Raw genomic sequence first — 57,004 nt, 5'->3', positions numbered from 1 at the left:
TTTTGCCATAAAAAAAGCCCGATGCATTCGCATCGGGCTAATCCAGATTATCGATGAATATCCGTTTAATTCAGCCAAAGATATTCATGGAAATTATGGATGAAGAATCTTAAAGGCATATAACAGCGCAAAGAGTACCTGTTTTTTCTGATAATTAATAATTTTAATTTTGTATGATTTCAATTAAATCATTCACAAAACAAATCACCATTTCCTTTGCATTATTTACTTTAGATAATTCTCACCTGGTAACAATTATATTTTATTACTCGTCTGTAAGACTGATTTAGCATGAGACCTCTTTCCATGCAGGCATGAGACCTCTTTCCATGCAGGAAAGTTCACGTAGTAATTAAATAAAAAATTTGCAAAGGAAAAACCAAAATGCAAAGAAAAGTACTGACACTGATGATTCCAGCGCTGTTAATGGCTGGCGCAGCACATGCAGCAGAAATTTATAATAAAGATGGTAACAAGCTCGATCTGTACGGAAAAGTCGATGGCCTGCACTACTTCTCTGATGACCAGGGTGCCGACGGTGACCAGACGTATATGCGTCTGGGCTTCAAAGGTGAAACCCAGATTAACGACCTGCTGACCGGCTATGCCCAGTGGGAATACAACATTCAGGCGAACAACACCGAAGGCTCTGACAACCAGTCCTGGACGCGTCTGGCGTTCGCCGGTGTCAAAGCAGGTGACTACGGCTCATTCGATTATGGTCGTAACTACGGCGTGCTGTACGACGTGGAAGGCTGGACCGATATGCTGCCAGAGTTCGGTGGCGACTCCTACAGCAAGGCCGATAACTTTATGACTAACCGCGCTAACGGCGTGGCGACCTACCGTAACACCGACTTCTATGGTCTGGTGCAGGGTCTGAACTTTGCGCTGCAGTACCAGGGCAATAACGAAGACGCCAGCAACAATCAGGAAGGCACCAACAATGGCCGCGATACCCGCCATGAAAACGGTGACGGCTTCGGTATCTCCACAACCTATGATTTCGGTATGGGCTTCAGTGCGGGTGCGGCTTACGCCTCATCTGACCGTACCAACGATCAGGTGACTAAAACCACAGCGGGTGGCGATAAAGCCGATGCGTGGACCGCTGGCCTGAAATATGACGCAAATAATATTTATCTTGCGGCCATGTATTCTGAAACGCGTAATATGACGCCTTACGGTGATAATGACGCCGCTGTGGCAAATAAAACGCAGAACTTCGAAGTGACCGCGCAGTATCAGTTTGATTTCGGTCTGCGCCCGGCAATTTCTTACCTGCAATCTAAAGGTAAAGACCTGGGCAACGGCCAGGACGATCAGGATCTGGTTAAATATGCTGACGTCGGCGCGACATATTACTTCAACAAAAATATGTCCACCTACGTTGATTATAAAATCAACCTGCTGGATGAAGACGATCAATTCTATAAAAACAACGGCATCGGTACCGACGATGTTGTGGCGTTAGGTCTGGTTTACCAGTTCTAATGACTCAGGCCCGCCTGTCTGGCGGGCCTGTTTTTTAGCTTTTTAACGGAAAACGTCATAATACTTTCAACTTGCGCAGTTGCGCCCTCCTGTAAGATGATGACCCTACTGTCACTGCGGTAAGGGGCATCTCCATGGTTCATCATCCTGTAAAATCATCACGTATTGCCTCTGTTGCCTACGACGAAAAAAGCGCCACGCTTGAAATCCGCTTTCGCGATCGCAAAACGCTGCAGTATCAGCGCGTCCCCGCCCGCATTTTTTCTGATTTTTTGAGCGTTGTCTCAAAAGGCCGCTTTTATGACGGCGTCGTTAAGGGCAAGTTTAAAGAGACCAGAGTACAGTAACGGCGTGTCTGCGACGTATAAGGATAGGTGCGTGTTCACCCGACTCTCTCTGGCTCTGCTTGCCCTGTTAGGCTGTATCTGGATAGCGCTAATTTTTGATTTTGGCGGTGTGATGGGCCATCTGAGCGAATGGCTAAACGCTCTGGATCAAAATTAGTCAGCCTCTTTTTGACGAAACGACAGATAGCCATACACTCCACTGTCCCCATCCAGCGGGTGATTAACGCCGTCCATGACCACGACCTCCGCGAAATCAAAAGGCGAGACGTTTTCAAAGCACGCCACGTTAACGCCGTACTGGTTCGGATTGGAACGTCGCTGATGGAAAGTGTAAATCCCGCAGACCGAGCAAAAGAAATGTCGTGCCGTACCGGTATTGAAACGGTATTCGGTGAGCGTGTCTTCCCCTTTGGTCACGGTGATCCCCGATAACGGGGCGGACACCGCTATTGCGCCGCGCATTCGACAATACGAGCAGCTGCAACGGCGGGCGGTATTAAACCCGTCCGTCAGTTCAACGGTAAATGCCACCGCGCCGCAGTGGCACTGTGCATGACGAATTTCAGCCATCTTCTATACCCCTTTTCTGACCAGTTCAGCGGCCTTCACGAACACGTCGTCTTCGACGCCATCGCCCTTCTGCCTGCCGAGCCTGAGCAACTCGTTGATGATACTGTCACGATTGATGTGTTGCTGCGCTGAGACCAACCCGATGACCGCTGCGCCAATCGCCAGACCGACTAATCCTGTTTGTTCGTCTTTATTCTTCATGCTCATGATCCCTGATCCCTCTCAAAAGCGTAGCAGGCACGTTGTAAAATGCGCTGATAATCGCTGCCACAGACCGCGTGGTAGCAATATAAAAACGTATGCAATGAATCACTTAACTCTCAAGACGTCTGAAATGCGCGTGGTGTATCGCGGTGAAAGCATCTCACGCTTCATTTGCCACGGCTGCTGGATGCCCTGACCGGCAAAGTAAAGTGTGCCTTTGCCCTCTTTCGCATTCAGCGTGTCCAGAAGCGCCATTAACCTCTCGCTGTCGGCGCGGGGGGCGCTCTCATCAAAGAGGTTAAGCTGAGCAATACCCCGGCTGGAAAAATCGCCGAGCATAATGCCCGCCTTCTGGTACCGGCGTCCCTCCCGCCAGATAACGTCCAGACACTTCGACGCCGCGTTTATAATATCCCGGCTGTCCTGCGTGGGTGTGAGTAGCTTCACAGAAGCGCTGTTACCGTAATACGTTTCGTTGATGGCAAATGGTGATGTCTTCAAAAAGGCGGAGATATAGCGGCAATACTGGTGCTCGCCGCGTAGCTTTTCCGCGCCGCGGGCGGCGTAGGCGCAGATAGCCTGGCGCACCTGCTCATAGTCGGATATACGTTCGCCGAATGAACGGCTGCACACAATTTCCTGCTTAACCGGCGCAAACTCTTCGAGTTCGAGGCAGGGTTCACCGCGCAGCTCGCGCACCGTACGCTCAAGCACAACATTGAAGTGTTTTCTGATAATCCAGGTGCTTTGCCCGGCGAGATCCAGAGCCGTGTTGATGCCCATCGCGTTGAGCTTCTTGCTGATACGCCGCCCCACTCCCCAGACATCTTCGACGGGCAACAAAGCCAGCAGCCGACGCTGGCGGGCGACGTTTGAGAGATCGACAACCCCGCCGGTTTGCCGCTGCCATTTCTTTGCCGCGTGGTTGGCCAGTTTTGCCAGCGTCTTGGTTTGTGCAATGCCGACCCCCACCGTCAGATGGGTTCGCTTAAGCACCGTTTCCCGGATGCGTTTCCCAAACTCGGTAAGGTCGCAGCAGTGCTGGACGCCGGTCAGATCGCAAAAGGCCTCATCAATACTGTAAATTTCCACGCGCGGAGCGAGTTCTTCCAGGGTGGTCATCACCCGGTGCGACATGTCAGCGTAAAGCTCGTAATTACTGCTGAACGCAACAATACCATGCCGCCTGAATGTCTCTTTCTGCTTGAAATAGGGCTCGCCCATAACCACCAGGGGTTTAGCTTCGGCGCTGCGCGCAATGACGCAGCCATCGTTATTTGAAAGAACGACCACCGGGCGCCCTTTCAGATCCGGCCTGAATACGGTTTCGCATGATGCGTAGAAAGAATTCACATCACAGAGTGCAAACATATTCAGCTCGCTGATTTAACGATAAAAGTCACCACGCCAAAAATATCCAGCGTGTCTTCACTGCCCACGATGATTGGGCTGTAGGCGCTGTTCATGGGGTTAAGCTGAACCGTCGGGCGCAGCTGAAGGCGTTTAACGGTAAATTCACCCTCAACGGCGGCAATGACGATATCGCCATGCTCCGCGTTCAGGGAACTGTCTACCACCAGCAGGTCACCGTGACCGATTCCTGCCTCTATCATTGAATCGCCTGCGGCTTTCACGAAATAGGTCGAGCTGGGATGGGAAACCAGTAGCTCGTTGAGATCAATGCGTTGCTCAACATAATCAGCGGCCGGGCTTGGGAACCCGCACTGAACAAGATCGCTGAAAAGGGGGATGCCGATAATTTCCCGTAACTCTGCCGGTCTTAAGAATTCCATATTGCTCACCTCCGATACTGTTTTTATATACAGTAGTTTTAAGCGGGGTTGTCTGCAAGGGGTGAGGCATGACGCAACTGTACAAAGCTTCATCATTTCGTTTGTAAGTTTCTATTAGCCCTGCAAAGTTAGGCATTGTAAATTTTTTGATTGGCGGTTCAGGCGAACAAATTTAAATCATTTTCCTGGCCGGAAATGATCTATATCGCATAAAAGCTAAGGCCCTGGTTGTGTTATTTCACCGTTTTAAAGAACGTTTATCTCTGAATTTCACCCACAAAAAACCGCCCCGTGAGGCGGTTGAGATGCGAACAGTATTAAAGCGGTCTCTTAACATCCGGGTCTTCCGGTGCCAGAGGATCATTCACATCAGGGACATCCGGTACATCGTCACCAGGAATCGGCTCATCCTCAGGGATGGGATCAATCAAATCAGGACGTTCAGCCATACAGCCTCCGTCGAACAGGGAAAAGTGGGCTTATTTGCCTTTGCTCGGTTGTTGTTTGCCTTGATCGTCTTTCGGCGACTTGGCCGGTTGCTTAGGTTGCTCTTTGTTGACGTTTGATATCGTGGCTTTCATTTGACACTCCGAAATGTACGCAGCAGAAGGCTGCTCTGTAACTATAAGCCGGGTTAACCTATCCTTCGAGCGAGGCGGGAATGCGTTATTCTTCATGCCGTTGAATTTAAAGGGGACTTATTTCGTACAATTCGTGCTATTGCGTTATCACAGGTTAATCCTGAAATAATTACCCCTCACCTGGCGGGAGCGCACTTTTTTGCGCATGGCTTTCCTGAGATAAGCGCCAGAAATCGTGACCGGCCGGGTACTGATATAAACGAAGCGAGAATTTCCCGACAACCGCAGTGATATATTCAAAAATAGCGGATTGCGTATTTTCATAATCCATCCACAGCGTTGAGGTGGTAAAGCAATATATTTCCAGCGGGATGCCAGATGGCGAGGGCTTGAGTGTCCTCACAACGATGTACATGTCTTTAACAATATCCGGTCTTTCAGCAAGATAAGCCATCAAATAATGGCGAAATAGCGTTAAATTCGTCAGTCCATTTTCAACAAACCAACTGTCGGCAATCCCCATAGGATCGCGCCCGTCTATCAGTTTCGCCAGCGGTTCGCTCACGCCGCGGATCGTCAACATCGGGGCCAGAATGTCCTGAGAAAGAAAGGTCACCGAGTGCTGGTCGATGGTTGTGCTGCGCATAATTCGGCGCGCGCCGGACGAAAACATCGCCTGCCAGTTGGTGTAGGTTTCCGTCAGAAAGTTTTTCGTCGGGATACGTGAGATGGTGTTATCCCAGTTGCGGATCGTAATGGTGTGGAGCGCAATGTCAGTCACTTCCCCGCTCAGGTTTTTATCCGGCATCTCAATCCAGTCTCCCAGCTGGAGAACGTCATTTGAGGAGAGCTGGACGTTTGCCACAAGCGAAAGCAGCGTATGCTGAAACACTAACATGAGTACCGCGGCGACCGCACCGAGGCTGGAAATAATGATGGCAGGCGATTTGTTCGACATCACCGCGAGTATCATAATCGCGGCGATGATGTGAACCAAAATCTTCCCTATCTGGATGTAGCCTTTTATAGAGTGATTTTTGCGTTTGGTTTTTCGTAAATAAGAGCTGTTAACGATATCCAGCATCTCATTGAAAAACACCGACGAAAAGACAAAGAACAATATTCCGCAGATGGTGTTTATGGCCGTAACCAACGACGCGGGCATATTCGGCATAAACTGCAGAACATAATAAACGATGAGCACCGGAACAAAATTGGAAAGCTTTTCGGCAATGCGACGATCTTTCTCGAGCGGTACATCCTGTTTATGGCTTGCAAAAAATACACGTCTGACGATCTTAATCAAAAGAAATTTGCACATCAGGTGTGCGAAAAACCCGGATATAATCAGCAGAACCAGGTTGAAACCAATAGCCAGCGCCGGATTGCTTTCAATAAACGTTAATAGATAATCCAGATACGCCACTATTCATCCCCTGAACATACAAGCCATTCGTCTCTACGTTAACCTGCATCTAATTATACAAAAATTTAACTAATGTGCATCATGACATAACCCGGACAGCCAAGTCCATGGCCTGGCCGTGGTCATGTCAACGCAAAGCCGACTCCCCTTTCTCTGTGTGGGGGGTTGCGCACGCACAAACTCGCGTCATGTCATAGACGGATCTGCATCGCCGCACCCACGGCCATGAAAACACCCCCACAGACTTGGTTAAAGCGTCTGCCCGTGCGAGCAAGCCACGGACGAATTCTGTAGGCGGCAGTTGCACAGGCGTACTCTGCACAGAATTCGGTAAAAGCGTAGGTAAGTGCGATAGAAACGAACTGAAGTACGAGACTTCTTTCAGGGGAGATAAACGGCGGAATAACAGCTGTGAAAAAAAGTAACGCTTTTGGATTGGTGGCAGCAGATAAAAATCCCTGCCGGAACATCTGTGACAGATTTGCTACTGAGGTCTGCGTTCCTGCCTCATTGGTCATGGGTGGTGAACGCCACAGTTTATATCCCAAAAAGACCAGATAAAGGCCACCGGCAACACGCAATATAACAAGCCATTTCTCCGATGCCTGCAGCAGTGCGCCAATACCAAACATGCACAGCCCAATCAGAAGTACGAATCCCATCAATCCGCCCGTTATGGTCGCGAGAGTCTTTCTGTTTCCATGCATCACACCATGAGTCAGCACCAGAAGATTGTTTGGACCAGGAAAAAGCGATATGCCAGCAGAGGTGAATAAGAATAAAAGCCAGGTATGAAACGCCATGACGTGCTCCGAAATAAAAATGAAAACGTTGTTTGCGTTAGTGTGATTTCCGGACATTGGCCTGACAAACCATTTGTTTTCACGATATGTGTGAATTAAAATCACACGTATGATATTTGATCGCATCCCACCTCTACAGACCTTGCGCGCTTTTGAAGCTGCTGGCCGCCTCTCCAGCATGACATTAGCGGCAGCAGAGTTGCACGTCACGCATGGCGCTATAAGCCGACAAATCCGGAAGCTCGAAGAGCATCTGGGGTTGAGGCTTTTTCTTAGGCTGACCCGACAGATTATCCTGACGCAAGAAGGGGCTGAATTTCACCATGCCGTAACCCGTATTCTGGGAGAACTGACGGGCGAATCCGAGCGGCTACGAGGCAGAAATCCTGCCAGGAGTTTGCGAATCAGCACCAGCGTTTCCTTTGCCAGTAAGTGGCTGGCTCCCCGCCTCAGCAGGCTCAGGGAGCGCTATCCGGATTTTGATATTCATCTGGATGTTACTGACATCAATGTGGACCTCAATAATGGTCAGGTAGATGTAGCCATTCGGTATGGTAATGGTCATTATCGGGAAGCGTCCTGTGAACGCATCATCGAAGAAACAGTCACCCCTGTCTGTAGCCCAGGTTTTCTTGATGCGCATAACGGCCTGACAGATGTTAAGCAACTTTCAGGCTGTGTACTTCTTCATGAAGACAGAATGCTGGCAAATTGGGATGCCTGGTTTGTCGTGGCCGGAGAAAAAAATATCCGCTGCCAGCGGGGCCCTTCATGGAGCCACGGTAGCATGGCTGCTGAAGCGGCTATACGTGGGGAAGGTGTAGCATTGGGACGCAGCATTCTGATTGCAGATGATATAGCGGCGGGCAGACTTATTGTTCCATTCCCACAGTACAAACTGATAGCTGAGCGGGGATACGATTTAGTTTACCGCTCCGGGTCTCAGGATAGTTTTAAAGTGCGGGCTGTAAGAGAATGGCTTTATGAAGAAATGAGTCTGCTGCAAGAATGCATAACGACTAAATAACTGTCCACTCCTGGCGCAAAGGGGCCAGGAGCCTCCCAAAATGTTATCTGACTCTGAACTTGTCGTGTCTCGTGGTAGAAGTATTTCGCGTTTCATCTGCCACTGTTGCTGTATGCCCTGCCCGGCAAAAGTTAGGTCACAAAAAGCGTCATCGATACTGTAAATTTCCACGGGGGGACGCATACCCTCAATCGTCGTCATGACCTGACATCTTGATTGTTTATCGACAATACCCCATAAACACAGTGAATGCAGGACGTTGGTATTACCCGTGGCTGGGGTTAGAATGGTTTAACAAAAGCTAACGTCAGGATGACCCGCTCATGATCTCTATTTTTTCTGCAATCGCGCTCTCCTCGCTGGCGACCTTCGTCTTACTCTGCTTCTTTGCAATTTACCAATTTTCGGTAAAAGGAGATGTCAGCTTCTACGTCATGCTCTTTGCTTTAATATTCCTTTTTGTCTCTTTTTATGGGGCGGTAGGCTTTACCTACACAAAATTGAAAGAGGCCGGGAATATCATAAAAATCATCTGAGGCAGCCAGGACACAGCCTGGAAAAATGGGAATATCCGTTATCGAGCACACCAACAGGTGAGTTATGTAAAGACTGTCACTTCCCGGACCTGCCGAAGATGTGAGGTTCCAGCCACGTTTCACCATAAAGAAAGTCCCAATATCTGCCGCTTATGCTTGTTGTTTACTGACTGACTGCCAGGCTATTCAGGACTCTGATGTTGGAGAATGCCATCTCCAGGGAAACATCGATAAAAAAAAGAGCAAGTGAAACTGAGACTCCTCTGGCCCTCCTTGTGGGGGCGTTTTTTATCCATTAAATAAGATAATCAAATAGCGTCGCCCTTCCAGACCCTCAGTAGAAGAGCATAATGCCAGCTACGCTTTATCGAGTATCGACCCCAGATTTAACCCCGCAGTAAAACGTGCTGGTATTCGCCGCCGGAATCCGTACCATACGCGGCATACTTTGCCTGCTGGATGTTATCTGCCAGCGCCAACCCGTCTTTTTAGCCAGCCAGATGGGGCATGAAAACGCGCAAAGGGTTTATGACGTCTACGGTGCGTGGATCGAAGAATGAAATGGTGAGCAGGCGACACGCCGGCACGCTGAAAAAATGTTGCCCTGCTATGCCCCTATTGGCTCCAAAGGTAGTAATAAATGCAAGATAATCAAGCGAATACAAAGAAAGATCAGTACAACCTGAATAAACTGCAAAAGCGACTGCGCCGTAACGTGGGCGAAGCCATTGCAGACTTCAACATGATTGAAGAAGGCGACCGCATCATGGTCTGCCTGTCGGGCGGTAAAGACAGCTATACCATGCTGGAGATCCTGCGCAATCTTCAGCAAAGCGCGCCGGTGAACTTTACCCTGGTGGCGGTCAACCTTGACCAAAAACAGCCGGGCTTCCCGGAGCACATTCTGCCAGCATATCTGGAGAACCTCGGTGTCGAGTATAAAATCGTAGAAGAAAACACCTACGGTATCGTCAAAGAGAAGATCCCTGAGGGGAAAACCACCTGCTCGCTCTGCTCTCGTCTGCGTCGCGGTATTTTGTACCGCACGGCAACGGAGCTGGGTGCGACCAAAATCGCCCTGGGGCATCACCGCGACGATATTCTGCAGACGCTGTTCCTGAACATGTTCTACGGCGGCAAAATGAAGGGCATGCCTCCTAAGCTGATGAGCGATGACGGCAAGCATATCGTGATCCGTCCGCTGGCCTACTGCCGTGAAAAAGATATCGAGCGTTTTTCACAGGCCAAAGCATTCCCGATCATTCCATGTAACCTCTGCGGCTCTCAGCCAAACCTGCAGCGTCAGGTGATTGGCGACATGCTGCGCGACTGGGACAAGCGTTACCCTGGCCGTATCGAAACCATGTTCAGCGCTATGCAGAACGTAGTCCCTTCCCATCTGGCCGATACTGAACTGTTCGATTTCAAAGGCATCAACCATGATTCTGACGTGGTGGATGGCGGCGATCTGGCATTTGACCGTGAAGAGATCCCGATGCAGCCAGCAGGCTGGCAGCCGGAAGAAGACGATACGCAATTCGATGAGCTACGCCTGAATGTGGTGGAAGTGAAATAATGCATGAGCGTCTCAGAAAGGGTTTCTGAGACGCTGTTTAGTGTTACTTCAGCAAGCGAACGCGACAGGTTTTTCCTTTAATTTTACCGCCCTGCAACTGCTTCCATGCTTTATGCGCCACCGACTGACGCACGGCCACATAGACGTGTGCCGGGTGAACCACGATCTTCCCGATATCCGCCCCGTCAAGACCCATCTCGCCCGTCAACGCGCCCAGTACATCGCCCGGACGCATTTTGGCTTTTTTACCGCCATCAATGCAGAGCGTCGCCATTTCAGCGTCAAGAGGAACAATGCTGACGCTGGCAGGCGCGTTCACCCAGTTGAGCTTAAGCTGTAGCATTTCAGACAGAATATTGGCGCGCTGAGCCTCTTCCGGCGCACAGAAGCTGATGGCCAGGCCGCTATTGCCGGCACGGGCAGTACGTCCGATACGGTGAACGTGCACTTCCGGATCCCATGCCAGCTCGAAGTTGACGACCAGCTCTAACGATTTAATGTCCAGACCGCGTGCCGCCACATCGGTCGCTACCAGTACGCGGGCGCTGCCGTTAGCAAAACGGACCAGCGTCTGGTCACGATCGCGCTGTTCGAGATCGCCGTGCAGGGACAACGCGCTCTGTCCGGCGGCGTTAAGGGCATCACACACCGACTGGCAATCTTTTTTGGTGTTGCAAAACACCACGCAGGACGCGGGCTTATGCTGGCTCAGTACTTTCTGCAGCAAGGCAATTTTGCCCTTCTGGGAAACTTCAAAGAACTGTTGTTCAATGGCGGGTAGCGCGTCAACGGTATCAATTTCGATGGTGAGCGGCGCGTTCTGCACACGACCGCTGATGGCCGCGATGGCCTCTGGCCAGGTTGCCGAGAATAACAGGGTCTGACGATCCGCCGGGGCGAAGCGGATCACCTCATCGATGGCATCGCTAAAACCCATATCCAGCATGCGGTCCGCTTCGTCCATGACCAGCGTTTGTAGCGCATCAAGTGAAACGGTGCCTTTTTGCAAATGATCGAGAAGACGTCCCGGCGTTGCCACGATGATGTGCGGCGCATGCTGCAAGGAGTCACGCTGCGCACCAAAAGGTTGTCCGCCGCACAGGGTCAGGATTTTGGTGTTCGGCAGGAAGCGCGCCAGGCGACGCAGTTCACCGGCGACCTGATCCGCCAGCTCACGCGTGGGACACAGTACCAGAGACTGCGTCTGGAATAGCCCGGCGTCGATACGCTGTAACAGCCCCAGACCGAATGCAGCCGTTTTCCCACTGCCGGTTTTGGCCTGCACACGCACGTCACGGCCTTCAAGAATAGCAGGCAATGCCGCAGCCTGGACTGGGGTCATGGTGAGATAGCCCAACTCATTAAGGTTCTCGAGTTGGGCGGCAGGCAGAACATTCAGGGTAGAAAAAGCGGTCACAATATACTCTCGTGGTCATCATCGCAGTCAGATGGCGCGTATCCTCGCAGATCTCTGCTAACGATGCGACAATTTAATCGGTTCTTCATCGGGCGGCGGATCGGGCATCGGCTGTGGGCGTGGAACAGGATCGGGTATCGGGGTGGGATCGGTTGGCACCGGATCGGACTGACGCGGGTCCAGGCGTTGCAGGTTAGATCGCATATATCTTCTCCTCCAGGTTGGGAACAGACTCTTTTAGGGTAGACGTTAAGAGGCTGGAGGCAAAAAAAAAGCCGACTCATTAAGTCGGCGTCGTACGAATCAATTGTGCTATGCAGTAATTCAAAAAAGGAAGTAAGACAATATGGAGCGCAACGCCCATCGCTTGACGTTGCATTCACCTGCGGGAGTAATAGTGCACCTTACGGGGTAGATGTTTATTGACTTCGCTCAATTAAAATGTCGTTTTAAGGCCATCTTCGCGTCGAAAAAACGTAAATTTACAGCCATTTACTACGATGCAACCACCATGCAACACCGCCAATTAAAACCACTAACATGATGCAAAAAACGGAGAAGCCGAACCGGTACTCGCCCCCGGGGATCCCACCCAGGTTAACGCCGAATAGCCCGGTTAAAAATGTGCTGGGTAAAAACACCATAGCCATGAGCGACATGGTATAGGTTCGTCTCGCCAGAGACTCTTGCATAACCTGGGCGATTTCATCTGCCATCACCGCCGTTCTGGCAATGCAGGAGTCGATTTCATCCAGCCCGCGCCCCAGCCTGTCCGCAATATCCTGCATCCGTCGACGCTGATCGTCATTCATCCAGCTTAAACGCTCGCTGGAGAGCCGCGCATAGACATCGCGCTGAGGCGTCATGTAGCGACGCATCACGATAAGCTGTTTGCGCAGCAGCGCCAGGAAACCACGCGGCGGGATCTGCTGGTCCAGCAGATTGTCTTCAAGATCGATAATTTTATCGTGCAGCTCTTCGATAAACTCGCTGGCATGATCGGTCAGGGCATCACACACATCAACCAGCCAGCTACCGCAATCCGTCGGGCCTGTGCCCTCTTTCAGATCGTTAACGACATCGTCAAGCGCCAGCACCTTACGCTGGCGGGTGGAGATGATAATGCGCTCGTCCATATACAGGCGCATCGCCACCAGCTGATCAGGACGTTCGTCAGTGCTGCCGTTTATGCAGCGCAGCGTAATCAACGTCCCCTCGCCCATCCGGCTGACCCGTGGGCGCAGGCTTTCTCCTGCCAGAGCATCACGGACGCTGTTGGGCAGAAGCGGCGTCATTGCCAGCCACTCGGCGCTCTCGGGATGGGTATAGTTGAGGTGTAACCAGCAGGGATGCTCACTGCTGATTTCATCGCTATTTTCGAGGGGCCTCGCACCACCGCGGCCGTCGAACATCCACGCGAACACCGCATCAGGAACGTTAAGTTCAGACCCTTTAATGCTCTCCACTGCGCCTCCACCTTTTCATCTCGTTCGCAGTCAGTCTAGCTTTCGTATAACGTTACGCAATAATTATGTTCCCCATCGCGCTGAAATAGCTCAGGAAATGTACATGTTATACCTGGGTGGTGTAGACAGGCGTTTTATACGACGGAGCAGCAAGGATGAAATGGCTGGACGCGGGTGCGGTCGTAAAAAGCCTGGCACGCCAGGCTTTTATATTAGTTAATGAGAATGCCCCGGGCGCGGAGAGAACACTAACGGGCGAAGGGATTGCGGCGCTTGCGCGCCTGGTTGGTCGCTATTATCAAGACGGAAGTTGCGGGTGCGGGTCTGCAACTCAATAACCTGATTACGCAGAACATCAGACAAGCCGTTAAGCTCCTCCACCATGGCAACGTTGCTCTGGGTTACGCGCTCCAGCTCGGACAGCGCCAGAGTAATTTGCGAAATCCCTTTCTCCTGCTCAGCGGTTGAAGAGGAAATATCGTCCATTAATCGGCTGACGTTGCCCGAACCCGCGACAATCTCATGCATATTTCTTTCTGCTTCGGCAACGACGGTCGCTCCCTGGGTCACGTTGTTGCTGGTAACGTCAATCAGTGACTTGATGTTTTTTGCCGCTTCGGCGCTGCGGTGCGCCAGGCTCCTGACTTCTCCCGCCACCACGGAAAACCCTTTTCCATGATCACCGGCACGAGCCGCTTCAACCGCAGCGTTAAGCGCCAGAATATTCGTCTGGAAGGCAATGCCATCAATAAGGCTGATAATTTCCGTCATCTGCTGGGCGCATTCGGTAATAGATTGCATGTTATTGGCAACCTGCCCCATCAGCTCTCCCCCTTTGCGCGCCTGCATCGTCGCAACATTTGCCTGCTCGCTGGCCTGGCGGGTATTGTCGGCGTTATTTTTAGTGCTGGCGGCCATCTGTTCCATGCTGGCTGCGGTTTGCACCAGAGAGGCGGACTGCTGTTCCGTCTTCACCGACAGCTGCGCGCTGCGTGAGGAGAGTTGCTCTGATAGCGTCATGGCGGTTTGCGAGGAGGCACGGATCTCCCGAACCAGAGTGGCAATATTGCTGGATAAGCTGTTGATGCCAGGAATTAAACGTCCGGCACAGTTATTGCCAAACTCCGGGATAGAGACGGCCAGATTGCCCGACGTCACTTCTTCAATACTTTTTTTCACAGTGTTGATCGGCGTCACAAGATATTTTGTCATGTACGCCCAAAGTGAAAATAACGCGATGAAATTTAAAATAATGGTGGATAACAGAAGCATTGACCTGCCTGAAAATAAAGCAACCACACCTGCGTTTACCAAAAAAACACATAAAAGGAAATAGATAATAAAAGTTCTGACACTAATATTTTTTAGCATGACAATTCCCACAACTTTATATTTTGGTCGGCATTAAGGTTTATAGCATTGGCAGCAAAATTTGTCCTCACGATCTGCACCGCTTTTCAGTTTTGCCGCATGATTGCAGAAATTTCATTTAAGGAGAGATAAAGCATCGTATTACTTAAAATGTGGGTTCCGCCATCCTGTCCTGCTGGTTTATGGCATATTCAAGCGATAACATTATCTCTGAGGACGCCAGATATTTGCAGGCATACTTAAGGAGCAATGATGTTAACCTCCTGTATTGTGTAGCGATGCTTAACAGGCTATTAAAGATAATATATATCATATTTTTTATAGGTTATTTTTAATACCACGGGTTATGTCACACAATAACTGACTCATCATCTTTAAACCCGTATGCCACTGGCACAGAAAAGGTATGCCTGGCAGGCGAACTTTGTAACTCCTTTTGGCGTGGGATGGCAGCATGCTCAATGTATCGTGGGACCCGGTATTAATCGCCATCTCGTATCTGGTGGCATTTATCGCCTCGTTTGTGGCGCTGGACAGCGCGGGAAAAATCCCTCTCTCTGGGCGTAAGGCCGCGATGTTCTGGCGCATGGCGGGCGGGATCACGCTGGGTATTGGGATCTGGTCAATGCATTTCATTGGTATGCTGTCGATGAACATGCCGATGATCATGAGTTATCACCTCTGGTTCACGCTCGCCTCACTCGGCGTGGCGGTCCTGGCGTCTACACTGGCGATCAACATTGCCGTTCGCGGAAAATCGCTCTCACCCTTACGCCTGATCTTTGCCACGCTCATTCTCAGTGCGGGCGTCGTGTCGATGCATTACGTCGGTATGGCAGCGTTGATGCTCAAAGGCGGTATCATCTGGGACAGGCGTATCGTTCTGCTCTCAGTCATCATTGCCGTCGCTGCGTCCGGCGTTGCGCTCTGGCTCGCCTTCCACTTGCGAGACAAACGAAAAGGCCTCTTTATCAACCGCATTGTCGCCGCGCTGGTGATGGGCGCGGCGATCTGCGCCATGCACTATACCGGCATGAGCGCCGCCCATTTTCACGAGATGGAACACACCGTGCCGGGCGGCATCAGCGAACTGGGTTTATCGATATGGGTTTCCGTAACGACGTTATGCCTGTTGGGGATCATGTTGATTATCTCGCTGGTGGACTCTCACTGGCGCACGGCAAGGCTGACCGACAATTTGCAGCAACTCAACCGTCAGCTCGAACTGCAGGCGCGTTTTGACGCCCTCACCGGCCTTGCCAACCGGCATCAGATGGATATCCGGCTACAGGATTGTCTGCACAGTGCGCTTCTCAATAAAAAATCGTTTGCCGTGGTATTTCTCGATATCGACCATTTTAAACGGGTGAACGATACCTGGGGTCACCACGTCGGTGACGAGCTGCTCATTGCCGTTGCACAGCGAATTACGGCAAGGCTCACCCGGGAGGTCACGCTGGCCAGGCTGGGAGGCGATGCATTCATTCTGCTGCTCCCGGACTACGACGATGAGAAGCTGAACCTGCATCTTACTCCCCTGCTTGAGGATATCCGTCGACCGCTATCCGTGTGCGGACACACGCTGAGCGTCACCCTCAGTGCGGGAGTGAGTCTCTATCCCGAGCATGGCGAAACGCTGCATGAGCTAAAACTCAAAGCAGATGCGGCCATGCAACACATCAAACGGGAGGGACGTAACGGATGGGCGGTGTACCGGGCACAGATGTCCACCGTCATCCCGGCAGAGCCGGGTTTTCTGCAGGAGCTGTCCCAGGCGCTTGAACGCGATCAGTTTGAACTTTGGTATCAGCCAACCTATATCGCCGATCAAAATGCGATCCATGGTTTCGAGGCGCTGCTGCGCTGGCGGCATCCGGAGCAAGGCGTTTTACTTCCAAACCTGTTTTTACCGTCGCTGGAGCAAACGGGGCTGATCGTGCCGGTGGGAAACTGGGCCATTGAAGCTGCCTGTCGACAGCTGCATTTCTGGACGGAACAGGGTTTTAGCCAGTGGACATTGTCGTTCAACCTGTCGCCAGTACAATTTGAACAGCAGGATTTATTCCAGGTTATTTCATCCATGCTGCAAAAATATACCCTCGCGCCATCCCGGCTCATTCTGGAAGTGACAGAGAGTACCGCGCTCAAAGATCTCGATCGCAGCATTGAGTTGCTTAATGCCTTCACCCAGGCCGGGATCACCGTTTCAATTGATGATTTTGGTACGGGGTATTCCAACCTGCTGATGTTGAGCGTTCTTCCGGCTAAAGAACTAAAAATTGACCGAAGCTTTGTCAACTCAATGCTGGTAAATGAAAAAAGCAGAAAACTGGTTGAAACCATTATTAATATTGCCCGCACCATGGAAATGAGCGTGGTCGCAGAAGGCATTGAAACCGAAGAACAACAGGCCGCGCTGGCGGAGATGGGCTGTGATTACCTACAGGGTTTTCTGTTCTCCCGACCGTTACCGGCAGAACAGGTACCCTGGCTGCTTTTGCAAAAAAACTCAGATAAACAAATTATCCACATAGGGAAAATACATTCTGATTCATCTTATATTTCACAAAAAAATCATGCTTGATGTGATTGAATAAGGTATGTTTCAAAAGAACCCACGCGAAATAATTCCGGCGTGATCGTCAGGCACCGCGTGCCGATGAACAGGATTTTTCTATGTCGCAACACAGCTTCGATGCGCTGCATTTGATTACCACGCCCGTGTGGCTGATTTCTCCTGTTTCAGAACAGATACTTTTTGCCAACGCCGCGGCGGCAAAGGTAATGTGTAATAAAACCCTCAACGAAATGCGAAGAGGAATATATTCCGCCAGTGCCCAAACCGTTCTTTCTATGTATGTCGCCGACCTGAAAACCGATCGGGAAATTATTGAGATTTGGACAGTCTGGCGTGATGCTCAGGAAACCACGTTGAGCTGCCGGCTCACGCTGAATCATATAGAGCCTTATGGCGAGATTATTCTGTTTGAAGGCCTTCCACAGCAGGCAGCCACCGGACTCAAGGCCAGCCGATCGGCGACCTATCAACGCAAGAAACAGGGATTTTACGCACGGTTTTTCCTCACCAACAGCGCGCCGATGTTGCTCATCGACCCTGCCAGAGACGGTCAAATTGTGGATGCGAATCTCGCCGCGCTCAATTTTTACGGCTATCTCCACGATGAGATGTGCAGCAAACACACCTGGGAGATCAACACGCTGGGCCGCAATGTTCTGCCGGTGATGACCGAGATTGCCCGTTTGCCCGGCGGCCATAAACCGCTCAATTTTGTACATCGTCTTGCCGACGGCACGACCCGCCACGTGCAAACGTATGCCGGGCCTATTGAGATCTACGGCGACAAGCTGATGCTATGCATCATTCATGATATTACCGAGCAAAAAAGGCTCGAACAGGAGCTGGAACATGCCGCGCTCCGTGATTCGATGACCGGTCTGCTTAACCGTCGCCAGTTTTATGCCATTACGGAGCAAACCAATCCTTCCCATCTTCCCGCACAGCAGCAATTCAGCCTGTTGCTGGTGGATACCGATCGTTTCAAGGACATAAATGATGTGTTCGGACACCTCAAAGGCGACGAAGTGCTGATTTCGCTTTCGAGAACGCTGGAGGCCTGCTGCCGGAAAGATGATTATGTCTTCCGCTGGGGAGGTGAAGAGTTTGTGCTTCTGCTGCCGCGCACCCCGCTCGAAACCGCGATGCAAATTGCCGAAACCATACGCGCCACGGTGGCGCATATCACGATCCCGGGGCTGCCACGTTTCACCGTCAGCATTGGTGTGGCGCGGCACAATCAGGGTGAGAATATTGATGAGCTGTTCAAGCGTGTAGACGACGCACTGTACCGCGCCAAAAACGATGGCCGCAATAAAGTCCTTGCCGCATGAAACTGGAGTAAAACAGAAACCCCCGCTACAATGCCCACCTCGAAAAATGAAATACAGGTGGGTTAGTCTGCGATGGGAAAAACAGAAATAATACTCATCTTAACTATTTTAAGCCTTATTATATTTGGGCTATGGTTTATTTTTAGCGGCGAGATCTGGTACGTCGTCGAATATTTTGAAAACAGTCTGTATCCGTCTATTGAGGCGTTGTAGGAAACGATTAAAATGAGTGTCTTTGCCCTTCAAGATCTCTTTTCTGAATAGCGGCCAGGCGCTGCAGAAGGGGTTACCTGCCGTCAGCAGGCAACCCGCACACATCAGTGCTTCTCAATATACATCGTGCGGCTATACGCTACGTCTTCCGGGTTGTTAATCGGATACCCTTTAACCCACGGCTTAATCAGACGCCCATTGGTGTACTGGTAAATAGGCGCGATAGGCGCTTTTTCCGCAAGAATTTTCTCAGCCATGTTGTAATCGACGTTACGGGCTTTGGCGGTGGTTTCCAGCGTCGCCTGGTTGATAATCTTATCGTACGCCGGATCGTTAAAGCGGGAGATATTCCCGCTATGGGTCGAGGTCAGCAGCGACAGGAAGGTCGATGGCTCGTTGTAATCTCCTACCCATGACGCACGGATCACATCAAAATTGCCGGTATTACGGCTATCAATGTAGGTTTTCCACTCCTGATTCTGCAGTTTGACGTCAACGCCCAGGTTTTTCTTCCACATAGACGCCACCGCAATGGCAATCTTCTGATGGTTTTCGGAGGTATTGTACAGCAGGGTTAACTTCAGCGGGCGCTGAGGACCGTAACCTGCGGCCTGCAGCAGCGTTTTTGCCTGGGCGTTCAGCTCCTGCTGCGTCATCTGCTCAAAAGGTGATTTCTCCGGAGTAAACCCTGCCGTCACGTCCGGCGTGAAATGCCAGGCGGGCTTCTCACCCGTGCCTAATACCTTCTCGGCCATAATGCGGCGATCGATCGTCATGCTCAGAGCAAGACGCACGCGGGCATCCGCAGTGGGGCCTTTTTGCGTGTTAAAGGCATAGTAATAGGTGCCCAGCTGCGGCGGGGTGTAAACCTGTCCAGGAATATCTTTGAGCAGCTTCTGGTACATGTTTTTTGGGAAAGATTCGGTGATATCAATATCACCTGCCAGATAGCGTTTAGTTGCCGATGACTCCTGGTTAATGGGAATAAACGTCACTTTTTTCAGTACCGTTTTCGCATTGTCCCAGTAGTGGACATTCGGTTCGACCACCAGTTTTTCATTCACGACGCGGTCTTTCAGCACGTACGCGCCGTTACCGACCAGTTGACCTGGGCGCGTCCACGCCTTGCCGCTTTCGACATTGGCTTTCTGGACAGGGAAAAACGCAAAGTTTGCCGTCAGGTTACTGAACCAGGGCAGCGGTTTATCGAGCTGAACGCGTAGGGTTTTGGCATCGACAGCCGTTACGCCAAGCGTATCAGGTGCCGCTTTACCGTCGATGATTGCCTGGGCGTTAGTAATGCCCGCCAGTGCAGCAAACCACGCAAATGGCGAAGTGGTTTTCGGGTCGACCAGACGCTGCCAGCTATAGACAAAGTCCTGCGCCGTTACCGGCGTTCCATCGGACCACTTAGCGTTGTCACGAAGCGTGAAGGTCCAGGCACGGTTATCATTGCTTTGCCAGTGCGTTGCCACGCCGGGCGTTAATTCCCCTTTCTCATTCTGATTAACCAGCCCTTCATACAGATCGCGGATCACCTGAATCTCCGGTAATCCCACCGCTTTCGCCGGATCCAGCGAAGCCGGTTCATCTTTAATATGTCGGACAAGTTCCTGTTTTTGCGCCAGCACAGTTCCCTGTGGCACATCAGCAGCATAAGAGAGTGAAGAGAGTCCGCACAGCCACAGCGCAGAGCAAAGCAGCGAAACAGGATGCTTCATAAGATCCCCTTTAAGAAGTCAGCTAACAGCAATTGCGTAATTATTTGTTTCGAAACAGAGAAATGCAAATACCTTAACCCGGAAAGTTGATATCTGACAATTTTAAGCCGCACAGGAAACGCATTGATTTACCCCCGGTTTTGCACAACACTGCCTGTAAAGACTTCTTCATCAGGATTTCCTATGGCACTGACAAGACCCCGAACAGAACGCGGCGCTTTCCCGCCAGGAACCGAGCATTATGGCCGCTCCTTTTTAGGCGCACCGCTGATCTGGTTCCCTGCTCCTGAGGCCGATCGCGATAGCGGTTTAATTATTGCCGGTACACACGGGGATGAGAACTCCTCCATCGTGACCTTATCCTGCGCGCTGCGCACCCTTGCCCCGGAACTGCGTCGTCATCACGTCATTTTGACCGTCAACCCGGACGGCTGTCAGCTTGGACTACGGGCAAATGCGAGAGGGATCGATTTAAATCGTAATTTCCCGGCGGCTAACTGGCGTGCCGGTGAGACGGTGTATCGCTGGAACAGCTCGGCCCGGGAGCGTGACGTTGTTTTACTGACGGGAGAAAAGCCCGGCTCTGAACCGGAAACCCAGGCGCTGTGCCAGCTTATCCATAAGATCCACCCCGCGTGGGTGGTCTCTTTTCACGATCCGCTGGCCTGCATTGAAGATCCCCGCCACACGGCGCTGGGTCAGTGGCTTGCTGACGCGTTTTCCCTGCCGCTGGTGACAAGCGTTGGCTACGAAACGCCGGGGTCCTTTGGCAGCTGGTGCGTCGATCTGGGGTTACACTGCATTACCGCAGAATTCCCGCCGATATCGTCCGATGAGGCAAGCGAGAAGTACCTCAAGGCGATGGTAGATCTTCTGCAGTGGCAACCTCAAAGGTGAAGCACCCCGGTGGAAAAGCTCAGCGCGGGTGAGACATCCACAGCAAGCCACGTTGGGCCATCGAGATCGGCAAAGCGCACCTGATTTGCTAACGGTAACGCTGCGCCGATCGCCCTGGAGGTGCACAGCATACAGCCAAGCATTAAGCCAAACCCTTCCTCTCTGGCCGCTTGCGCAAGGGCAAGCGCTTCGGTTAACCCGCCCGTTTTATCGAGCTTGATGTTCACCATCTCATACCGGCCTTTTAGCTGCGACAGGCTGTCACGGGTATGACAGCTTTCATCTGCACAGATCGGCAATGGATGAATGAAATTCTCCAGAGCCGCATCCTCATTCGCCGGTAAGGGTTGCTCCAGCATGGCGACGCCCAGATCGGCCAGGAGCTGGCAGCGTGCGGCCAGTCCTTCACTATGCCACGACTCGTTTGCATCAACGATCAGGGTTGCCTGCGGCACGGCCGCGCGAATGGCGACCATACGTTCACTCAATGACCGATCGTCGAGTTTCACCTTGAGCAGCCGCGCGCCAGTCTCATACAACGCTTTTGCGCTTGCAGCCATCTGTTCGGGTTCGCCAATCACGACGGTTTGCGCGGTAACGATCGACTCTGGCAACGTCACGCCCAGCATGGCGGACAAAGAGGACTGCTGCTGTGCTGCGCCAAGGCTCCAGAGCGCAGAGTCGATGGCGTTACGGGCTGCGCCGGCAGGTAAACGTTGCTGGAGCGCGTCACGCGTCAACCCGGTTTGCAGCTCGGGCACCAGGGTCATAATTTGCGCCATCACCGAGGCGAGGCTCTCCCCGTAACGCGGATAAGGCGTACATTCTCCCACGCCCTTCACCCCCTCTTCTTCTATCTCCACCACGACAACGCTGGCTTCGCTACGGCTGCCGCGGGAGATCACAAACGGGGTATGCAGTGGCCAGGCTTCTTCATAGACCTTAACACTTCTCATCATTGACTCCTTGCAGCCCGGTAAGGCGAAAAATTGGTTTGCCGTGTTATCTGCTGTTGGCATACACTAGCCACGACGTTAACTATTTGTAAACAGGAAGATATCTATGTCACAACTCGTCCATTTCCAGGGCAACCCGGTAGCTGTTGCAGGTTCCATTCCTCAGTCTGGTAGCAAAGCGCAGCCTTTTACTCTGGTAGCGAAAGACCTGTCCGACGTCACGCTGGCCCAGTTTGCCGGCAAACGTAAAGTCCTGAACATTTTCCCAAGCATTGATACCGGTGTATGCGCCGCGTCCGTGCGTAAATTCAACCAGCTGGCGACCGAAATGGACAACACCGTGGTGCTGTGCATTTCTGCTGACCTGCCGTTTGCCCAGTCTCGCTTCTGCGGAGCCGAAGGCCTGAGCAACGTTATCACCCTTTCCACCCTGCGCAGCCCGGAATTCCTTGAGCAATACGGCGTGGCTATCTCCGAAGGTGCGCTGAAAGGTCTGGCGGCGCGTGCTGTTCTGGTCATCGACGAAAACGACACCGTTGTATTCAGCGAGCTGGTAAACGAAATCACCACCGAGCCGGATTACACCGCCGCTCTCGACGTGCTGAAAGCGTAATAACAAAAAAGCCTCTTTGCAGAGGCTTTTTTATTTATTCTTCACCCTTCTTCTGGCTCAGACCATACTCACGCAGTTTGTTGGCAATCGCCGTGTGCGACACGCCCAGACGCTTAGCCAGCTTACGGGTACTCGGGTAGCTACGGTACAACTGCGTTAGCACCGAACGTTCGAAGCGGCTGGTAATATCATCCAGCGAACCTTCCATCGCCTCTTCGCCCACGGACACGGTTCCGGCATCGTAATCCGGTAACAGGATATCCTGCGCGCGCAGTTCGTACCCTTCGAGCTGAGTCAACGCGCGATAAACGGCGTTTTTCAACTGACGGATATTGCCCGGCCAGCCGTAGCGCGTCAGCACTGTGCCTAAATCAGCGGACAGTTTCGGGCGCGGTACGCCCTGCTCGTCCGCAAAACGGGCCACGAACAGTTCGGTCAGCGGCATGATGTCCTGCGGGCAATCACGCAGCGGTGGAATGTTCAGCGTCAGCACGTTCAGGCGATAATAGAGATCCTCGCGGAATACCCCTTTCTGCACCAGTTCGACCAGGTTTTTCTGGGTAGCGCAGATCACGCGTACATCCACATGTACCTCATGATCTTCCCCGACGCGGCGGAAGGTGCCATCGTTCAGGAAGCGCAGCAGCTTGGCCTGCATGCGTGGCGACATTTCGCCGATCTCATCCAGCAGCACCGAGCCACCGTTCGCCTGCTCGAAGAAGCCTTTTTTACCCTCCGGCGCATGGCCGAACAGTTCGCTCTCTACCGCATCCTCCGGAATCGAAGCACAGTTCAGCGCCAGATACGGTTTAGCCGCACGCGGGCTGGACTGATGCACCGCGTGTGCCAGCAAATCTTTGCCGGTACCGGTATCCCCGGTGATCAGGAGCGGCGCAGTGAGGTTAGCGAGCTTGCGCGCCTGATCGACTACATGACGCATCTTCGGGCTGACCGCAACGATCTGGCTAAACGCACCCACATCCTGGCTGGAAAGATTTTGCAGCTGGCGGCCCATGCGAACGGTTGAACGGAGCATGATCACCGCACCGGTTAAGACGCGCGCGTCGTTTTCCCCTTTCAGGTACACCGGGGTGATCTCCATCAGGAAATTCTGTCCGTTAATCACGACATGTTCGCTGTGGGTGTTTTGCGGGTTGCTGTCCAGCCAGCGCTGGAAATTAAAGCCGGGGATCAGCTGGGTCGCGTGATGATTGCTAAGCTTCTCCTGACTCTGCGCGAAAAGCTGACAGCTGGCCTGGTTGACGCGTTCAACTTTGCTTTTCAAATCCAGCGACAGGAAAGGTTCAGGCATGGCCTCCAGCAATGCACTGAGCGCGAGGTGCTCACGCTCTGAAGGCATCCAGGGGATGGTACGCACATCCGTAACGCCAGCGATACGGCGGATTTCCGCCATCAGGCTGCTGAAGGTATTAAATTCAATTTCGGCAAAGTTGAGGTAAATTCGCCCGACAGGGTCAATCTCTATGCCACGTAAGTCAATGCTACGTAAAACAAGGAGATCGAGTAACTCGCGGGTCAGACCGAGACGGTCCTCACAAAAGACTTCCAGACGCATGGGAAATTCACCGTTTAAGCCATTAACACTAAAATGATATGTCAGATCACGGTGTTCGGGAAGGTGGCTGTCAACAAATATTGACAGCCAGCACGATTAGTGAACAAAAGCATTACGCCACGGGTTTTTTATTGAGCGTCTCTTTAAGCTGACCAATCAGTTCGCGGCGAAAATCCCCCAGCCGCGGCTTATCACCGTCGATCCACGGCAGCGGACGGCACACCTCCATCGCCTTAATGCCCAGGCGCGCGGTCAGCAGACCTGCGCCGATGCCCTGCGCGGCGCGGGCCGACAGGCGCGCAGCCAGATCCTGCGACATCCAGTCCATGCCAACTTCACGCACCAGCTCGCTGGCACCGGCAAAGGCGATATTCAGGAGCACCAGTTTGAACAAACGCAGACGGCTGTAATAGCCAAGTTCGATCCCGTACAGGCTGGCAATACGGTTGATCAGGCGCAGGTTACGCCAGGCGATAAACGCCATATCCACCAGCGCCAGCGGGCTGACGGCAATCATCAGGGTCGACTCTGCCGCCGAGCGGCTGATCTCACGGCGCGCCTGCGCATCCAGCACCGGCTGCACCATATGGGAGTAGAGCGTCACCACTTCCCGGTCATTCTGGGTTTCATGAATAGCGGCATACCAGCGTTGCAGCGCCGGATGGGACTGATCGATCCCTGCCTGGCTTGCCAGTTTTTCGCAGAACGCCCGCCCTTTTCCCGTGCCGTGGCTGTGCAGCAAGTCTCGTGCCTCGTCGCGCTCGTGAGCACGCTGCCGCAGACGCCAGAGCCTGCGCCATTCGGTGACAACCGACCCCACGCCCGCGCCGACAATCAGCGCACCCGCCGCACAGCCACCGAGCGCCACCCAGTCCTGGGTTTGCCAGGCGTTAGCCGCCCATTGCACACCCTGCCCGACCACGCTCACTCCAAACAGCGTCAGTCCGGCCATCACCATCCTGCGCCACAGGCTGCGTTTGGGCCGCAGCGCGGCGTCAATCACCGCTTCCGCCTGCCCGTCTTCGACCAGCGGCTCATCGACCCGGGCGGGAGCAAAATTCTCGGCCTGCGTGCCGCTGAAGGTGTGCGCAGACTTAAAGACTTCTGCCTGCTCCTGTTCCAGCTTGCCGGAAAAATCAATGCGCGGTTTCAATGGTTCCGTCATCGCAATTTGTCTCCTATCAAAAACTCAAGCGCGGCATCCAGGCGGATGTGCGGTAACGGCTGGTCAACGTTCATCATCTGCGGACGGAAAGCCTCGAACTGGAAACCCTGGCTCTGCCAGAAAGCCTGTCCCGGCAGGCGTGCAGGAACTTCACCAGGATAGACGGTAAGCGGTTCACCGTCACTCAGGCGATGCCCCCGCAGGGCCGGAATTTTCTCGCCGTTGATGTCAATCAATCCGCTCTGCGTCGCCTGAACCGAGGCCAGGCCCAGGCAATCCATACTGATGCCCTCAAACGCGGCGTTTTGCCACGCATCCTGTACCAGCTGCTGGAGCAGTGACACCATATTGGCGTGCTGATCGACCGTCACATGGTCTGCTTTGGTTGCCGCAAACAGCAGCTTGTCGATAACCGGAGAAAACAGGCGGCGGAACAGCGTGCGCTGGCCGTAGTGAAAACTTTGCATCAGCTGCGTTAACGCGAGACGCATATCGTTGAACGCTTGCGGCCCACTATTAAGCGGCTGAAGGCAGTCCACCAGCACAATCTGGCGGTCGAAGCGTAAAAAGTGATTCTTATAGAATCCTTTGACCACTTTTTCACAGTAGTAGTTGTAACGCTCGCGGAGCATGCCGGCACAGGTATGTTTATCCGCTTGCGCCAGTTTTGACTCACCGATACCGTCAACGTCAGGCCACGGGAAAAACTGGAGCGCAGGTGCACCCGCCAGATCGCCCGGCAAAACAAAACGCCCGGGCTGGATAAAATGCAGCCCTTCCCGTTTACATTGATGCAGGTAGTCCGTCCACGCTTCGGCGATTAACGCCAGCCGATTCTCGTCGGCGGGGGCGAGCGGATCCAGACCTTCGCACAGCTGTCGCCATTTCGCCGACCATTCCGCACGTTGGCCTTGCAGCAGACCGGTCATCTGACGAGACCAGCTGAGATAATCCTGCGCCAGCATGGGTAAATCCAGCAGCCATTCACCGGGATAATCCACGATTTCCAGATACAACGTGGAAGAGTCCTTAAAATGCCGGATCAGGGATTCACTGGAGCGAAAGCGCAGCGCAAGGCGGATCTCACTAACCCCTCGCGTGGGCGTAGGCCAGGCCGGAGGCGTGCCGTACAGCTGGGCTAAACCTTCATCGTAGGTAAAACGCGGGATACCAAAGTCACGCTGCGGGACTCGTTTCACGCCCAGCAGACGCTCTTCTCTTAGCGCGCTCAACAGCGGCAATCGCGCACCTGCGTGCAAGTTGAGCAGCTGATTAACCATGGCGGTGATAAACGCCGTCTTACCGCTGCGGCTCAGCCCCGTTACGGCGATACGCAGATGGCGATCCACGCCACGGTTGACCAGAGAGTTAAGTTCATTTTTAAGTCGCTTCATCGCCGTCCTTCATTGCCTGGAAGCCTGTAATGACTTGCTTCAGAATACAATAAATTGGGGCAGATCGTTGATTATCAATTCATAATTATTGCTATTGCCGTTTTTTCTCCAGTAAGATGAACGTCATTGCTGTCAGTAGAAGTGAGTAAGGTGTATGTCACCCACCATCTATGATATTGCGCGGGTTGCTGGCGTTTCGAAATCAACCGTGTCACGAGTATTGAATAAACAAACCAATATCTCTCCTGAAGCGCTCGAAAAAGTGCAAAAGGCGATTGAAGCCTTAAATTATCAACCGAATAAACTTGCACGCGCCCTGACCTCTTCTGGCTTTGATGCCATTATGGTCATTTCAACACGATCGACAAAAACCACGGCGGGCAATCCTTTTTTCTCCGACGTGCTTCATGCAATAACGGCGAAAGCGGAGCAGGAAGGCTTTGACGTTATATTGCAGACATCGAAAAACAGTGAAGATGATTTAGTGAAATGCGAAAGCAAAATTAAGCAAAAAATGATTAAAGGGATCATCATGCTGAGTTCGCCAGCCAATGAATCCTATTTTTCAAGGCTGGATGCATACGGCGTGCCCGTTGTCGTTATTGGTAAAGTGGAAGGCGAATATAACAATATCTGCTCGGTCGACACTGATAACTTCCGTGATAGTTTCACACTCACCGAGACGTTTATTAAACAGGGGCATCGCAAAATAGCCTGTCTACACGCCCCGCTTGATTACCACGTTTCAATAGACCGTCTGGCGGGTTATAAGGCCAGCCTTGAACATAACCACATAGACATTAATCCCGACTGGATGATCGATGGCGGTTATACCCACGAGAGCGCACTGGCGGCAGCGTGTCGCCTGCTCTCATCCGCGAATCCCCCGGATGCGGTGTTCGCCACTGACAGTATGAAGCTGCTAAGCCTGTACCGCGCCGCAGACGAGCTGAACCTGATGATCCCCGGGCAGCTGGCCGTGGCGGGATACAGCGATCCGATGCTGTCCCTCATACTGACCCCGGCCCCAGGCGGTTTTGATATCCCCACGCAGAAGTTGGGCGAAGAGAGTTGCGACCTGCTGTTTAAACGTATTGCCGGTACACCTGCCCCGCAAAAAATCCTGGTGGATACCCACTTTTCGTTTACCGCGTCGCTACGCTAACACCAGGGGCACACGCCCCTGGTGACAGACCGGTCAGTACGCGTAATTCACGCCCACGCCCGCATAGTGGAAACGATCGCTGTCGCCTTCATCATGGTTTTCCCATTCGTAGGCATATTCCAGCGTCATGGAGAGACCATTATTGAAATCGTAGGCATACAACAGGCCCAGGCGGTTGAAATCGTGGCCTTCGCGCTCTGGATCGTCACGCCAGTCCCAGTTTGACCAACGGTCAAGACCAAGCCGGGTATACGGCGTCAGCGTGGTTTGGCCTAATGAAACCGGCAGATAAGCGCGGATTTCCTGCGTAGAAAATTCACCGTTATTACGTGAACTGTCCATATTGAAACCACGCTCTAAATAGTAATTCACTTTCGCAGAGAATGTTTCGTTAAGGGTCCAGGTAAAGCCCGTTTCCGTTTCAACGCGGCTGTCAGCATAGCCGGTTTTTTCCAGATCGTTAGCAAACTGGTACAGGGATAACCAACCGCCAAAGCGCCAGTCATCGGTTAATTTAATATCCCAGTCCGGCTGAATTTTATAGCGCTGCATATTCGCGCTGCCGTCCTTCGCACCGTACTCATCCTTAAAGTGATAGCCGTAGTTTCGGAAACCGCCGGTGAGACCAAAGGTAAAATCATCTGTCCCAATAAAGCGATAGCGCAACTCTATTTCAGGGCGGTCAAAATAGGTTCCCCGGGTCATACTGCTGTAATCGACAGGCCCCTCCTGATACATGGCGAGAGATATTGTCCATGCATCCCATGTGGCATTAAACCATACGGAAGGTTCATATAATCCATCTTTATCGTCGCCCTGACCCTCGACGTTTTCGATTTCATACATGGCCCCAATATTAAAATCCCACTGCTTTGCTGTTTCTGTTGCCTGTGCACAGCTAACCCCTGCGCATAAAACAAACGCAGCACTTTTTAGTAGAGTACTCATTAAAATATTCCTTTATAATTAACAACCAAAAAAACCGGAAATTTGCATTCCCGGCTGATACTTCTTTATCTAATAGCCTCTTCGGTTTCTGCATCGAAGAAATGGCACTTATTCATATCGAACTGAATGCCGATATTATCTCCGGCTGCATAATCATTGGCGGCACCCGCACGGACAACCAGTTCATGTCCGCCGACGGCGGCATAAAGCATAAACTCCGCCCCGGTGAGTTCAGCGACGCTGATCTTCGCGGTAATAGTCTCACCACTATGCTGTGGCGTAAGAATATCTTCCGGGCGGATACCAAAGACCATCGCTTTGCGCTGGTAACCTTTTGCGTTGAGGGCGGCAAGCTTGTCTGCGGGGATCTCAAGACGCAGCGTTTCCGTGACAAAATACTGGCCGTCAATGGCCCCACGAATAAAGTTCATCGCAGGCGAGCCAATAAACCCGGCCACAAACATGTTTGCCGGTTCGTTATAAACCAGTTTCGGCGCCCCCACCTGCTGGATGATCCCGTCTTTCAGGATCACGATGCGGGTGGCCATGGTCATGGCTTCCGTCTGATCGTGGGTGACGTAAATCATGGTGGTGTTGAGCTTCTGGTGCAGCTTGCTGATTTCAGCGCGCATCTGCACGCGAAGTTTGGCATCCAGGTTAGACAACGGTTCATCCATCAGGAACACGCCCGCCTCGCGTACAATCGCCCGGCCTAAGGCCACGCGCTGGCGCTGACCGCCGGACAGTGCGCCGGGCTTACGCTTAAGGTAGTCGCGAAGGCCGAGGATTTGCGCGGCCCAGTTGACGCGTTCTTCAATGACCGAAGGCGCAATTTTCTGCATCTTCAGGCCAAACGCCATGTTGTCATAGACCGTCATGTGCGGATAAAGCGCGTAGTTCTGGAAAACCATCGCGATATCGCGCGACTTGGCGGGCACGTCGTTCATGCACACGCCGTCAATCACCAGCTCGCCTGCGCTGATCTCCTCCAGACCGGCAATCATGCGAAGCGTTGTCGATTTACCACAGCCAGACGGACCGACGAAAACGATGAATTCCTTATCCTCGATCTCAAGGTTGAAATCTTTAACCACATGAACCTGGTTATCGTAGATTTTCTGGATGTGTTTTAAAGAGAGTTGAGCCATTGTTAGTTCCTTTTCGATACGGTCCGGGAAGTCCAGAAATCCTGCAGGCATTTCCAGGTTAGTTCCTGCGTGCACTGAAGTTGAAGCCCGGCATGCGTCAGGCCTGAGCCAATGCCCACCGACAACATTCCCGCCGCGTTGATTGCCTCAACGCCAGCGGCAGCATCTTCAATACCGATGGCCTCTTCCGGGCGGACGTTCAGCCCCGCACAGGCCGCAAGAAAAATCTCCGGATCAGGTTTTGAGCGGGCGATGCGCGAGGCATCGGCACAAAAATCAAACGCCTCGTGAATGCCAAGCGCCTGCAAAATACGCGGCGCATTGAGAGAAACAGAGGCCAGGCCAGTCTTGACCTTCGCTGCACGGATGTCCGCCAGCACCTCCCCCATCCCCGGTAGCAGTGAGTCCTGCGTCAGCGACCCAAGCGATTGCACATAGAGATCGTTTTTTTTACCCGCGAGCATCAGACGCTGCCCATCGTCAAACGCCTCTGCTTTCCCGCCGTGTTGCAGGATCCGTTGAAGGGAATCCATGCGGCTGATGCCCTTCAACTGTTCGTTAAAATGCTCGTCGATGGTGATACCGACCTCCGCCGCCACGGCACGCCAGGCCAGGAAGTGCAGGTGTGCGGTGTCGGTGATGACGCCATCTAAATCAAATACAACGGCTTTAAGCATGACTGCGCCCCTCCGTGGTAGCGGTCCCAATATCAGACAAAATAAAATCCTGATAAGACCAGGACTGCACGCCTGATGCGGTCAGGGTTTTGCCCCACAGCGTAAAGGTAACGGGTGCGGAGGTTTCAAGGGTCAGGATGTCATTTGCAAAGGTGAAGAACATCCGTGCATTGCGCCAGCGCAGCGGGAAGGCAAGTTTGCGCCAGCGTGACGGAAGCTGTGGGGCAAGATGCAGTTCCCCTTCCACAACGTTCAGTCCCGCAAAGCCCTGAATAGCGCCCAGCCAGATCGCGCCCGTCGCGGCGGCGTGAATGCCATCGTCGCTGCTGTGCGGATCATCGCCCAAATCAATGGCGATACCGTCGCGCCAGAAGGCATAGGCCCGCTCGATATCACCACAGCGTGCGGCAACAATGCCATGAATGGCTTTGCTTAACGACGAGTCGTGGATCGTGCGCGGCTCATAGAAGCTCAGGTTGGCGGCACACTGCGCAGGCGTAAACCGCTCCGGCAACAGATAGTTGAGCATCACCACGTCCGCCTGCTTGAGGATTTGCATCTCGTTGACTTCCGCGCGCGAGTAGTCAAGCAGGATGGTTTGCTTGCCCGCTTTCGCTTTATAGCGACTCAGGTCAATAGCGGGTTTTGTCAGGAACGTATCATCCTGCGGAATGACCCCGTCCGCGCCGGCCTCAGGCAGCCATAGGCGCGCAAGGAAACGGTTCGCCTTATCGATGAACTGAGGGTCTTGTCGTCCAAACTTCGTGGCAAACTTAAGCGCACTGTCGACATTATGCCAGGCCAGATAGTTGGTATAAGCGTTGTTATTAACGTGTTCCGTATACTCGTCAGGGCCGATCACATCGTGGATTTCCAGACGCCCGTTTACCTCCGTGGCCCGTCCGATCCAGAACAGTGCGGTTTCCATCAGCAGCGTTAGCCCTTCATTGCGCATGAAGGTTTCATCCTGCGTGGCCTGCCAGTAAGCAACAACGGCCCAGGCGATATCCGCCACAATATGGTGCTCCGCCAGCGCGGAAGCGACTTTCTGGCGTACGCCGGTTCGGATATTAATCGCGGCAAATTCGGGCGTTTCTTCCTGCCCGCTTGCGGCGCTTTCCCACGGGAACAGCGCGCCGGGCCAGCCGTTTTGGCGAGCTTTCGCCCGTGCGCCGGAGAGATTTAACCAGCGATAACGCAGCAGGCTGCGAGCCGTCGCAGGACGGGTAAACAGATGGAAAGGCAACAGGAAAATTTCGGTATCCCAGAAAACGTGCCCTTTATAGCCCTCGCCGGTCAGCCCTTTTGCTGCAATGCTGCTGCGTTCATCATGGGCAGGGGTCATCGTCGTCAGATGCCAGACTGCATAATCCAGCGCCATTTGATCCTGCCAGGAGTCTGACGCCACCTCTACGCGACTGTCGCGCCAGACGTTATCCCAGGCACATGTTGAGCTTTCGAGTAAAGCCTCGTAGCCTCGTGCCGCACAGACTTTTAGCTCTGCCAGGGCATGTCGGGCGAACGCGTCCTGCGAGAGCGCTTTTTCGCTTCGCCAGGTAACCCAGCAAATTTTCTCTAAGGTGACAGTGTCACCCGCCGCAACCTCAAGCGCATGCTGGCACGTTACGCGACGATTTTTGGCCGCGAAACAGCTTTCGCTCTCGGATGAGAGCTGGCAAAAGGTCGACACCACTATATCGCTGGCGCGATCCTGCGTTTCATACACGCCCTGTATGAAATTCGGGTCAAAGACCCTGACGGAAACTTCGTCCAGATGCTGCCTGCCGCTGTTGGTTTGCGTGGCATCAATGCCGGTTTTCAATACGATTTTCGACGCTGAATCAACGGGGGTGATAGAGAGTTGCATCGCCACCAGCGATAGCTGATCTAAGGAGACAAAACGGCGACTTTCCAGACGATAGGTTTTGCCCGCAGGCGAACGCCAGAGCACGCTGCGTCGCAGCTCACCGTTTGCAAACGCAAGCTCACGCTGCCAGCTGAGGATCTCCCCTGACAGCAGCGTAAAATTCTCGCCATCAAGCTCAATCTCAATGCCGGTAATATCCGGAATATTAATGAGTTCGTTGGTTTCGTTACGCCCGGCCTTATGGTACAGCCCGGCAAGGAACATGCCGCGCGTTTGCTGGGTGTAATCTTCTTCGTGGGTGGCGCGGATCCCCATATAGCCATTACCACATGCCATAATGGAGGCATATTTATTCAGGCCGTGTGGGTCAAAGCCCGGATCGGTTAATACAGAGAGGTTCAGCATAACGTCACGCTTTCCCCTTTCTCAGCCGATTCGTACAGCGCCGCGACCAGCTGCTGGATCACCAGTCCCTGCTCAGCATCGGCAATCGTAACAGGCTCGCCCAAAACATGGCGAACAAAGGCATCCATGCTGCGTAAATGGCGCTGATCATCCGCCTCTTCCCGCTGCATCAGCGTCTTTAACTCGCCCGCTTCATCGTTGTAAATGTGTGCCGGGAACAGCGTTGCGCCGGCTTTTTCTCCGCAGAATGAGACATTCATGATCGACTGTTCGCGGATGTTCAGCGCAAAGGACGTATCCAGGCGCAGTATGCCACCATTGCAAAACTCAACCGTCCCGAAAAGAGCATCTTCAACGGTGTACTGCGCAGGGTCCCACTCGCCAAACTGCCCGCTGTGTTTACAGGTGCCAAGCTTTTGAAAACTGTGCGCCGTCACGCGTTTGACTGCCGGGAAACCGAGTACATACATCGCGGCATCCAGCATATGAATACCGATATCAATCAGCGGTCCGCCGCCCTGGAGAGCTTTATTAGTAAAGACGCCCCAGCCCGGCACGCCGCAGCGGCGCAACGCCTGCGCAGAGGTGAAATAGATTTCCCCTAAGGTGCCGTTTTGCACAGCCTCGCGCAGCAGCTGCGTATCGCGGGCAAAACGGTGGTGAAAATCATACGCCAGCACTTTTCCCGCTTTGCGCGCGGCGATGCGCATCAGATCGGCCTGCTCCGGGGTCATCGCAGGCGGTTTCTCGCACATCACATGACAACCTGCCTCCAGCGCCGCCATGACGTGTTCAAAATGAAAGCGATTAGGCGAGCAAACGCTCACCACGTCGGGATTAACCGCCCGCAGCATCTCTTGCACATCCTGCCATGCCGAAGGGATGGCATGACGTTCCGCAAACGCCTGTGCCTGCTCAAGGCGGCTGTCCATGACAGCCACCAGTTGAACATCACTGCGCGTTGCGTAATACGAGGCATGCACTTTGTCTGCAACCTGCCCGGCGCCAATAATGGCGACGCGCAGAGACGAAGGTGTAGAAGCACTCATCACGCTTATCATCCTTAGCAATCACGCAAATAAGTGAGCGAGTCCCGGTAAGCCTGTGCAGGATCGTCGGCACGTACGCGGCATTCGTAAACGACGTAGCCCTGATAATTGTCGGTGCGCAGCTGGTCAAAAAGAGTAGCGAAGTCCAGGCTGCCGCTCCCCGGCTGATAGCGATGGTTGTCGGCAATGTGTACGTGACCCAGCAGGTCGCGGTTGGCGTGCAGAGCCTCCGCCAGCGAATCCTCTTCGATATTCATGTGATAGAAATCGCCGATGATCTGTACGTGTTTCAGGTCGTTCTCTTCGATATAGCGACGCGCATCTGCCAGCGTGTTGATCATGTGATCCTGATAGCGGTTCAGCGGCTCCAGGTACACGGTCGTGCCGGTACGGGCGGCAACCTCATCCAGCCAGCGTAAAGAGTCATTGACCGCTTTGCGATCGCCCGCCAGGCTACGTGGCGAGGTCATCGGCGGCAGACGGAAGGTAAACATACCCCACGCGGCAGGCACGATAATGCCTTTACCGCCGACGTCAGCCAGGGCTTCCAGAATGCGTTCGATCTGCTTAAGACCGTTCAGACGGCGCTCCTCGATGAAGTCGCCAATCCAGCCGTCGTATCCGCCGCAGGCGGTCGTGACCGGTAAGCCCGTGGCGCTGATGGCAGCTTTAACTTCGTCAAGGTTGTCGACCAGCAGTTTGCCGTCGATTTCAAAGCCATCAAAACCCATCGCCTTGATGTACTTGAACTTCTCCATAATCGCCGCCGGGAAAAAGGCCTGGTTCTGCGTTGCGATTTTCATTATTTGCTCTCCTTAGCTTAGAAAGTGACGCCCATTTTGATGCTCAGTTCCGGATGCTGATCGACATACTTCATATAGCTTTCAGCGCTGGTGGTGAACGTTACAACCGGGTCGATCAGATCGTCACAGTCGAGATAGCCGTTCATCAGCAGTTCCCAGCATGTCTCTTCGATACGCTTGCGGTTCCAGCGCGGGTAGTCCGGGTTGGGTTCGCTGCAGGCGCGGGAGAAGACAATCTTCGCGTTGTTGAAATGGGCTTCACGTCCCAGGTTGAAGCCCTCGGCAAACGGTTTTGCGAAAGCAACATAGGAGATGGTGCCGCCGTATGCGAGTCCGCGCAGCGCAGACTGCAGCGCATCAGCAAAACCACTGGTTTCGATGATCACATCAGCACCCTGTTTTCCGGTCAGTTTTTTGATCTCCAGACCGACGTCCGTGCCGATAGGGTTCAGGCAGTGATCTGCCCCATGGCGGCGGGCAATTTCGCAACGATGCGCGATAGGATCGACACCGATAACCATCGATGCCCCGGCTTTTTTCGCCAGCTGAATCGCAATCTGACCAATCGCACCCAGGCCGACAACGACGACAAAATCGCCCACACGCACGTTGGCATCGCGCACGCCGCTCATGGCGAACTGCGCCGGGTCATAGCAGACGGCATTTTTCCAGGATGCGCCCTGCGGCATTTTGCGCAGCTTGTAGTTATTTACGGCATTCACGATCACCGTTTCCTGCAGCGGGCCGTAGCAGCAGACGCTGTCGCCCGTCTGGTATTCCGTAACATCGGCACCGCATTCAATGATGTCACCTACGATCATGTTACCGAGCTGGAACTTGCCGAACTCGATCCCGCGTGCTGCGCCCGCTTCACGCGGGGTAAACATCTGCCACTCCGCATTAAATTCTTCGTCAATAAACGGGCTCGCCGCTCTGAAATCCACTACCTCGGTACCGTGTTTCGGCGCACCAAAACGGGCGCGAATTTTGACTTCATGTGCCGCGACGGGACGATCTTCATATTCAACCAGCGCAGCCACACGAGGTGCTGTCGCAACTAACTTCTTCATGACTCACTCCTTGTTAAAATTGGCCGCTTCAGCCCTTTACGCCACCAGCGGTCAAACCACTTTTAATAAAACGTTCAGACAGCGCGTACATGATGACAACCGGCAGTGCGGTCACCAGCGATGCGGCCATCATGCGACCCCAGATGTAATCTGGCGTGCTAAACAGCGTGTTCAGCCCCACCGGCAAGGTGAAGTTGCTGGCGCTGGACAGGAAAATGGATGCAAACAGATAGTCGTTCCAGGCCACCATGAAGCAGTAGACGAAGACCGACACCAGCCCGGATATCGCCAGCGGGACGGTAATGCGGAAGATGATTTGCAGGCGGTTAAGACCGTCCATCATTGCCGCTTCTTCTATTTCATCCGGAATGGTGTCGAAATAGCTGCGCAGCATGAACACCGCGGTAGGGAGCGTCTGGGTCACCATGGTGATAATCAGCGCCATTTCGGTGTCATAGATCCCAAGCGCGGTGATGATTTTAAACAGCGGCACCACCAGCAATATGCCGGAGAACATGTAGACGGTGTAAAAGCTCGCGTTGATCGTGGCACGTCCCTTAAAGCGCAGCTTGGAGAGTGCATACGCGCCCAGCGTGCCAAGAAACACAGCAATGACAGACGAGGTTAACGACACCACCATGCTGTTGCGGAAGTAGTCCACAAACGGGAAGATCAGCGGGTTAAAGATGTCGACGTAGTGCTGCAGCGTCCACGCCTGAGGGAAAATCGTCGGGTGCAACGAGATCGCCTCTTTTGCGCTTTTGAACGAGGTCATCAGCATCACAAAGAACGGGAACAGCGTGATAATCAGGAACACCGCCAGCCCCAGATAAAAACCGATACGGCCCAGTACACGTTTATTTGTTGCCATTGAGGTTTACCCTTTTTCTGGTCAGCAGAATGACGGCAAAGATGATCACGAAAAGCACCACAGAGATAGCGGCTGCTTTGCCCAAGTCGTTGAAGGCAAACGCCGTTTTGTAGAGATAGACGCCCAAAATATCGACCTTCGTCGTCAGCAGATAAACGTCAGCAAACATGTAGAACATCCAGATCGTGCGCAGCGTAATGACCGTTGCCAGCACCGGCATAATGGCGGGCAGCGTCACGATGCGAAAACGCTGCCAGGCATTTGCCCCGTCCATTTCCGCCGCTTCGTACAGCGACTTATCAATCGTCTGTAAAATGGCGAGGAACGAGATAAAGGCGTACGGGAAGTAGCGCCAGATAGCAAACAGCACCACCAGCACGAAGCTGCTGCCCGGATTGTCGAACCACAGCGGGGCCTGGTCATACAGATGCAGCAGATCCACGCCCAGATAGTTCACAATGCCGTAGCCGTTGTTGAACATGTATTTCCAGGCAAACACCAGCGAGATGGATGGCGTGACGTAGGATAAAATCACCAGCGAGCGCGCCGTTTTTCTCAGGCGGAACTCACGGTTAAAGAAGATGGCAACGGCCAGCCCCAGTCCCGTACTGCCGATAACAACCAGCGCGGTATACCAGAACGTCATCCACAGCGAGTGCCAGAACGCCGCATCACTCAGAATGCGGATGTAGTTATCCAGGCCGACAAACACGGCGCTAATGCGCGGGTTCAGCGGCAAGCGTAAAAAGCTGATTTCAATGTTGGAAATCATAGGCCAGGCCACCAGGCCCCCCAGCAGTATCAGGCTGGGGGCCAACAGCAGCATGGCGAAAGGCATATCTGATCGACCAGAAAACAACGTCTTCATAATTCCCTTCCGCAGAGCGCTCCTATCGTTGTGAGATCAGATCGGCCAGTCGTTTCTGGCTGTTGCTTAACGTGGCAGGGATATCCTGCTTGCCGACCGTGACGTTATGCACCATCGAGCTGATAACGCCGGAACCCGTCACATCGCCCATACGGGTGAAGTTTTTGTCCCCTACCGCCCCAAACACCTGAACGTTCGGGAACTGGGCAATCAGTTCGTAAGGAAGCTGACCGAAGGCTTTGATCACGTCGTTGGATTTCCATGACTCGGTATCGACCACCAGCTTGTTTACCGGCAGCGCAGCGCCCGGCGACATCATCACCCAGTCGGAGGCGTTTTGAGCCTGCTCCATCCAGGTGACAAACTTCTCTGCCGCCCGGGTTTCGTTTTCGGTCTGGCCCGTGGTAATAGTGAGCGAGGTGATCATGCCGTACACCGCTGAAGATTTTTCAGTCGGCACGACAAAGCCCAGATTGGCCGGGTTGCCGTCTTTATAAACGGCCGGGAGGATGTAGGTGGAATAAACGGCCATCGGCGCAGAGCCGTTCATGAAGGCGTCTTTGATCTCCATGACGTCGTTAGAGCCAGGCATGGTGGTCGCCGCCAGCGCTTTATAAAACGTCAGCGCTTTTAGCATTTCTGGCGTGTCGATTTCGACATCACCCTTCGCATCAAAGACATTCGCACCGCCAGAAAGCGCGAACTGCGAAAACGCCTGCTCGGTCATCACGCTTTCAGCCGTGGGCAGCGCAATGCCGTAATGCTTTTTAGCCGGATCGTTGAGCGCCTGGCTGGCTTTCAGCAGCTGGTCCCAGTTGTGTGGCTCTTCAATGCCCGCCGCGGCAAGGGCATCTTTGTGATACCAGACGCCGGACAGCCAGGCGCTGACTGGCACGCCCGTCCATGCGGTGCCATCTTCGGTACGCACCACGCGCAGGATACCGTCGTAGAAGGTGTCTTCACCCACGGCTTTGATGGCCTCTGCGATAGCGTCACGGTCCAGCAACTGCTCTTTGTCCATGACTTTTGCGTAATCATGGCTAATCTCAATCACTTCCGGCAGTGCGCCGGTACGGGCCAGGGTAATGACCTTGGTGTTATACGCATCCTCTTCGACCGGGACCTGTTTCACCGTGATCGTTGGGTTTTCTTTCTCAAATTTTTCGATCAGTTTCGTGATCACCGCCTGACGTTCCTGCTCCACCGAGGAGTGCATAAACTCGATGGTGACGGCAGAGGTTTTATCGTCTTCACAGCCTGTTAACAGGGCGCACGAAACCAGTGCTGATAACAGCACAATTCTGGGCATTTTCATTTTAGGAGTCCTTTTTAGTGTTCTTTAATCCACATGACCTGCCATGGATTAAGCGTCAGAGCCGTCCCGCTTATCATTACACCGGCAATCAGTTCCTGACCGGATTCAATATTGGTGGTCAGGTGTTGAATACAATCACTGAAATTAAATAAACCCGTAATGCGCTCGCCATTTTCCGCAACGCGCACTATTTTTAAAACCTGCTCAGTTGGCTGAGTGAAATAAGCCTGGCTGTCAGGGTGGAACGCTTTTTCGGCGCGTCGTATAGCAATTAATGCGCTGAGGCGTTGATATATTTTATTGCGCAGGCTGTTATCGTCATTGAGTTCACTATCAACCTGCCCTTCACTATATTTCTTACGATTTATTGCGCGGTTGTAACCCAGTTTCTCGACGCCTTCATAATCATTTCGGGAACCAAGAATACTTTGAATATATACGGCAGGCACACCCGGGAAACTTAACAGTACGGCATGGGCGAGAATAAAGCGTGAAATACGTTCGCTATCGCTGCTCGCTTTTGCACTTAATGCATCAAGATAAGTGACGTTGATTTCATAAGGGCTTCGCGTGCCGTCAGGGTTATTTTTCCAGTTTACCAGCGCCCCCTCCTGCTGAAGTTTCTCGACCAGAGAGAGGATTTCAGGTTCAGGAAGAATGCCGCGTAACGGATTCAGACCAATTCCATCGTGGGAGGCCAGGAAGTTAAACCACGTGGTACGCGTGGACGGCAGATTCAGGGACGCTGCCCACTGGCAAAGCGCCCGCACATCCTGACGGTGAACGGCATGGAGCACCAGCGGCGGCAAGGAAAACTGGTAGACCATCTGCGCTTCATTTTCGCCGTTACCGAAGTAAGAAATATTATCTTTATGCGGAACGTTCGTCTCGGTGATAATCACCGTCCCCGGTGCGACATCATCGGCGATGGCGCGGAACAGTTGGATCAGGCGGTGCGTTTTTTCGAGATGAATGCAGCTGGTGCCGGGGGTCTTCCACATAAACCCGACGGCATCCAGTCGAATATAGCTGGCTCCTTCGGCAAGGTAGTGAAGCAGAACCTCCACCATGGCGATTAATACTTCCGGCGAGGCGAAATTCAGGTCAATCTGATCATCGCTGAACGTCGTCCACAGGTGTCTGACGCTGCCATCGTGAAGGGTAAAGGGCGTCAGTAGCGGTAATGCGCGTGGGCGAGTCACGGCAGAGAGATCGGTTTTCGGATCAACAGAAATAAAGAAATCTTCAAACCCTGGCTTTTGTTGCAGATAATTTGCGAACCACTGGCTTTTGGCCGACATATGGTTGCATACGAAATCAAACATCAGGCTGGCCGAGCGTTTTAATTCGGCAACATTCTGCCACGTCCCGGTTTCAGGGGCGACCTGATGATAATCAATAACGGAAAAACCGTCGTCAGATGACCACGGATAAAAAGGTAAAAGATGGACGTGAGAAAAAGAGTCAGAGAGCCATTTATTATAAAAACGGGTAAAAGCCGATAATGCCCCCTCACCTGGTGCCATAAACTGATCGGCATAGGTAATCAGCACAACATCCTTTTCATCCCAGCTGGCTTTACGCTTTTCTGTAATGACATTTTTGGCGCTGGAGATTTTTTCCAGCAGCGTCGCATAATGCGCATTAGAGAATGATTCGGCATAAACAAAATCGATTAATTGCTTAATTTTATCGTTCACATTGATTTCCATGGTAGCGGTCCCACGAAGCGCAATCTACTCCCATGGAAAATATCTGTCAACGGACCTGGCGCCAGAAAAACACGATCGCCAGGCAGCTCAAATCATTATTGTGAGCTGCCGCAAAGATCGAGGAAAAGGAAGGACGATATCAGGGGTATCGCTAACCCTTTTCAATCAGGAGAACGGGTTAGCGAAGGAAGGAGGTATCAGGAAAAGAAGCGACGTGAAACGCGCTTTGCCAGTTTTTGCAGCAATGGCTCGAGCGCCACTGCCAGCAGCATTCTGACCGGTTTACGGGCAACAGATTTGATTGCCCAGCCAGCGACGCCTGCCGGGCCAACGCGTAACGCCGTCAGCAGGACCAGTTTACCTGCGATTTTCAGGCCGGGTTTTACCTTCTGACCGGCCTGTTGCCAGTGTTGATTCATATTATCTCTCTCTTAAAGCTGACGAAAACGGCTTCTCAGCGTAAAGGTATCGGACGTGACATAACGTTCCATTTCGCGCAGTCGTTTTTCACCTGCCGCAAGCTCGGTATCCACCGCGTTGAGAAGATCGCTGCTGGTGGGCGCGCCTTCGGCATCCAGTTCGCCGTCAGGCATCGGGTCGAGCACAAATGACAATACGATGTAAGCCACCAGGGTAATGAATGCCAGACCGAAGAAAATCGACAGCACCGTAACCACGCGTACCAGCTTCACCGGGACGTCAAGATAATGTGCCAGCCCGGCACATACGCCGCGTACCATGCCCTGCTGAGGGATACGCCATAATTTTTTATTCAGGTTCAGTCCAGCCATTAACGGTCCCTCCAGTTCGGATGTTCCGCATCCAGGATGGCTTCCAGGGCCTGAATGCGCTCGCGCATCTTATTCGCCTGATCGGACAACTGCGCCAGCCGCTGCTGTTCACTTTGCGACAGCTCGCCGCGCGAAGAACGGTTGCTGTAATGCAGCCATAACCAGATCGGCAAAACGAACAGCACGAAAATGGTCAGTGGAATAGCCAGAAAAAGCGCGCTCATGTGTACTCCTTGTCTTACGATGCGTGGCGGCACACTCGGGTGCCGCACAATTATTATTGGTTATCTTGCTTCATTTTGGCTTTCAGCGCGGCCAGCTGCTCGCTGATTTCATCATCCGCTTTCAGGTCAGCGAACTGCTGATCAAGCGTTTTCTGCTTGCCGATGCTGTGGCTTTCCGCTTCCGCTTCCATGTGGTCGATACGACGCTCAAAAGATTCGAAACGCGCCATGGCCTCATCCAGCTTACCGCTGTCCAGCTGACGGCGAACGTCGCGGGAAGAACTTGCCGCCTGATGGCGCAGGGCCAGCGCCTGCTGACGGGCACGGGTTTCGCTGAGTTTGTTCTCAAGCTCACCGATCTCTTTTTTCATGCGGGAGAGCGTGTCATCCACCAGCGTCACTTCATGCTCCAGCGTCGCCACCATATCGGTCAGCTTCTGCTTTTCAATCAGCGCGGCGCGGGCCAGATCGTCTTTCTCTTTGCGAAGCGCCAGCTCGGCTTTGTCCTGCCATTCATTCATCTGAGCGGTGGCCTGCTCGATACGACGCGTAAGCTGTTTTTTCTCAGCCAGCGCGCGAGCAGAGGTGGAACGCACTTCAACCAGCGTGTCTTCCATCTCCTGAATCATCAGACGCACCAGCTTTTGCGGGTCTTCCGCTTTCTCCAGCAGAGAGTTGATGTTAGCGTTCACGATGTCGGCAAAACGAGAAAAAATACCCATAATTCAATCCTCATAGTTCTGTTATCGGGCGATGCCCTGCTGTTTAGCTAATACAATCCTCGTGCCAACTTTTTATCTTATTGATTTTTATAGAAGAGGTTGATTTTTGCGCCGGTGCGTCCTACTCTCACCTGGTGAATATCGCTAATGAGTGGTTAATTTCATCATGACGGAATACAAAGATAATCTTCTTGGCGAAGCGAACAGCTTTCTTGAAGTGCTGGAGCAGGTGTCCCGGCTCGCGCCGCTCAATAAACCCGTGCTTATTATCGGCGAGCGCGGAACAGGTAAAGAGCTGATTGCCAACCGCCTGCATTTTTTGTCCGGTCGTTGGGATGGCCCGTTCATATCGCTTAACTGCGCCGCGCTTAACGAAAACCTGCTGGATACCGAACTCTTCGGTCATGAGGCGGGCGCTTTTACGGGCGCGCAAAAACGTCACCCCGGCCGCTTTGAGCGCGCCGACGGCGGCACGCTGTTCCTGGACGAGCTGGCAACCGCGCCGATGCTGGTTCAGGAAAAGCTGCTACGCGTGATTGAATACGGCGAGCTTGAGCGCGTCGGGGGAAGCCAGCCCCTGCAGGTGAACGTCCGCCTGGTCTGCGCCACGAACGCCAACCTGCCAAAGATGGTAGAGGAAGATAAATTCCGCGCCGACCTGCTCGACAGGCTGGCCTTTGATGTCGTTCAGCTTCCCCCGCTGCGGGAGCGCCAGAGCGATATCATGCTGCTGGCGGATCAGTTTGCCATTCAGATGTGTCGGGAACTGGGTTTACCGCTCTTCCCCGGCTTTAGCGAACAGGCTACCGAAACGCTGCTCGGCTATCACTGGCCAGGGAACATCCGTGAACTCAAAAACGTCGTTGAACGTTCGGTTTATCGCCACGCCAGCGCCGACAGCGAACTGGATAACATCATTCTCGATCCGTTCCAGCGCGAGACGAAGCCGGTTGCGTCACCTGCTCCGCGATCAGATGCGCCGACTCTGCCGCTCGATTTACGTCAGTTTCAGCACCAACAGGAACAACAGCTTCTGGAACAGAGCCTGAAGCAGGCGAAATATAATCAAAAACGGGCGGCTGAACTGCTGGGTCTGACCTACCATCAATTAAGGGCATTGCTCAAAAAGCATCAAATGCGCTGACATTATCAGCACTTACCCGGAGACATTTTTACGAAGCAGGTGTAAGTGCGGTACACTTTGCAGATCGAACCTAAAAACCTCAAAAATTATGCGTCTGGTTTTAACGTCCCTGTTTGCACTCGGTCTGTTCAGCAATCTGGCTTTTGCTGCACCCGAGCGCGCGCCACTCCCTGATATTCGCGACAGCGGCTTTGTCTACTGCGTAAGCGGGCAAGTTGATACGTTTAACCCGCAAAAAGCGGGCAGCGGGCTGATTGTCGATACGCTTGCCGCGCAGCTGTACGATCGTCTGCTCGACGTTGACCCCTATACCTACCGGCTGGTGCCTGAGCTGGCCGAAAGCTGGGAAGTGCTGGACAACGGTGCAACCTACCGCTTCCGCCTGCGCGACGATGTCGCTTTCCAGCATACGCCGTGGTTTACGCCCACACGTAAGCTGAATGCCGATGATGTCGTCTTCACTTTCCAGCGCATCTTTAACCGTCATCATCCGTGGCATAACGTCAACGGGGGCAATTTCCCCTATTTTGACAGCCTGCAGTTTGCCGATACCGTTAAAAGCGTACGTAAGCTGGATAACCGGACGGTTGAGTTTAAGCTGACGCGCCCGGACGCCTCGTTCCTGTGGCACCTCGCCACCCATTATGCCTCGGTGATGTCAGCAGAATATGCAGACCAGCTGACCAAACGCGACCGTCAGGAACTGCTTGACCGTCAGCCCGTGGGTACCGGACCGTTTCAGATGGCGGAGTACCGCTCAGGCCAGTACATCCGCCTGCAGCGCCACGAACACTTCTGGCGTGGTAAGCCGATGATGCCGCAGGTGGTGGTCGATCTGGGGTCTGGCGGCACGGGTCGACTGTCTAAACTGCTGACCGGTGAGTGTGACGTGCTCGCGTGGCCAGCGGCCAGCCAGCTGACGATTTTGCGCGACGATCCGCGTCTGCGCCTGACCCTTCGCCCCGGCATGAATATCGCCTATCTGGCATTTAATACTGACAAGCCGCCGCTAAATAACCCGGCCATCCGTCACGCCCTGGCGCTGGCCATTAATAATCAGCGCCTGATGCAGTCGATCTATTACGGCACGGCAGAAACCGCCGCGTCCATTTTGCCGCGTGCCTCATGGGCCTACGATGGCGAAGCTAAAGTGACCGAATACAACCCGGCAAAAGCACGTGAACAGCTTAAAGCGCTCGGGGCGGAAAACCTGACGCTGCAGCTGTGGGTGCCCACCAGCTCTCAGGCATGGAACCCAAGCCCGCTGAAAACTGCGGAGCTGCTACAGGCCGACATGGCGCAGGTGGGTGTCAAAGTGATCATCGTTCCGGTTGAGGGTCGTTTCCAGGAGGCGCGCCTGATGGACATGAACCATGATTTAACCCTGACGGGCTGGGCGACCGACAGTAACGATCCTGACAGCTTCTTCCGGCCGCTGCTCAGCTGTGCGGCGATCAATTCACAAACCAACTACGCCCACTGGTGTAACCGTGAATTTGATGCGGTGCTGCAAAAAGCGCTCTCTTCACAGCAGCTGGCGTCGCGCATCGATGCGTATGACGAGGCACAAAATATTCTGGCTCGTGAACTGCCCGTGCTGCCGCTCGCCTCTTCCCTGCGCCTGCAGGCCTACCGGTATGATATTAAAGGGCTGGTGTTGAGTCCGTTTGGTAACGCCTCGTTCGCCGGCGTGTCGCGCGAACAAGAGCAGGAGGTGAAAAAACCATGATTATCTTTACCTTACGTCGGCTCCTTCTGCTGCTGGTCACGCTCTTTCTTCTGACCTTTGTGGGCTTCAGCCTGAGCTATTTCACGCCGCACGCGCCGCTTCAGGGGTCATCGCTGTGGGATGCCTGGCTGTTCTGGTTTAACGGCCTGCTGCACTGGGATTTTGGTGTTTCCAGCATCAACGGACAGCTGATTTCCGAACAGCTGAAAGAGGTCTTCCCGGCGACGATGGAGCTGTGCATCCTCGCCTTCGGTTTCGCCCTGATGGTTGGGATCCCGGTGGGGATGCTGGCCGGGATCTACCGCAACAAATGGCAGGACAAATTTATCAGCGCCCTCGCCCTGCTCGGCTTCTCTATCCCGGTCTTTTGGCTCGCGCTGCTGCTCACCCTGTTCTTCTCCCTGACGCTCGGCTGGCTGCCGGTTTCCGGGCGTTTTGACCTGCTCTATACGGTCAAAACGGTGAGCGGATTTGCGATCGTCGATGCCTGGCTTTCTGATTCGATCTGGCGTCACGAGATGATCATGAGCGCTCTGCGTCATATGGTGCTGCCGGTCCTGACGCTGGCCGTTGCGCCGACCACCGAGGTGATCCGCCTGATGCGCATCAGCACCATTGAGGTGTTCGATCAAAACTATGTCAAAGCCGCCGCCACGCGCGGGCTTTCTCGTCTGACGATCCTGCGCCGTCACGTGCTGCACAACGCCCTGCCGCCGGTTATCCCGCGTCTGGGGCTGCAATTCTCAACCATGCTGACGCTGGCGATGATCACCGAGATGGTCTTTAGCTGGCCGGGCCTTGGGCGCTGGATGATTAACGCCATCCGTCAGCAGGACTATGCGGCGATCTCCGCAGGCGTGATGGTGATTGGCTCGCTGGTGATTATTGTTAACGTTCTTTCCGATATTTTGGGTGCCATGGCCAACCCGCTGAAGCATAAGGAATGGTATGCCTTACGATAGCGTATACAGTGAAAAGCGCACGCCCGGTGCGCTACGTACCGTGTGGCGTAAATTCTATGGTGACACCACGGCAATGATCGGCCTGTACGGTTGTGCAGGTCTGGTATTGGTGTGCGTATTAGGCTCGTGGTTTGCGCCTTATGGTATCGATCAGCAGTTCCTCGGCTATCAGCTGCTGCCGCCATCGTGGTCACGGTACGGTGAAGTCTCGTTCTTCCTTGGCACTGACGATCTCGGGCGCGACGTATTAAGCCGCCTGTTAAGCGGCGCGGCTCCAACGGTAGGCGGCGCATTTGTGGTGACGCTTGCGGCGACGATCTGCGGTCTGGCGCTGGGCATTTTTGCCGGTTCCACACGCGGACTGCGATCCGCGGTGCTGAACCATATTCTTGACACCCTGCTCTCCATTCCGTCGTTGCTGCTGGCGATTATCGTCGTGGCTTTTGCCGGCCCGCATCTCACGCATGCCATGTTTGCCGTCTGGCTGGCTATTCTGCCGCGCATGGTGCGTTCGGTTTACAGCCTGGTGCATGACGAGCTGGAGAAAGAGTATGTCGTTGCCGCGCGTCTCGACGGCGCGACGACGCTCAACATTTTGTGGTTCGCCGTGCTGCCTAACATCGCGTCGGGCCTGGTCACTGAGATCACGCGCGCGCTGTCGATGGCGATTCTGGACATCGCAGCGCTGGGCTTTCTCGACCTCGGCGCGCAGTTACCCTCTCCGGAATGGGGAGCGATGCTCGGCGATGCGCTGGAGCTGATTTACGTTGCGCCCTGGACGGTCATGCTGCCGGGGGCGGCCATTATGATAAGCGTTCTGCTCGTCAACCTGTTGGGCGACGGGATCCGCCGGGCGATCATTGCGGGGGTGGAATAATGCCTTTACTTGATATCCGCAACCTCACCATCGAATTCAAGACCAGCGAAGGCTGGGTTAAAGCCGTTGATCGGGTCAGCATCACCATGAGTGAAGGCGAGGTCCGCGGGCTGGTGGGCGAATCGGGGTCCGGCAAGAGCCTGATCGCAAAAGCCATTTGCGGCGTGGCGAAGGACAACTGGCGCGTCACCGCTGACCGTATGCGCTTCGACGATATCGATCTGCAACGCCTCTCCCCTCGCGAGCGACGCAAGCTGGTGGGCCATAACGTTTCGATGATTTTTCAGGAGCCGCAATCCTGTCTCGATCCTTCCGAGCGCGTGGGCAAACAACTGATGCAAAATATCCCTGGCTGGACCTACAAAGGCCGGTGGTGGCAACGGGTTGGCTGGCGCAAGCGCCGTGCCATTGAGCTGCTGCACCGCGTCGGGATAAAAGATCATAAAGATGCAATGCGCAGTTTCCCTTACGAACTGACCGACGGCGAGTGTCAGAAGGTGATGATTGCTATCGCCCTGGCAAATCAGCCGCGTCTGTTGATTGCTGATGAACCGACCAACGCGATGGAGCCAACCACGCAGGCGCAAATTTTCCGTCTGCTGACCCGGCTTAACCAGAACAACAACACCACAATTTTGCTGATCAGCCACGACCTGCAGATGCTCAGCAAGTGGGCGGATAAAATCGACGTGATGTACTGCGGGCAGACGGTGGAAACCGCCTTCAGCGAAGACTTGATCACGACTCCGCACCATCCGTATACCCAGGCGCTGATCCGCGCGATACCGGATTTTGGCAGCGCCATGCCGCACAAAAGCCGCCTTAACACGCTGCCCGGCGCCATTCCTTTACTGGAATCCCTACCGATAGGTTGCCGTCTGGGGCCGCGTTGTCCCTATGCTCAGCGCAAATGTATTGAAACGCCAAGGCTCACCGGCGCCAAAAACCACCTTTACGCCTGTCATTTCCCGCTGAACATGGAGAGAGAGTGAAATGGTCGAAACCTTGCTGGAAGTTCGCAACCTGAGTAAGATCTTTCGCTACCGGACAGGGCTGTTCCACCGCCAGACGGTGGAGGCGGTTAAGCCGTTGAGTTTTACGCTGCGAGAAAAACAGACGCTGGCGATCATCGGTGAGAACGGTTCGGGGAAATCGACGCTGGCGAAAATGCTCGCCGGGATGATTGAGCCGACCGGCGGTGAAGTGCTGATTGACGATCACCCTCTGGCGTTTGGCGACTACTCTTTTCGCAGTCAGCGGATCCGCATGATATTCCAGGACCCGTCAACCTCGCTCAACCCGCGCCAGCGGATCTCGCAGATTCTGGATTTCCCGCTGCGCCTGAATACCGATCTGGAACCTGAAGCGCGGCGCAAACGCATTGTTGAAACCTTGCGGCTGGTGGGGCTGCTGCCCGACCACGTAAGCTATTACCCACACATGCTGGCGCCCGGCCAGAAACAGCGTCTCGGGCTTGCGCGCGCCTTGATTCTGCGCCCAAAAGTGATCATTGCCGATGAGGCGCTGGCCTCGCTGGATATGTCGATGCGTTCGCAGTTAATTAACCTGATGCTGGAATTGCAGGAAAAACAGGGTATCTCTTATATCTACGTCACCCAGCATCTCGGGATGATGAAGCATATCAGCGATCAGGTGCTGGTGATGCACCAGGGCGAGGTTGTCGAGCGTGGCAGTACGGCAGATGTTCTGGCCTCCCCGCTGCATGACCTGACAAAACGGCTGATCGCCGGACATTTTGGTGAAGCACTGACGGCAGATGCGTGGAGAAAAGACCGTTAAGGACGCGGAGCCGTATTCCAGGTGTCAGGTTAAATAGTATTGTTCTGCAAGATAAGGATTAAATAGTCGGTTTTGGCTATTTAATCCTTTTAGCCGCGTCTCCATCCCTGCTCCATATATAAACCAATTTAAATCAACAATTCTTCTCCAGAATAACAGGTCTTTGCTAAGGAGAAGAAATGAACCGCACTACTTATTTTTTAAAATACATCGAGTATTTAATCAGAAAAAGCCGTTCTTTTTTAATGACAGATCTGCATTTTCATACCGTGAGGCTCAGAAAAACATCAGGAAAAAAACCTGATATTAAATCACCTACTACGCTGAGTGAAAAAATATGCCATCGACTGGTTTATGACCATAATAATTTCTACACACTGCTTGCCGATAAACTCGCCGTTCGGGAATACGTAGCCGCGAGAACACAACGGGTAAAGACGGTGCCATTAATCGGGGTATACAGCAAATTTTCTCATATTGATTTCTCTAAACTGCCCAATAAATTTATTCTTAAATGCAATCATGACAGTGGTAGCACAATAATATGTGACAACAGAGAGCGATTTAACTACAGGCAAGCGGGAAAGAAACTGAACCTCGCGTTAAAGAAAAATTTGTATTACACCACGCGAGAATGGCAGTACAAAAACATCAATCCCCTTATTCTTTGCGAACCCTATATCGATCTTTTCCATGAAGCGGACAGGAACACTACACCGGAAATGTTACGTATTCACTGTTTTCACGGCGTTGCACACTATGTTGAAGCTGATTTTACGGATGATAGCGGCAGAGATTTTATCAATGTCTACGACCGACACTGGAATTTACAACCTTTCCAGATGGAATATCCTAATACGCCGGTTGAGCCAGGCGAACCGGGAATGTTCCGACAGGCATTGCTTGCCGCTCAGGAGCTGGCTGATGGCATTGACTACTGCCGCATTGACCTCATGCTAAAAAAAGATGAAATTTACTTTAGTGAAATAACCTTGAGTCCGAAGCGTGGCAAACTGAAAATTACCCCCCTGGAATGGGATAAGAAACTAGGTGCTATATGGCATTTGCCGCTACTGGCGGGCAGGCGAAACTAACCTCCCGCCTGCACTCAGGAATCGGGCCAGGTCAGTTTAAATATGGAGTGGTTTTGCTTTGATAAGGTATAAGTTACATCCCCACCATGGGCCAGCATGATGGCTTTTACCACCGATAAGCCTAAGCCACATCCTTCAGGATTCAGCGCTCTTGCGCCATTATCTCGCTGAAAAGGTTGAAATAAAAAATCATGGAACTCCACAGGGATACCCGGTCCGTCATCCTGAATAAGAATATAATTGCCTTTATCAGACACGCCGTTTTTCACGATGAGTGTCCGCGAGGATGAATAATGTATTGCGTTGTCAAACAGAACGGCCAGACACTGGTTGATCCTTATCGGATCGAACAGACAACGCTGCTCCCTCAACGCTATCTGTAAGGTAAATTGATTACGTTTAAACTCGGGCATAAACGTATCAAGCGCGTCCTGTATTATACTTTTGAGATCCGTTCTGGATTTGGACAACGTGTAACCCGCCCCGCCATCGGAACTGACAACCCGAAGATCTTCAATCAGGCGGGTTAACCCTTCGGTCTGCCTGAGAAGATTATTAAAAAGTACCGGTTCCGGTTTAAAAACGCCGTCTACCAGCCCCTGAAGTCGCCCGCGTAAAATCGTGACCGGCGTTCTGAGTTCATGGGCAATGGCGGCATTCCAGGATTTCCGCTGTATATCCAGCGTCTGCAGTTTCTCCGCCATTTCATTGAAATCCGAGACCAGATGATTAACCTCGCCCAGACTTGAACTGGCACAATAAGCCCGGGCGTCCAGTTGGCCCTGCGAAATTTTTTTCAGGCTGGACGCGACCGCGTTTAGCGGGGTGAGTATTCGCTCGGAGAGTTTGATCGTTAAAAAAATCGCAAATGCCAGACTGATTATTGTAGCGGTCCCAATCCACACCCAGTCCCACAGGGTCATCTGCTCGTCTTCCCCCGCAGCAGCGCCGCCGGGGAGGTGATCCAGAATAAAGGAGTAAAAAAACCAGGAGCCCAGTATGGAAATGGCAATTATCGTAAACGTCAGCAATAACATATACGTTAAGATCTGACGACTCAGGACAGACTCTCTGTTCATTTTTTCTCCCCAAGCCGGTAACCCATGCCCCTGATGCTCTCAGGAACGCCATAAAGACCTGCGAGCTCAAGTTTTTTACGCAGCTTGCTCATATGGCTATCTACTGTTCTGTCGAGGGTATCGCCTTCCGGCAGACAGGCGTTGAGCAGCTCTTCGCGGGAGCAGACCTTTCGTGGATACCTGACCAGGTAAGTAAGAAGCTTAAATTCCGTCGTTGTTAACACAGGGGAGACCACCTCAGGACCCACGGTGACCTCAACGTAGAAATCATCCGGATAAACCGTCAAAAAAGACGTCCTGAGAGGCGCGGCACCCGCCTGCTGAATAGTGGGTTTGGTTCTGCGCAGCACCGCTTCAACCCGCGCGACGACTTCAGAAGGGTTAAAAGGCTTGATAACATAATCATCCGCGCCAAGCCTCAGCCCCATGAGTTTATCTACATCCTGATCAAGGGCAGAAACCATAATAACGGGCACGGAGCTTTCCTGACGAAGCGTTGTGAGGACGCTCCAGCCGTCGCATACGGGTAGATGAATGTCCAGCAAGATAAGATCCGGTTTATGAAGGCGATTGAGCGCTATCGCCTGCTCGCCCTGTCGGGCCCTCAACATTTTCATCCCTGAACGCTCTAAGTAACTCATCAGTATTTCAGCAATTTCGTCTTCATCTTCAACAACAAGGATTAGAGTATTTTTGTTCATTTTATCTCCGCGGGTGAAATCCCTTTGAGCACGCTATCAGATATCTTTAGCACAATAAGACACAGCCTCCGGGAAAAAGTGCCGTGGTCATGAAAATTTCCAGCACTAATTTAAATGTCCGGCTACGCCTCCACACAGCGTACATATTCCGTCAATAAAGACTCGACAATACCTGGCCAGAATAGCTATTCGGGCACCCCCATTTGTCCCCGAATGATGCATATTAACCCTGCCGTAATAAGGCTTTCTGAATCTGGCTGAGACAATGAACATAGAATTTTCGAAATGTTTCTCTACTAAGAAAATTGGGATATATACTCTGTTCCTGCTGCTGTCGTGGGGATTACTTTTTACCTGGCTGGTGTTAATGCATAAAATGGATGAAAAAGTCGCCGCGACGCTACCCTCTTCTCCCATTATCTATGGCTGCATCGTTTTGTCAGCTGTCTCTTTGATAATACAAAATAGAGCAGGCGCATTCACTGAATTACTTGTCATCGCCTTCTGGCTAATGGTGATTTTTATTTATCTCATTTTTACGTTCAATGTGCTATTGAACGCCGCACCTGATTTCAACGATCTGGTGTTTTACTACGAGTGCTACTTAATTATCTTCTTTTGCGGTTCACCGTTGTACCTCATTATGAGGATGATTTGAACAACAACGTTGTTGCGCTCCACACTCTCTCCATAAAACTGCCATTTCCGCTAAACAGGCGAGTTGTAGACTCTCTGTCAATGCATATTGCTCAAAATACACTCACTTAAATAGCCTGATACCAGTTACCTACAATGATTAACCTTAATAACAAGTGTCGTTTCCCAGATACTGCCATTCTCGCGTGTAAGACGCTTAACGCCGCACTATATGGACTGATGGTTCTCTGTATGTGGATGTTCGCGACAAATCTCGATGACGCACCGCAGCTTCTTGAGAAATTTTCGCAGCTCAGGGATATCGGTAAACGTGTATCAACCGATGACGAAATTCACGTAGCTGGACGTTAATTTAATGCCTCATTTTTTTATTGAACGCCCCGTATTCGCCTGGGTAGTGGCGCTTTTTATCGTCCTGACGGGTGTCCTGTCTATACCTCGGTTGCCGGTTGCGCAGTATCCGGCGGTGGCACCGCCTGGGATCATTATTTCTGTCACTTACCCGGGGGCCAGCCCCGATATCATGAATACGTCTGTGGTGTCGCTCATTGAGCGTGAAATATCGGGCGTAGATAATTTGCTCTATTTCGAATCATCCAGCGACACAACTGGTTCTGCATCTATTACCGTGACTTTCAAGCCCGGCACAGACATTAAGCTGGCGCAGATGGATCTTCAGAACCAGATCAAAATTGTTGAGCCACGTTTACCGCAGGCGGTCAGGCAAAATGGTATCAATGTCGAGGCAGCCAATTCCGGATTTTTAATGATGGTGGGGTTGAAATCCACAACCGGGAAATTTGAGGAAGCGGATTTAAGTGATTATTTCTCCCGCAATGTCAGTGACGAGCTGCGCCGTGTTCCGGGTGTAGGAAAAGTTCAGCTGTTTGGTGGCGAAAAAGCGCTGCGCATCTGGCTGGACCCAATGCAACTGCACAGCTACGGGCTTTCGGTGAGCGATGTCCTTACCGCTGTAGGCCAGCAAAATGCCCTTGTTTCGCCGGGTAAAACGGGAGACGAACCGGCATCTGCAGGACAAGGCGTAACCTATCCCATCACTGTGAAAGGGCAACTCACTTCTGTAGAGGCTTTCAGAAACATTACCCTAAAATCAGATGCGTCTGGCGCAAGGCTGAAACTGTCCGACGTTGCGCGGATTGAGTCTGGCCTGCAAAGTTACGCTTTCGGTATCCGCGAAAATGGGGTGCCTGCAACGGCTGCGGCAATCCAGTTGTCGCCAGGCGCCAATGCGATGAGCACGGCGTCAGGCGTTCGTGCACGTATCGACGAACTTTCTCAGGTGTTGCCGGAAGGAATGGCGTTTACGGTTCCCTTCGATACCGCACCTTTTGTAAAGCTGTCCATCATGAAGGTAGTGCAAACATTTGTGGAAGCGATGGTCCTTGTCTTCCTCGTTATGCTGCTGTTTTTGCACAAAATACGTTGTACGCTTATCCCTGCGATTGTTGCCCCCGTCGCGCTGCTGGGCACCTTTACGGTGATGCTATTCAGTGGATACTCGATCAATATTCTGACCATGTTCGGCATGGTGCTGGCGATAGGGATTATCGTGGATGACGCCATTGTGGTCGTGGAGAACGTTGAACGGCTGATGGAAGAAAAAAAGCTTTCCCCGCGCGACGCTACCCGGGAGGCCATGCATGAAATTACCCCGGCAATTATAGGGATCACGCTGGTACTAACCGCCGTCTTTATACCTATGGGTTTTGCTGAAGGATCCGTCGGAATTATTTATCGGCAATTTTGTATTTCCATGGCGGTGTCCATATTGTTGTCGGCATTTCTTGCACTCACGCTTACCCCCGCGCTTTGTTCGACGTTACTTAAGCCCCACAGCGCGCAAAAGCAAGGCGGTGGCAGGTTCGCGGTAAGGTTTAACGCCCGTTTTCATTCCCTTACAACGTGGTACGAATCTGGGCTGGGTGCGGTTCTGAGACGAACTGGCCGAATGCTGCTCCTGTATATTGCACTTTGTGCTGCGTTGTTTTTTGGATTGTCTTCATTGCCCTCATCCTTTCTGCCTGACGAAGATCAGGGCTATTTTATGTCTTCTATCCAACTTCCCTCTGATGCCACGATGCAGCGCACCCTGAAAGTGGTAAAAACGTTTGAACAGGAAATTGCGACCCGACCAGATATTGAAAGCAACATTATGATCCTGGGGTTTGGGTTCTCTGGATCAGGGCCGAATTCGGCCATGGCGTTCACCACGCTGAAGGACTGGAAAGAAAGGCAGGGTTCTACAGCACAGGATGAAGCCGACCATATGCAGGCCAGCATGGAAGACGTCTCAGATGCCGTTACGATGAGCCTGCTCCCGCCTGCCATATCGGATATGGGCACCTCTTCGGGCTTCACCTGGTATCTGCAGGACAGAGCGGGTCTGGGCTACGAGGCTTTGAAGAAAGCGGCCGATGCACTGGTGCTGAAAGCGAATCAGCGCCCTGAACTGAGTGACGTGTATATCGACGGCCTCCCGGAAGGAACTAACCTTGCGCTTAACATTGACCGGGAAAAAGCGGAAGCACTCGGCGTCTCATTTGATGAAATCAACCAGACGCTCTCCGTCACCATGGGTTCAAACTACGTTAATGACTATACGAACAACGGACGTGTTCAGCAGGTGATTATTCAGGCCGATGCGCCTTATCGAATGCAACCTGAGCAGATCCTGACATTATCGGTTAAAAACCGCCAGGGTCAGATGGTGCCAGTGTCAACATTTGCGACGATTTCCTGGAACGTCGCACCACAGCAATTAACGCGTTATCAAGGATATTCTGCTATCCGCATTACCGGCAGTGCAGCTACAGGTGAATCCAGCGGTACCGCAATGAAAGTCATGGAGAATTTGTCCCGGGATTTACCTCAGGGCATGGCTGGAGAATGGGCCGGGAGTTCATTGCAGGAGATAAAATCTCAGTCGCAGCTCCCGGGTCTGATCGTCCTGTCGATACTGGTCGTGTTTATGGTGCTCGCCGCCTTGTATGAGAGCTGGTCAATACCCTTCGCAGTCATGCTGGTGGTTCCATTGGGACTTATCGGAGCAGTCGTGGCTGTGTCCGTTGCCGGCATGACAAATGATGTTTTCTTTAAAGTCGGTCTTATTACCCTGATAGGCCTGTCCGCCAAGAACGCCATATTGATTGTGGAGTTTGCACGGCAGTTGCACCGTCAAGGGCTCCCCCTCCTGGCGGCAACGATACAGGCCGCAAGCCAGCGCCTGCGCCCAATTCTGATGACATCGTTAGCCTTTACGTTGGGGGTGGTTCCCTTAATGCTGGCCAGTGGCGCAAGTAACAGCACACAACACGCCATCGGCACCGGCGTATTTGGCGGCATGATTAGCGGTACGCTTCTCGCGATCTTCTTCGTCCCGGTGTTCTTTATTGTCATCGCGCGTTTCATAGAAAGCGCGAGGAAAGGGTAACTATCGTGAGGGACCGCGCATCCGCGCTGGTTGGATGAGGCGAAGCTGCTGCCGGGTGATATACTGGACGAATGCTGAAATTTTGAACCCACGCCTCACCTTCTGGGGCATTCGTCTTTGGAGATCGGCGAGAAATATCGTGACACATGGGGCTGTGAGTGGGCTATAATTTCGAGCTAATTTCGAATGATTTTGAAATACTGCCTGTAACGCTATGAATTACAAGGCAAAATAAGCAATGAATATAAGGATTAAAGCTATGGGTTTTCTTTCCGGTAAGCGCATTCTGGTTACTGGCGTAGCCAGCAAACTGTCCATCGCATACGGCATCGCACAGGCTATGCATCGCGAAGGCGCTGAGCTGGCGTTCACCTACCAGAACGACAAGCTGAAAGGCCGCGTTGAAGAGTTTGCCGCGCAGCTGGGTTCCAGCATTGTTCTGGAATGCGACGTTGCACAAGACGAAAGCATTGATGGCATGTTTGCTGAACTGGCAAAAACGTGGGAGAAGTTTGACGGTTTCGTTCACTCCATCGGCTTCGCGCCTGGCGATCAGCTGGACGGCGACTACGTTAACGCGGTAACCCGTGAAGGTTTCAAAATCGCGCACGACATCAGCTCCTACAGCTTCGTGGCGATGGCGAAAGCCTGTCGTACCATGCTGAACCCAGGCTCTGCCCTGCTGACTCTGTCCTACCTGGGCGCAGAGCGCGCTATCCCTAACTACAACGTGATGGGTCTGGCTAAAGCCTCTCTGGAAGCCAACGTGCGCTATATGGCGAACGCAATGGGTCCTGAAGGCGTGCGCGTCAACGGTATC

General features: G+C 52.9%; 55 protein-coding genes and 3 pseudogenes (1 of these 58 cut by a window edge). 24 read left to right on the top strand and 34 right to left on the bottom strand.

Going from position 1 to position 57,004, the window contains the following annotated elements; genetic code table 11:
* Positions 1–384: 384 nt before the first annotated feature.
* The 3 genes from ompC (at position 385) to ACWKX3_RS04495 (ending at position 1,998) form a co-directional block, all read left to right on the top strand.
* A complete protein-coding gene (ompC, locus tag ACWKX3_RS04505) occupies positions 385–1,494 on the top strand; it encodes a porin OmpC (protein ID WP_454541341.1) in 1,110 nt (369 codons plus the stop codon).
* A 134-nt stretch (positions 1,495–1,628) separates the two neighbouring features.
* Complete coding sequence (locus tag ACWKX3_RS04500; protein ID WP_006175511.1) at positions 1,629–1,841, top strand: KTSC domain-containing protein; 213 nt, start codon at positions 1,629–1,631, stop codon at positions 1,839–1,841.
* A 31-nt stretch (positions 1,842–1,872) separates the two neighbouring features.
* Positions 1,873–1,998 (top strand): hypothetical protein, encoded by a 126-nt coding sequence (locus ACWKX3_RS04495; RefSeq protein WP_254915577.1) that lies wholly within the window; start codon positions 1,873–1,875, stop codon positions 1,996–1,998.
* On the opposite strand, the gene ACWKX3_RS04490 is transcribed toward ACWKX3_RS04495, so the two are convergent.
* From ACWKX3_RS04490 to ACWKX3_RS04460, 7 genes are all read right to left on the bottom strand, one after another.
* Positions 1,995–2,411, bottom strand: coding sequence for a GFA family protein (locus ACWKX3_RS04490; protein ID WP_042319885.1), 417 nt, complete (start codon positions 2,409–2,411; stop codon positions 1,995–1,997). The two genes, ACWKX3_RS04495 and ACWKX3_RS04490, sit on opposite strands and share 4 nt — an antisense overlap.
* Before the next feature lie 3 nt (positions 2,412–2,414).
* A complete protein-coding gene (locus ACWKX3_RS04485; RefSeq protein WP_042319888.1) occupies positions 2,415–2,612 on the bottom strand; it encodes a hypothetical protein in 198 nt (65 codons plus the stop codon).
* A gap of 108 nt (positions 2,613–2,720) precedes the next feature.
* Positions 2,721–3,986: a Y-family DNA polymerase gene (locus ACWKX3_RS04480; RefSeq protein ID WP_006175523.1), complete on the bottom strand. Its 1,266-nt coding sequence runs from the start codon at positions 3,984–3,986 to the stop codon at positions 2,721–2,723.
* Positions 3,987–3,988: 2 nt separating this feature from the next.
* The gene (locus ACWKX3_RS04475; RefSeq protein WP_006175525.1) at positions 3,989–4,408 is read right to left on the bottom strand and encodes a translesion error-prone DNA polymerase V autoproteolytic subunit; all 420 of its coding nucleotides are present in this window, start codon (positions 4,406–4,408) and stop codon (positions 3,989–3,991) included.
* Between the two features lie 317 nt (positions 4,409–4,725).
* A complete protein-coding gene (locus tag ACWKX3_RS04470) occupies positions 4,726–4,857 on the bottom strand; it encodes a hypothetical protein (RefSeq protein WP_088209180.1) in 132 nt (43 codons plus the stop codon).
* A gap of 301 nt (positions 4,858–5,158) precedes the next feature.
* Positions 5,159–6,415 (bottom strand): mechanosensitive ion channel family protein, encoded by a 1,257-nt coding sequence (locus ACWKX3_RS04465; protein WP_220710182.1) that lies wholly within the window; start codon positions 6,413–6,415, stop codon positions 5,159–5,161.
* Positions 6,416–6,606: 191 nt separating this feature from the next.
* On the bottom strand, positions 6,607–7,218 hold the full coding sequence (locus ACWKX3_RS04460) for a LysE family translocator (protein ID WP_058608823.1): 612 nt from the start codon (positions 7,216–7,218) through the stop codon (positions 6,607–6,609).
* A 109-nt stretch (positions 7,219–7,327) separates the two neighbouring features.
* On the opposite strand from ACWKX3_RS04460, the gene gcvA reads away from it, so the two are divergent.
* Positions 7,328–8,245: a transcriptional regulator GcvA gene (gcvA, locus tag ACWKX3_RS04455; RefSeq protein ID WP_236347626.1), complete on the top strand. Its 918-nt coding sequence runs from the start codon at positions 7,328–7,330 to the stop codon at positions 8,243–8,245.
* A gap of 60 nt (positions 8,246–8,305) precedes the next feature.
* Here gcvA and ACWKX3_RS04450 read toward each other — a convergent pair.
* Positions 8,306–8,380 (bottom strand): annotated as a pseudogene (locus ACWKX3_RS04450) (DUF4113 domain-containing protein); the annotation flags it as partial.
* A gap of 188 nt (positions 8,381–8,568) precedes the next feature.
* Here ACWKX3_RS04450 and ACWKX3_RS04445 point away from each other — a divergent pair.
* From ACWKX3_RS04445 to ttcA, 3 genes and pseudogenes are all read left to right on the top strand, one after another.
* Complete coding sequence (locus ACWKX3_RS04445; RefSeq protein WP_006175532.1) at positions 8,569–8,781, top strand: hypothetical protein; 213 nt, start codon at positions 8,569–8,571, stop codon at positions 8,779–8,781.
* A 382-nt stretch (positions 8,782–9,163) separates the two neighbouring features.
* Positions 9,164–9,341: pseudogene (locus ACWKX3_RS04440) on the top strand (tyrosine-type recombinase/integrase); the annotation flags it as partial.
* Between the two features lie 80 nt (positions 9,342–9,421).
* Positions 9,422–10,357 carry a tRNA 2-thiocytidine(32) synthetase TtcA gene (gene ttcA / locus ACWKX3_RS04435; RefSeq protein ID WP_101737649.1) on the top strand — a complete coding sequence of 312 codons (936 nt, stop codon included), beginning with the start codon at positions 9,422–9,424 and terminating at the stop codon, positions 10,355–10,357.
* Between the two features lie 43 nt (positions 10,358–10,400).
* Here the strand turns inward: ttcA and dbpA are convergent, their stop codons facing one another.
* The 4 genes from dbpA to ACWKX3_RS04415 all read right to left on the bottom strand — a co-directional run bounded on the left by dbpA (position 10,401) and on the right by ACWKX3_RS04415 (position 14,452).
* Positions 10,401–11,774, bottom strand: a complete 1,374-nt coding sequence (gene dbpA / locus ACWKX3_RS04430; RefSeq protein WP_006175540.1) for an ATP-dependent RNA helicase DbpA — start codon at positions 11,772–11,774, stop codon at positions 10,401–10,403.
* A 57-nt stretch (positions 11,775–11,831) separates the two neighbouring features.
* Positions 11,832–11,978, bottom strand: a complete 147-nt coding sequence (gene ynaL / locus ACWKX3_RS04425) for a proline-rich small protein YnaL (RefSeq protein WP_006175541.1) — start codon at positions 11,976–11,978, stop codon at positions 11,832–11,834.
* Between the two features lie 278 nt (positions 11,979–12,256).
* On the bottom strand, positions 12,257–13,240 hold the full coding sequence (gene zntB / locus ACWKX3_RS04420) for a zinc transporter ZntB (protein WP_006175542.1): 984 nt from the start codon (positions 13,238–13,240) through the stop codon (positions 12,257–12,259).
* 216 nt (positions 13,241–13,456) lie between these two features.
* Positions 13,457–14,452, bottom strand: coding sequence for a methyl-accepting chemotaxis protein (locus ACWKX3_RS04415; RefSeq protein ID WP_454541340.1), 996 nt, complete (start codon positions 14,450–14,452; stop codon positions 13,457–13,459).
* A gap of 613 nt (positions 14,453–15,065) precedes the next feature.
* On the opposite strand from ACWKX3_RS04415, the gene ACWKX3_RS04410 reads away from it, so the two are divergent.
* The 3 genes from ACWKX3_RS04410 to ACWKX3_RS04400 all read left to right on the top strand — a co-directional run bounded on the left by ACWKX3_RS04410 (position 15,066) and on the right by ACWKX3_RS04400 (position 18,733).
* Positions 15,066–17,195: a putative bifunctional diguanylate cyclase/phosphodiesterase gene (locus ACWKX3_RS04410; protein ID WP_454541339.1), complete on the top strand. Its 2,130-nt coding sequence runs from the start codon at positions 15,066–15,068 to the stop codon at positions 17,193–17,195.
* A gap of 92 nt (positions 17,196–17,287) precedes the next feature.
* A complete protein-coding gene (locus ACWKX3_RS04405) occupies positions 17,288–18,520 on the top strand; it encodes a diguanylate cyclase domain-containing protein (protein ID WP_454541338.1) in 1,233 nt (410 codons plus the stop codon).
* Positions 18,521–18,592: 72 nt separating this feature from the next.
* Positions 18,593–18,733 (top strand): Ecr family regulatory small membrane protein, encoded by a 141-nt coding sequence (locus ACWKX3_RS04400; RefSeq protein ID WP_042319897.1) that lies wholly within the window; start codon positions 18,593–18,595, stop codon positions 18,731–18,733.
* A gap of 104 nt (positions 18,734–18,837) precedes the next feature.
* Here ACWKX3_RS04400 and ACWKX3_RS04395 read toward each other — a convergent pair whose 3' ends face one another.
* Positions 18,838–20,454 (bottom strand): peptide ABC transporter substrate-binding protein, encoded by a 1,617-nt coding sequence (locus tag ACWKX3_RS04395; RefSeq protein ID WP_042319900.1) that lies wholly within the window; start codon positions 20,452–20,454, stop codon positions 18,838–18,840.
* A 183-nt stretch (positions 20,455–20,637) separates the two neighbouring features.
* Between ACWKX3_RS04395 and mpaA the strand changes: the two genes are divergently transcribed.
* Entirely contained in the window at positions 20,638–21,351 is a 714-nt protein-coding gene (gene mpaA, locus ACWKX3_RS04390) for a murein tripeptide amidase MpaA (RefSeq protein ID WP_006175574.1), read from the top strand.
* Here mpaA and ycjG read toward each other — a convergent pair.
* A complete protein-coding gene (gene ycjG, locus ACWKX3_RS04385; protein ID WP_236348351.1) occupies positions 21,342–22,307 on the bottom strand; it encodes an L-Ala-D/L-Glu epimerase in 966 nt (321 codons plus the stop codon). The genes mpaA and ycjG overlap by 10 nt on opposite strands.
* A 106-nt stretch (positions 22,308–22,413) precedes the next feature.
* On the opposite strand from ycjG, the gene tpx reads away from it, so the two are divergent.
* Positions 22,414–22,920 carry a thiol peroxidase gene (gene tpx, locus ACWKX3_RS04380; protein WP_006175578.1) on the top strand — a complete coding sequence of 169 codons (507 nt, stop codon included), beginning with the start codon at positions 22,414–22,416 and terminating at the stop codon, positions 22,918–22,920.
* A gap of 34 nt (positions 22,921–22,954) precedes the next feature.
* Here tpx and tyrR read toward each other — a convergent pair whose 3' ends face one another.
* The 3 genes from tyrR to ACWKX3_RS04365 form a co-directional block, all read right to left on the bottom strand.
* Entirely contained in the window at positions 22,955–24,496 is a 1,542-nt protein-coding gene (gene tyrR, locus ACWKX3_RS04375) for a transcriptional regulator TyrR (protein ID WP_006175580.1), read from the bottom strand.
* 112 nt (positions 24,497–24,608) lie between these two features.
* Positions 24,609–25,661: a YcjF family protein gene (locus ACWKX3_RS04370; protein ID WP_101737625.1), complete on the bottom strand. Its 1,053-nt coding sequence runs from the start codon at positions 25,659–25,661 to the stop codon at positions 24,609–24,611.
* On the bottom strand, positions 25,658–27,055 hold the full coding sequence (locus ACWKX3_RS04365) for a YcjX family protein (RefSeq protein WP_454541337.1): 1,398 nt from the start codon (positions 27,053–27,055) through the stop codon (positions 25,658–25,660). Before ACWKX3_RS04365 ends, ACWKX3_RS04370 begins: the two co-directional genes overlap by 4 nt.
* 154 nt (positions 27,056–27,209) lie before the next feature.
* On the opposite strand from ACWKX3_RS04365, the gene ACWKX3_RS04360 reads away from it, so the two are divergent.
* Positions 27,210–28,220: a LacI family DNA-binding transcriptional regulator gene (locus tag ACWKX3_RS04360; protein WP_454541336.1), complete on the top strand. Its 1,011-nt coding sequence runs from the start codon at positions 27,210–27,212 to the stop codon at positions 28,218–28,220.
* A gap of 33 nt (positions 28,221–28,253) precedes the next feature.
* On the opposite strand, the gene ACWKX3_RS04355 is transcribed toward ACWKX3_RS04360, so the two are convergent.
* The 15 genes from ACWKX3_RS04355 to pspA form a co-directional block, all read right to left on the bottom strand.
* On the bottom strand, positions 28,254–29,168 hold the full coding sequence (locus ACWKX3_RS04355; RefSeq protein WP_454541335.1) for an OmpG family monomeric porin: 915 nt from the start codon (positions 29,166–29,168) through the stop codon (positions 28,254–28,256).
* A 65-nt stretch (positions 29,169–29,233) separates the two neighbouring features.
* On the bottom strand, positions 29,234–30,316 hold the full coding sequence (locus ACWKX3_RS04350; protein WP_454541334.1) for an ABC transporter ATP-binding protein: 1,083 nt from the start codon (positions 30,314–30,316) through the stop codon (positions 29,234–29,236).
* 2 nt (positions 30,317–30,318) lie between these two features.
* A complete protein-coding gene (gene pgmB, locus ACWKX3_RS04345; protein WP_006175594.1) occupies positions 30,319–30,993 on the bottom strand; it encodes a beta-phosphoglucomutase in 675 nt (224 codons plus the stop codon).
* A complete protein-coding gene (locus tag ACWKX3_RS04340; RefSeq protein WP_454541333.1) occupies positions 30,986–33,265 on the bottom strand; it encodes a glycoside hydrolase family 65 protein in 2,280 nt (759 codons plus the stop codon). Before ACWKX3_RS04340 ends, pgmB begins: the two co-directional genes overlap by 8 nt.
* Positions 33,259–34,317, bottom strand: a complete 1,059-nt coding sequence (locus ACWKX3_RS04335; protein ID WP_404600096.1) for a Gfo/Idh/MocA family protein — start codon at positions 34,315–34,317, stop codon at positions 33,259–33,261. The genes ACWKX3_RS04340 and ACWKX3_RS04335 overlap by 7 nt, the downstream gene beginning before the upstream one ends.
* Before the next feature lie 11 nt (positions 34,318–34,328).
* Entirely contained in the window at positions 34,329–35,117 is a 789-nt protein-coding gene (locus ACWKX3_RS04330; RefSeq protein WP_454541332.1) for a sugar phosphate isomerase/epimerase family protein, read from the bottom strand.
* Positions 35,118–35,134: 17 nt separating this feature from the next.
* The gene (locus ACWKX3_RS04325; protein ID WP_102890764.1) at positions 35,135–36,187 is read right to left on the bottom strand and encodes a zinc-dependent alcohol dehydrogenase; all 1,053 of its coding nucleotides are present in this window, start codon (positions 36,185–36,187) and stop codon (positions 35,135–35,137) included.
* Positions 36,188–36,215: 28 nt separating this feature from the next.
* Positions 36,216–37,058 (bottom strand): carbohydrate ABC transporter permease, encoded by an 843-nt coding sequence (locus ACWKX3_RS04320; RefSeq protein WP_006175599.1) that lies wholly within the window; start codon positions 37,056–37,058, stop codon positions 36,216–36,218.
* Positions 37,045–37,926 (bottom strand): carbohydrate ABC transporter permease, encoded by an 882-nt coding sequence (locus tag ACWKX3_RS04315; protein WP_042319913.1) that lies wholly within the window; start codon positions 37,924–37,926, stop codon positions 37,045–37,047. The genes ACWKX3_RS04320 and ACWKX3_RS04315 overlap by 14 nt, the downstream gene beginning before the upstream one ends.
* A 22-nt stretch (positions 37,927–37,948) precedes the next feature.
* Entirely contained in the window at positions 37,949–39,241 is a 1,293-nt protein-coding gene (locus tag ACWKX3_RS04310) for an ABC transporter substrate-binding protein (protein WP_006175601.1), read from the bottom strand.
* A gap of 14 nt (positions 39,242–39,255) precedes the next feature.
* Entirely contained in the window at positions 39,256–40,953 is a 1,698-nt protein-coding gene (locus ACWKX3_RS04305; protein WP_454541331.1) for a sugar phosphorylase, read from the bottom strand.
* A gap of 197 nt (positions 40,954–41,150) precedes the next feature.
* Positions 41,151–41,372, bottom strand: a complete 222-nt coding sequence (gene pspD / locus ACWKX3_RS04300) for a phage shock protein PspD (RefSeq protein WP_058608687.1) — start codon at positions 41,370–41,372, stop codon at positions 41,151–41,153.
* A gap of 12 nt (positions 41,373–41,384) precedes the next feature.
* The gene (pspC, locus tag ACWKX3_RS04295) at positions 41,385–41,744 is read right to left on the bottom strand and encodes an envelope stress response membrane protein PspC (protein WP_006175609.1); all 360 of its coding nucleotides are present in this window, start codon (positions 41,742–41,744) and stop codon (positions 41,385–41,387) included.
* Positions 41,744–41,968 carry an envelope stress response membrane protein PspB gene (gene pspB / locus ACWKX3_RS04290; protein ID WP_006175623.1) on the bottom strand — a complete coding sequence of 75 codons (225 nt, stop codon included), beginning with the start codon at positions 41,966–41,968 and terminating at the stop codon, positions 41,744–41,746. The genes pspC and pspB overlap by 1 nt, the downstream gene beginning before the upstream one ends.
* Before the next feature lie 53 nt (positions 41,969–42,021).
* On the bottom strand, positions 42,022–42,690 hold the full coding sequence (pspA, locus tag ACWKX3_RS04285) for a phage shock protein PspA (protein ID WP_337278221.1): 669 nt from the start codon (positions 42,688–42,690) through the stop codon (positions 42,022–42,024).
* A 166-nt stretch (positions 42,691–42,856) separates the two neighbouring features.
* On the opposite strand from pspA, the gene pspF reads away from it, so the two are divergent.
* The 7 genes from pspF to ACWKX3_RS04250 all read left to right on the top strand — a co-directional run bounded on the left by pspF (position 42,857) and on the right by ACWKX3_RS04250 (position 50,296).
* Positions 42,857–43,834 (top strand): phage shock protein operon transcriptional activator, encoded by a 978-nt coding sequence (pspF, locus tag ACWKX3_RS04280; protein ID WP_088208380.1) that lies wholly within the window; start codon positions 42,857–42,859, stop codon positions 43,832–43,834.
* Positions 43,835–43,922: 88 nt separating this feature from the next.
* The gene (gene sapA / locus ACWKX3_RS04275) at positions 43,923–45,563 is read left to right on the top strand and encodes an ABC transporter substrate-binding protein SapA (RefSeq protein WP_454541330.1); all 1,641 of its coding nucleotides are present in this window, start codon (positions 43,923–43,925) and stop codon (positions 45,561–45,563) included.
* Positions 45,560–46,525: a putrescine export ABC transporter permease SapB gene (gene sapB / locus ACWKX3_RS04270; RefSeq protein WP_058608683.1), complete on the top strand. Its 966-nt coding sequence runs from the start codon at positions 45,560–45,562 to the stop codon at positions 46,523–46,525. Before sapA ends, sapB begins: the two co-directional genes overlap by 4 nt.
* Positions 46,512–47,402: a putrescine export ABC transporter permease SapC gene (sapC, locus tag ACWKX3_RS04265; protein ID WP_137273287.1), complete on the top strand. Its 891-nt coding sequence runs from the start codon at positions 46,512–46,514 to the stop codon at positions 47,400–47,402. The genes sapB and sapC overlap by 14 nt, the downstream gene beginning before the upstream one ends.
* Positions 47,402–48,394: a putrescine export ABC transporter ATP-binding protein SapD gene (gene sapD, locus ACWKX3_RS04260; protein WP_454541329.1), complete on the top strand. Its 993-nt coding sequence runs from the start codon at positions 47,402–47,404 to the stop codon at positions 48,392–48,394. Before sapC ends, sapD begins: the two co-directional genes overlap by 1 nt.
* A 1-nt stretch (position 48,395) precedes the next feature.
* Positions 48,396–49,202: a peptide ABC transporter ATP-binding protein SapF gene (gene sapF / locus ACWKX3_RS04255; protein WP_454541328.1), complete on the top strand. Its 807-nt coding sequence runs from the start codon at positions 48,396–48,398 to the stop codon at positions 49,200–49,202.
* A 179-nt stretch (positions 49,203–49,381) separates the two neighbouring features.
* On the top strand, positions 49,382–50,296 hold the full coding sequence (locus tag ACWKX3_RS04250) for an ATP-grasp fold amidoligase family protein (protein WP_454541327.1): 915 nt from the start codon (positions 49,382–49,384) through the stop codon (positions 50,294–50,296).
* Positions 50,297–50,310: 14 nt separating this feature from the next.
* Here the strand turns inward: ACWKX3_RS04250 and ACWKX3_RS04245 are convergent, their stop codons facing one another.
* Together ACWKX3_RS04245 and ACWKX3_RS04240 are read right to left on the bottom strand one after the other, a co-directional pair.
* Positions 50,311–51,375, bottom strand: a complete 1,065-nt coding sequence (locus tag ACWKX3_RS04245) for an ATP-binding protein (protein ID WP_454541326.1) — start codon at positions 51,373–51,375, stop codon at positions 50,311–50,313.
* Entirely contained in the window at positions 51,372–52,076 is a 705-nt protein-coding gene (locus tag ACWKX3_RS04240) for a response regulator (protein WP_454541325.1), read from the bottom strand. Before ACWKX3_RS04240 ends, ACWKX3_RS04245 begins: the two co-directional genes overlap by 4 nt.
* Positions 52,077–52,341: 265 nt before the next feature.
* On the opposite strand from ACWKX3_RS04240, the gene crrC reads away from it, so the two are divergent.
* From crrC to fabI, 4 genes and pseudogenes are all read left to right on the top strand, one after another.
* Positions 52,342–52,734, top strand: a complete 393-nt coding sequence (crrC, locus tag ACWKX3_RS04235) for a colistin resistant protein CrrC (RefSeq protein WP_454541324.1) — start codon at positions 52,342–52,344, stop codon at positions 52,732–52,734.
* A 230-nt stretch (positions 52,735–52,964) separates the two neighbouring features.
* Positions 52,965–53,084 (top strand): annotated as a pseudogene (locus ACWKX3_RS04230) (ABC transporter six-transmembrane domain-containing protein); the annotation flags it as partial.
* Positions 53,085–53,088: 4 nt separating this feature from the next.
* Positions 53,089–56,184 carry a multidrug efflux RND transporter permease subunit gene (locus tag ACWKX3_RS04225; protein ID WP_454541323.1) on the top strand — a complete coding sequence of 1,032 codons (3,096 nt, stop codon included), beginning with the start codon at positions 53,089–53,091 and terminating at the stop codon, positions 56,182–56,184.
* Positions 56,185–56,443: 259 nt separating this feature from the next.
* Positions 56,444–57,004: the 5' portion of an enoyl-ACP reductase FabI gene (gene fabI / locus ACWKX3_RS04220; protein ID WP_042319917.1), read on the top strand. 228 nt of this gene lie beyond the right edge of the window; only the first 561 of its 789 coding nucleotides appear in the window; it begins with the start codon at positions 56,444–56,446; its stop codon lies off the right edge, out of view.

Source organism: Enterobacter sp. UPMP2052 (genome assembly GCF_053709675.1).
Note: the sequence above shows the minus strand (reverse complement) of the source record. Positions and strands in the feature narration are given on the sequence as shown.

Bases quoted from the DNA above. Each gene is read 5' to 3' on its own strand.
- ompC (WP_454541341.1), top strand. From the start codon at position 385: ATGCAAAGAAAAGTACTGACACTGATGATTCCAGCGCTGTTAATGGCT.
- ACWKX3_RS04225 (WP_454541323.1), top strand. From the start codon at position 53,089: ATGCCTCATTTTTTTATTGAACGCCCCGTATTCGCCTGGGTAGTGGCG.
- ACWKX3_RS04325 (WP_102890764.1), bottom strand. From the start codon at position 36,187: ATGAAGAAGTTAGTTGCGACAGCACCTCGTGTGGCTGCGCTGGTTGAA.
- sapF (WP_454541328.1), top strand. From the start codon at position 48,396: ATGGTCGAAACCTTGCTGGAAGTTCGCAACCTGAGTAAGATCTTTCGC.
- ACWKX3_RS04240 (WP_454541325.1), bottom strand. From the start codon at position 52,076: ATGAACAAAAATACTCTAATCCTTGTTGTTGAAGATGAAGACGAAATT.
- ACWKX3_RS04370 (WP_101737625.1), bottom strand. From the start codon at position 25,661: ATGACGGAACCATTGAAACCGCGCATTGATTTTTCCGGCAAGCTGGAA.
- ACWKX3_RS04245 (WP_454541326.1), bottom strand. From the start codon at position 51,375: ATGAACAGAGAGTCTGTCCTGAGTCGTCAGATCTTAACGTATATGTTA.
- ACWKX3_RS04305 (WP_454541331.1), bottom strand. From the start codon at position 40,953: ATGGAAATCAATGTGAACGATAAAATTAAGCAATTAATCGATTTTGTT.
- ttcA (WP_101737649.1), top strand. From the start codon at position 9,422: ATGCAAGATAATCAAGCGAATACAAAGAAAGATCAGTACAACCTGAAT.
- ACWKX3_RS04500 (WP_006175511.1), top strand. From the start codon at position 1,629: ATGGTTCATCATCCTGTAAAATCATCACGTATTGCCTCTGTTGCCTAC.
- ycjG (WP_236348351.1), bottom strand. From the start codon at position 22,307: ATGAGAAGTGTTAAGGTCTATGAAGAAGCCTGGCCACTGCATACCCCG.
- ACWKX3_RS04315 (WP_042319913.1), bottom strand. From the start codon at position 37,926: ATGAAGACGTTGTTTTCTGGTCGATCAGATATGCCTTTCGCCATGCTG.
- ACWKX3_RS04470 (WP_088209180.1), bottom strand. From the start codon at position 4,857: ATGGCTGAACGTCCTGATTTGATTGATCCCATCCCTGAGGATGAGCCG.
- sapA (WP_454541330.1), top strand. From the start codon at position 43,923: ATGCGTCTGGTTTTAACGTCCCTGTTTGCACTCGGTCTGTTCAGCAAT.
- ACWKX3_RS04310 (WP_006175601.1), bottom strand. From the start codon at position 39,241: ATGAAAATGCCCAGAATTGTGCTGTTATCAGCACTGGTTTCGTGCGCC.
- ACWKX3_RS04365 (WP_454541337.1), bottom strand. From the start codon at position 27,055: ATGAAGCGACTTAAAAATGAACTTAACTCTCTGGTCAACCGTGGCGTG.
- ACWKX3_RS04460 (WP_058608823.1), bottom strand. From the start codon at position 7,218: ATGGCGTTTCATACCTGGCTTTTATTCTTATTCACCTCTGCTGGCATA.
- crrC (WP_454541324.1), top strand. From the start codon at position 52,342: ATGAACATAGAATTTTCGAAATGTTTCTCTACTAAGAAAATTGGGATA.
- pspD (WP_058608687.1), bottom strand. From the start codon at position 41,372: ATGAATCAACACTGGCAACAGGCCGGTCAGAAGGTAAAACCCGGCCTG.
- ynaL (WP_006175541.1), bottom strand. From the start codon at position 11,978: ATGCGATCTAACCTGCAACGCCTGGACCCGCGTCAGTCCGATCCGGTG.
- pgmB (WP_006175594.1), bottom strand. From the start codon at position 30,993: ATGCTTAAAGCCGTTGTATTTGATTTAGATGGCGTCATCACCGACACC.
- ACWKX3_RS04395 (WP_042319900.1), bottom strand. From the start codon at position 20,454: ATGAAGCATCCTGTTTCGCTGCTTTGCTCTGCGCTGTGGCTGTGCGGA.
- tyrR (WP_006175580.1), bottom strand. From the start codon at position 24,496: ATGCGTCTGGAAGTCTTTTGTGAGGACCGTCTCGGTCTGACCCGCGAG.
- pspB (WP_006175623.1), bottom strand. From the start codon at position 41,968: ATGAGCGCGCTTTTTCTGGCTATTCCACTGACCATTTTCGTGCTGTTC.
- pspF (WP_088208380.1), top strand. From the start codon at position 42,857: ATGACGGAATACAAAGATAATCTTCTTGGCGAAGCGAACAGCTTTCTT.
- ACWKX3_RS04410 (WP_454541339.1), top strand. From the start codon at position 15,066: ATGCTCAATGTATCGTGGGACCCGGTATTAATCGCCATCTCGTATCTG.
- ACWKX3_RS04320 (WP_006175599.1), bottom strand. From the start codon at position 37,058: ATGGCAACAAATAAACGTGTACTGGGCCGTATCGGTTTTTATCTGGGG.
- ACWKX3_RS04340 (WP_454541333.1), bottom strand. From the start codon at position 33,265: ATGCTGAACCTCTCTGTATTAACCGATCCGGGCTTTGACCCACACGGC.
- ACWKX3_RS04490 (WP_042319885.1), bottom strand. From the start codon at position 2,411: ATGGCTGAAATTCGTCATGCACAGTGCCACTGCGGCGCGGTGGCATTT.
- ACWKX3_RS04485 (WP_042319888.1), bottom strand. From the start codon at position 2,612: ATGAAGAATAAAGACGAACAAACAGGATTAGTCGGTCTGGCGATTGGC.
- gcvA (WP_236347626.1), top strand. From the start codon at position 7,328: ATGATATTTGATCGCATCCCACCTCTACAGACCTTGCGCGCTTTTGAA.
- ACWKX3_RS04480 (WP_006175523.1), bottom strand. From the start codon at position 3,986: ATGTTTGCACTCTGTGATGTGAATTCTTTCTACGCATCATGCGAAACC.
- ACWKX3_RS04400 (WP_042319897.1), top strand. From the start codon at position 18,593: ATGGGAAAAACAGAAATAATACTCATCTTAACTATTTTAAGCCTTATT.
- ACWKX3_RS04360 (WP_454541336.1), top strand. From the start codon at position 27,210: ATGTCACCCACCATCTATGATATTGCGCGGGTTGCTGGCGTTTCGAAA.
- pspA (WP_337278221.1), bottom strand. From the start codon at position 42,690: ATGGGTATTTTTTCTCGTTTTGCCGACATCGTGAACGCTAACATCAAC.
- ACWKX3_RS04445 (WP_006175532.1), top strand. From the start codon at position 8,569: ATGATCTCTATTTTTTCTGCAATCGCGCTCTCCTCGCTGGCGACCTTC.
- ACWKX3_RS04415 (WP_454541340.1), bottom strand. From the start codon at position 14,452: ATGACAAAATATCTTGTGACGCCGATCAACACTGTGAAAAAAAGTATT.
- ACWKX3_RS04355 (WP_454541335.1), bottom strand. From the start codon at position 29,168: ATGAGTACTCTACTAAAAAGTGCTGCGTTTGTTTTATGCGCAGGGGTT.
- tpx (WP_006175578.1), top strand. From the start codon at position 22,414: ATGTCACAACTCGTCCATTTCCAGGGCAACCCGGTAGCTGTTGCAGGT.
- sapC (WP_137273287.1), top strand. From the start codon at position 46,512: ATGCCTTACGATAGCGTATACAGTGAAAAGCGCACGCCCGGTGCGCTA.
- ACWKX3_RS04475 (WP_006175525.1), bottom strand. From the start codon at position 4,408: ATGGAATTCTTAAGACCGGCAGAGTTACGGGAAATTATCGGCATCCCC.
- sapD (WP_454541329.1), top strand. From the start codon at position 47,402: ATGCCTTTACTTGATATCCGCAACCTCACCATCGAATTCAAGACCAGC.
- ACWKX3_RS04330 (WP_454541332.1), bottom strand. From the start codon at position 35,117: ATGAAAATCGCAACGCAGAACCAGGCCTTTTTCCCGGCGGCGATTATG.
- sapB (WP_058608683.1), top strand. From the start codon at position 45,560: ATGATTATCTTTACCTTACGTCGGCTCCTTCTGCTGCTGGTCACGCTC.
- ACWKX3_RS04250 (WP_454541327.1), top strand. From the start codon at position 49,382: ATGAACCGCACTACTTATTTTTTAAAATACATCGAGTATTTAATCAGA.
- pspC (WP_006175609.1), bottom strand. From the start codon at position 41,744: ATGGCTGGACTGAACCTGAATAAAAAATTATGGCGTATCCCTCAGCAG.
- ACWKX3_RS04405 (WP_454541338.1), top strand. From the start codon at position 17,288: ATGTCGCAACACAGCTTCGATGCGCTGCATTTGATTACCACGCCCGTG.
- ACWKX3_RS04350 (WP_454541334.1), bottom strand. From the start codon at position 30,316: ATGGCTCAACTCTCTTTAAAACACATCCAGAAAATCTACGATAACCAG.
- mpaA (WP_006175574.1), top strand. From the start codon at position 20,638: ATGGCACTGACAAGACCCCGAACAGAACGCGGCGCTTTCCCGCCAGGA.